53 protein-coding genes and 1 pseudogene (1 of these 54 cut by a window edge) are annotated in these 55018 nt (G+C 66.9%); 22 read left to right on the top strand and 32 right to left on the bottom strand.

The genetic code is table 11. The annotated features are described in order from the left end of the window. The 6 genes from rpsA to gyrA all read right to left on the bottom strand — a co-directional run. Positions 1 to 498 carry the start of a 30S ribosomal protein S1 gene (gene rpsA, locus BN2503_RS06115; RefSeq protein ID WP_054255763.1) on the bottom strand. The gene continues 1191 nt to the left of window position 1, outside the view, so 498 of the gene's 1689 nt are visible here — the first part of the coding sequence; the start codon lies at positions 496 to 498; its stop codon lies off the left edge, out of view. Positions 499 to 658: 160 nt separating this feature from the next. After that, positions 659 to 2695, bottom strand: a complete 2037-nt coding sequence (locus BN2503_RS06110; protein ID WP_054255762.1) for a bifunctional 3-phosphoshikimate 1-carboxyvinyltransferase/cytidylate kinase — start codon at positions 2693 to 2695, stop codon at positions 659 to 661. Then, a complete protein-coding gene (locus BN2503_RS06105; RefSeq protein ID WP_054255761.1) occupies positions 2695 to 3579 on the bottom strand; it encodes a prephenate dehydrogenase in 885 nt (294 codons plus the stop codon). Before BN2503_RS06105 ends, BN2503_RS06110 begins: the two co-directional genes overlap by 1 nt. A gap of 9 nt (positions 3580 to 3588) precedes the next feature. Further along, positions 3589 to 4686: a prephenate dehydratase gene (pheA, locus tag BN2503_RS06100; RefSeq protein WP_054255760.1), complete on the bottom strand. Its 1098-nt coding sequence runs from the start codon at positions 4684 to 4686 to the stop codon at positions 3589 to 3591. Between the two features lie 9 nt (positions 4687 to 4695). After that, positions 4696 to 5805 (bottom strand): 3-phosphoserine/phosphohydroxythreonine transaminase, encoded by a 1110-nt coding sequence (gene serC, locus BN2503_RS06095; RefSeq protein WP_054255759.1) that lies wholly within the window; start codon positions 5803 to 5805, stop codon positions 4696 to 4698. 102 nt (positions 5806 to 5907) lie between these two features. Next, positions 5908 to 8550 (bottom strand): DNA gyrase subunit A, encoded by a 2643-nt coding sequence (gene gyrA, locus BN2503_RS06090; protein ID WP_054255758.1) that lies wholly within the window; start codon positions 8548 to 8550, stop codon positions 5908 to 5910. Positions 8551 to 8791: 241 nt separating this feature from the next. On the opposite strand from gyrA, the gene ompA reads away from it, so the two are divergent. From ompA to BN2503_RS06075, 3 genes are all read left to right on the top strand, one after another. Then, the gene (ompA, locus tag BN2503_RS06085; RefSeq protein WP_054255757.1) at positions 8792 to 9427 is read left to right on the top strand and encodes an outer membrane protein OmpA; all 636 of its coding nucleotides are present in this window, start codon (positions 8792 to 8794) and stop codon (positions 9425 to 9427) included. Positions 9428 to 9534: 107 nt separating this feature from the next. Next, complete coding sequence (locus BN2503_RS06080; protein WP_054255756.1) at positions 9535 to 10626, top strand: enoyl-CoA hydratase/isomerase family protein; 1092 nt, start codon at positions 9535 to 9537, stop codon at positions 10624 to 10626. Beyond that, positions 10626 to 11096 (top strand): acyl-CoA thioesterase, encoded by a 471-nt coding sequence (locus BN2503_RS06075; protein WP_054255755.1) that lies wholly within the window; start codon positions 10626 to 10628, stop codon positions 11094 to 11096. The genes BN2503_RS06080 and BN2503_RS06075 overlap by 1 nt, the downstream gene beginning before the upstream one ends. A 13-nt stretch (positions 11097 to 11109) precedes the next feature. Here the strand turns inward: BN2503_RS06075 and smpB are convergent, their stop codons facing one another. Beyond that, the gene (smpB, locus tag BN2503_RS06070) at positions 11110 to 11583 is read right to left on the bottom strand and encodes an SsrA-binding protein SmpB (RefSeq protein WP_054255754.1); all 474 of its coding nucleotides are present in this window, start codon (positions 11581 to 11583) and stop codon (positions 11110 to 11112) included. A 129-nt stretch (positions 11584 to 11712) separates the two neighbouring features. Here smpB and BN2503_RS06065 point away from each other — a divergent pair, with 129 nt between their 5' ends. Continuing rightward, positions 11713 to 12153, top strand: a complete 441-nt coding sequence (locus BN2503_RS06065; RefSeq protein WP_054255753.1) for a type II toxin-antitoxin system RatA family toxin — start codon at positions 11713 to 11715, stop codon at positions 12151 to 12153. Then, positions 12146 to 12472, top strand: coding sequence for an RnfH family protein (locus BN2503_RS06060; RefSeq protein ID WP_054255752.1), 327 nt, complete (start codon positions 12146 to 12148; stop codon positions 12470 to 12472). Before BN2503_RS06065 ends, BN2503_RS06060 begins: the two co-directional genes overlap by 8 nt. 12 nt (positions 12473 to 12484) lie before the next feature. Here the strand turns inward: BN2503_RS06060 and BN2503_RS06055 are convergent, their stop codons facing one another. Continuing rightward, a complete protein-coding gene (locus tag BN2503_RS06055) occupies positions 12485 to 13003 on the bottom strand; it encodes a DUF4124 domain-containing protein (protein ID WP_054255751.1) in 519 nt (172 codons plus the stop codon). A gap of 68 nt (positions 13004 to 13071) precedes the next feature. Between BN2503_RS06055 and guaB the strand changes: the two genes are divergently transcribed. Together guaB and guaA are read left to right on the top strand one after the other, a co-directional pair. Then, positions 13072 to 14547, top strand: a complete 1476-nt coding sequence (guaB, locus tag BN2503_RS06050; protein WP_054255750.1) for an IMP dehydrogenase — start codon at positions 13072 to 13074, stop codon at positions 14545 to 14547. Positions 14548 to 14621: 74 nt separating this feature from the next. Then, positions 14622 to 16238, top strand: a complete 1617-nt coding sequence (gene guaA, locus BN2503_RS06045) for a glutamine-hydrolyzing GMP synthase (protein ID WP_054255749.1) — start codon at positions 14622 to 14624, stop codon at positions 16236 to 16238. 182 nt (positions 16239 to 16420) lie between these two features. Here guaA and BN2503_RS06040 read toward each other — a convergent pair whose 3' ends face one another. The 6 genes from BN2503_RS06040 to dnaG form a co-directional block, all read right to left on the bottom strand. Then, a complete protein-coding gene (locus BN2503_RS06040; protein ID WP_054255748.1) occupies positions 16421 to 17365 on the bottom strand; it encodes a ketopantoate reductase family protein in 945 nt (314 codons plus the stop codon). Further along, the gene (locus BN2503_RS06035; RefSeq protein ID WP_054255747.1) at positions 17362 to 17976 is read right to left on the bottom strand and encodes a GNAT family N-acetyltransferase; all 615 of its coding nucleotides are present in this window, start codon (positions 17974 to 17976) and stop codon (positions 17362 to 17364) included. The genes BN2503_RS06040 and BN2503_RS06035 overlap by 4 nt, the downstream gene beginning before the upstream one ends. Positions 17977 to 18099: 123 nt before the next feature. Continuing rightward, positions 18100 to 18405: an MliC family protein gene (locus BN2503_RS06030; RefSeq protein ID WP_054255746.1), complete on the bottom strand. Its 306-nt coding sequence runs from the start codon at positions 18403 to 18405 to the stop codon at positions 18100 to 18102. Then, a complete protein-coding gene (locus BN2503_RS21325; RefSeq protein WP_139235338.1) occupies positions 18402 to 18581 on the bottom strand; it encodes a DUF1010 domain-containing protein in 180 nt (59 codons plus the stop codon). The genes BN2503_RS06030 and BN2503_RS21325 overlap by 4 nt, the downstream gene beginning before the upstream one ends. Positions 18582 to 18665: 84 nt before the next feature. Then, positions 18666 to 21053: an RNA polymerase sigma factor RpoD gene (rpoD, locus tag BN2503_RS06025; protein WP_054255745.1), complete on the bottom strand. Its 2388-nt coding sequence runs from the start codon at positions 21051 to 21053 to the stop codon at positions 18666 to 18668. A gap of 279 nt (positions 21054 to 21332) precedes the next feature. Beyond that, positions 21333 to 23258 (bottom strand): DNA primase, encoded by a 1926-nt coding sequence (gene dnaG, locus BN2503_RS06020; RefSeq protein ID WP_054255744.1) that lies wholly within the window; start codon positions 23256 to 23258, stop codon positions 21333 to 21335. A 116-nt stretch (positions 23259 to 23374) separates the two neighbouring features. On the opposite strand from dnaG, the gene BN2503_RS06015 reads away from it, so the two are divergent. After that, complete coding sequence (locus tag BN2503_RS06015; RefSeq protein WP_054255743.1) at positions 23375 to 25021, top strand: acyl-CoA synthetase; 1647 nt, start codon at positions 23375 to 23377, stop codon at positions 25019 to 25021. Positions 25022 to 25190: 169 nt separating this feature from the next. Here the strand turns inward: BN2503_RS06015 and BN2503_RS06010 are convergent, their stop codons facing one another. The 6 genes from BN2503_RS06010 to BN2503_RS05985 all read right to left on the bottom strand — a co-directional run bounded on the left by BN2503_RS06010 (position 25191) and on the right by BN2503_RS05985 (position 30674). Beyond that, on the bottom strand, positions 25191 to 26189 hold the full coding sequence (locus tag BN2503_RS06010; RefSeq protein ID WP_054255742.1) for a P1 family peptidase: 999 nt from the start codon (positions 26187 to 26189) through the stop codon (positions 25191 to 25193). Positions 26190 to 26225: 36 nt separating this feature from the next. Beyond that, entirely contained in the window at positions 26226 to 26714 is a 489-nt protein-coding gene (locus tag BN2503_RS06005; protein WP_411914286.1) for a DUF411 domain-containing protein, read from the bottom strand. Between the two features lie 11 nt (positions 26715 to 26725). Further along, positions 26726 to 27241 carry a cupredoxin domain-containing protein gene (locus BN2503_RS06000; protein ID WP_054255740.1) on the bottom strand — a complete coding sequence of 172 codons (516 nt, stop codon included), beginning with the start codon at positions 27239 to 27241 and terminating at the stop codon, positions 26726 to 26728. Positions 27242 to 27326: 85 nt separating this feature from the next. Beyond that, positions 27327 to 27671 (bottom strand): hypothetical protein, encoded by a 345-nt coding sequence (locus tag BN2503_RS05995; RefSeq protein ID WP_054255739.1) that lies wholly within the window; start codon positions 27669 to 27671, stop codon positions 27327 to 27329. Positions 27672 to 27883: 212 nt separating this feature from the next. Next, positions 27884 to 28516, bottom strand: a complete 633-nt coding sequence (locus tag BN2503_RS05990) for a YitT family protein (RefSeq protein ID WP_054255808.1) — start codon at positions 28514 to 28516, stop codon at positions 27884 to 27886. A 133-nt stretch (positions 28517 to 28649) separates the two neighbouring features. Next, positions 28650 to 30674: a heavy metal translocating P-type ATPase gene (locus BN2503_RS05985; protein ID WP_054255738.1), complete on the bottom strand. Its 2025-nt coding sequence runs from the start codon at positions 30672 to 30674 to the stop codon at positions 28650 to 28652. Positions 30675 to 30714: 40 nt separating this feature from the next. On the opposite strand from BN2503_RS05985, the gene BN2503_RS05980 reads away from it, so the two are divergent. The 4 genes and pseudogenes from BN2503_RS05980 (at position 30715) to BN2503_RS05965 (ending at position 33699) form a co-directional block, all read left to right on the top strand. After that, positions 30715 to 31173, top strand: coding sequence for a MerR family transcriptional regulator (locus tag BN2503_RS05980; RefSeq protein WP_054255737.1), 459 nt, complete (start codon positions 30715 to 30717; stop codon positions 31171 to 31173). A 90-nt stretch (positions 31174 to 31263) separates the two neighbouring features. Then, positions 31264 to 32054: pseudogene (locus BN2503_RS05975) on the top strand (MlaE family ABC transporter permease). Further along, entirely contained in the window at positions 32051 to 33031 is a 981-nt protein-coding gene (locus tag BN2503_RS05970; protein WP_054255736.1) for an MlaD family protein, read from the top strand. Before BN2503_RS05975 ends, BN2503_RS05970 begins: the two are co-directional and overlap by 4 nt. Continuing rightward, positions 33028 to 33699, top strand: a complete 672-nt coding sequence (locus tag BN2503_RS05965) for a hypothetical protein (protein WP_139235337.1) — start codon at positions 33028 to 33030, stop codon at positions 33697 to 33699. The genes BN2503_RS05970 and BN2503_RS05965 overlap by 4 nt, the downstream gene beginning before the upstream one ends. 69 nt (positions 33700 to 33768) lie before the next feature. Here BN2503_RS05965 and BN2503_RS05960 read toward each other — a convergent pair whose 3' ends face one another. The 3 genes from BN2503_RS05960 to ppk2 all read right to left on the bottom strand — a co-directional run bounded on the left by BN2503_RS05960 (position 33769) and on the right by ppk2 (position 37415). Continuing rightward, complete coding sequence (locus BN2503_RS05960; protein ID WP_054255735.1) at positions 33769 to 35247, bottom strand: Ppx/GppA phosphatase family protein; 1479 nt, start codon at positions 35245 to 35247, stop codon at positions 33769 to 33771. A 77-nt stretch (positions 35248 to 35324) separates the two neighbouring features. After that, positions 35325 to 36479 (bottom strand): ABC transporter substrate-binding protein, encoded by a 1155-nt coding sequence (locus BN2503_RS05955; RefSeq protein WP_054255734.1) that lies wholly within the window; start codon positions 36477 to 36479, stop codon positions 35325 to 35327. A 24-nt stretch (positions 36480 to 36503) separates the two neighbouring features. After that, complete coding sequence (gene ppk2, locus BN2503_RS05950) at positions 36504 to 37415, bottom strand: polyphosphate kinase 2 (protein WP_054255733.1); 912 nt, start codon at positions 37413 to 37415, stop codon at positions 36504 to 36506. Positions 37416 to 37602: 187 nt separating this feature from the next. Between ppk2 and pstS the strand changes: the two genes are divergently transcribed. From pstS to phoR, 7 genes are all read left to right on the top strand, one after another. Next, the gene (gene pstS / locus BN2503_RS05945) at positions 37603 to 38643 is read left to right on the top strand and encodes a phosphate ABC transporter substrate-binding protein PstS (protein ID WP_054255732.1); all 1041 of its coding nucleotides are present in this window, start codon (positions 37603 to 37605) and stop codon (positions 38641 to 38643) included. A gap of 224 nt (positions 38644 to 38867) precedes the next feature. Next, on the top strand, positions 38868 to 39806 hold the full coding sequence (gene pstC, locus BN2503_RS05940) for a phosphate ABC transporter permease subunit PstC (RefSeq protein ID WP_074930099.1): 939 nt from the start codon (positions 38868 to 38870) through the stop codon (positions 39804 to 39806). Beyond that, positions 39803 to 40693, top strand: coding sequence for a phosphate ABC transporter permease PstA (pstA, locus tag BN2503_RS05935; protein WP_054255730.1), 891 nt, complete (start codon positions 39803 to 39805; stop codon positions 40691 to 40693). The genes pstC and pstA overlap by 4 nt, the downstream gene beginning before the upstream one ends. Positions 40694 to 40715: 22 nt before the next feature. Further along, a complete protein-coding gene (pstB, locus tag BN2503_RS05930; RefSeq protein ID WP_054255729.1) occupies positions 40716 to 41495 on the top strand; it encodes a phosphate ABC transporter ATP-binding protein PstB in 780 nt (259 codons plus the stop codon). 17 nt (positions 41496 to 41512) lie between these two features. After that, positions 41513 to 42214 carry a phosphate signaling complex protein PhoU gene (gene phoU, locus BN2503_RS05925; protein WP_054255728.1) on the top strand — a complete coding sequence of 234 codons (702 nt, stop codon included), beginning with the start codon at positions 41513 to 41515 and terminating at the stop codon, positions 42212 to 42214. 151 nt (positions 42215 to 42365) lie between these two features. Next, complete coding sequence (gene phoB, locus BN2503_RS05920) at positions 42366 to 43070, top strand: phosphate regulon transcriptional regulator PhoB (protein ID WP_054255727.1); 705 nt, start codon at positions 42366 to 42368, stop codon at positions 43068 to 43070. Positions 43071 to 43135: 65 nt separating this feature from the next. Next, positions 43136 to 44485, top strand: coding sequence for a phosphate regulon sensor histidine kinase PhoR (gene phoR, locus BN2503_RS05915; RefSeq protein ID WP_054255726.1), 1350 nt, complete (start codon positions 43136 to 43138; stop codon positions 44483 to 44485). A gap of 278 nt (positions 44486 to 44763) precedes the next feature. Here the strand turns inward: phoR and BN2503_RS05910 are convergent, their stop codons facing one another. Continuing rightward, positions 44764 to 45651, bottom strand: coding sequence for an EamA family transporter (locus BN2503_RS05910; RefSeq protein ID WP_054255725.1), 888 nt, complete (start codon positions 45649 to 45651; stop codon positions 44764 to 44766). A gap of 50 nt (positions 45652 to 45701) precedes the next feature. Between BN2503_RS05910 and BN2503_RS05905 the strand changes: the two genes are divergently transcribed. Next, positions 45702 to 46211 (top strand): Lrp/AsnC family transcriptional regulator, encoded by a 510-nt coding sequence (locus BN2503_RS05905; protein WP_233495015.1) that lies wholly within the window; start codon positions 45702 to 45704, stop codon positions 46209 to 46211. A 149-nt stretch (positions 46212 to 46360) separates the two neighbouring features. Here BN2503_RS05905 and BN2503_RS05900 read toward each other — a convergent pair whose 3' ends face one another. Genes BN2503_RS05900 through BN2503_RS05885 form a run of 4 tightly spaced genes read right to left on the bottom strand, consistent with a single transcriptional unit; the run spans position 46361 to position 50365 of the window. Continuing rightward, the gene (locus tag BN2503_RS05900) at positions 46361 to 47539 is read right to left on the bottom strand and encodes a c-type cytochrome (protein ID WP_054255724.1); all 1179 of its coding nucleotides are present in this window, start codon (positions 47537 to 47539) and stop codon (positions 46361 to 46363) included. Then, a complete protein-coding gene (locus BN2503_RS05895; protein WP_054255723.1) occupies positions 47539 to 48330 on the bottom strand; it encodes an ABC transporter ATP-binding protein in 792 nt (263 codons plus the stop codon). Before BN2503_RS05895 ends, BN2503_RS05900 begins: the two co-directional genes overlap by 1 nt. Then, entirely contained in the window at positions 48324 to 49334 is a 1011-nt protein-coding gene (locus tag BN2503_RS05890; RefSeq protein WP_082366510.1) for an ABC transporter permease, read from the bottom strand. The genes BN2503_RS05895 and BN2503_RS05890 overlap by 7 nt, the downstream gene beginning before the upstream one ends. Continuing rightward, positions 49331 to 50365 carry an ABC transporter substrate-binding protein gene (locus BN2503_RS05885; protein ID WP_054255722.1) on the bottom strand — a complete coding sequence of 345 codons (1035 nt, stop codon included), beginning with the start codon at positions 50363 to 50365 and terminating at the stop codon, positions 49331 to 49333. The genes BN2503_RS05890 and BN2503_RS05885 overlap by 4 nt, the downstream gene beginning before the upstream one ends. A 179-nt stretch (positions 50366 to 50544) precedes the next feature. Here BN2503_RS05885 and BN2503_RS05880 point away from each other — a divergent pair, with 179 nt between their 5' ends. Further along, positions 50545 to 51090 (top strand): OsmC family protein, encoded by a 546-nt coding sequence (locus tag BN2503_RS05880; RefSeq protein WP_054255721.1) that lies wholly within the window; start codon positions 50545 to 50547, stop codon positions 51088 to 51090. Continuing rightward, entirely contained in the window at positions 51087 to 52430 is a 1344-nt protein-coding gene (locus BN2503_RS05875) for an O-acetylhomoserine aminocarboxypropyltransferase/cysteine synthase family protein (RefSeq protein ID WP_054255720.1), read from the top strand. Before BN2503_RS05880 ends, BN2503_RS05875 begins: the two co-directional genes overlap by 4 nt. A 32-nt stretch (positions 52431 to 52462) precedes the next feature. Here BN2503_RS05875 and BN2503_RS05870 read toward each other — a convergent pair whose 3' ends face one another. The 4 genes from BN2503_RS05870 to BN2503_RS20455 all read right to left on the bottom strand — a co-directional run. Continuing rightward, a complete protein-coding gene (locus tag BN2503_RS05870; protein WP_054255719.1) occupies positions 52463 to 52816 on the bottom strand; it encodes a thioredoxin family protein in 354 nt (117 codons plus the stop codon). A gap of 2 nt (positions 52817 to 52818) precedes the next feature. Beyond that, positions 52819 to 54150: a molybdopterin molybdotransferase MoeA gene (gene moeA, locus BN2503_RS05865; protein WP_054255718.1), complete on the bottom strand. Its 1332-nt coding sequence runs from the start codon at positions 54148 to 54150 to the stop codon at positions 52819 to 52821. Positions 54151 to 54168: 18 nt separating this feature from the next. Beyond that, positions 54169 to 54690: a GNAT family N-acetyltransferase gene (locus tag BN2503_RS05860; protein ID WP_054255717.1), complete on the bottom strand. Its 522-nt coding sequence runs from the start codon at positions 54688 to 54690 to the stop codon at positions 54169 to 54171. A gap of 23 nt (positions 54691 to 54713) precedes the next feature. Further along, on the bottom strand, positions 54714 to 55018 hold a 305-nt coding region (locus BN2503_RS20455; RefSeq protein WP_491893066.1), incomplete at its 5' end, for a glycosyltransferase family protein.

Genomic DNA, 55018 nt, shown 5'->3' with positions numbered 1-55018 from the left:
CACGTTGTTGCGCTTGCGGTCGAGCTTGATGACCTTGAATTCCAGGGTCTTGTTCTCGTAGGGGGTCAGATCCTTGATCGGGCGGGTGTCGATCAGCGAGCCGGGCAGGAAAGCGCGGATGCCGTTGACCAGCACCGTCAGGCCGCCCTTGACCTTGCCGGAAGTCGTGCCGGTGACGAACTCGCCAGATTCCAGCGCCTTCTCCAGGGCCAGCCAGGAAGCCAGGCGCTTGGCGGTGTCGCGCGACAGGATGGTGTCGCCGTAGCCGTTTTCGATGGAGCCGATGGCCACGGACACGAAGTCACCCACTTGGACTTCGATTTCGCCCTGGTCGTTCTTGAATTCGTCGATTGGCACATAGGCTTCAGACTTCAGGCCAGCGTTCACGACGACGAAGTTGTGCTCAACGCGCACGACTTCGGCGGTGATGACCTCGCCAGGACGCATTTCAGTGCGTTGCAGCGATTCTTCAAACAGGGCGGCAAAAGATTCGGACATGTGTTTCCTTGCTCGCACCACAGGTTTCCGGCAGCACCATTGCGGCCGTTTCTAGGGCTGTGGGCGAAGGGTTGCTTGTGGCTTGCACCACGGGTTAGGTTGATGAACCACACCGCCAGTGCGCCTGGGTGCAGCGCGGCAGGGGCGGTGTGGGCCGGTGTCAGCCCTGTGCCAGGTGGATGGCGAAAGGCTGGCGCTCCTCCCACCAAACAATCACCTGGGCAACGGTCTCGTCGATCGTCAGCCCGGAATTGTCCAGCAGCAGGGCGTCTTGCGCGGGTTTCAGGGGGGCCACCTTGCGGGATTGATCCTGCAGGTCGCGCGCCTCCAAGTCTGCGCGAAGGGCGTCGATATTAGCGTCAATTCCCTTGGCGAGCAACTGTTGGTGCCTCCGCTCGGCGCGGCAGGCAGCACTGGCGGTCATGAAAACTTTCAGCGGCGCCTGGGGAAAGATCACGGTGCCCATGTCGCGGCCATCGGCCACCAGGCCGGGCAGGCGGGCAAAGCCGTGCTGCAGATCGACCAGTGCCGCGCGCACGGCCGGCAGCGCCGAGATGCGTGAGGCGTTCATGCCCATGGCTTCGGTGCGGATGGCGTCGGTCACGTCGGCGCTGGCCAGCCAGATACGGCCATCAGCGAAGCGCACGGGCAGTGTGCGGGCCAGGTCGGCGAGCGCAGCCTCATGGGCCGGTGCGATGTCGATGCCCGCCTGCACGGCAGCCAGCGCCGTGATGCGGTACAGCGCACCGGAGTCGAGCAGCGCATAGCCCAGTTGCTGTGCCACTGCGGCTGCCACCGTGCCTTTGCCCGACGCGGTGGGGCCGTCGATACACAGCACCGGAATGTGGGCCTGTGCGGTCTGCACGACGGAGAACAGGGCTTCGAAGTAGTCCGGGAAGGTCTTGGCAACGCACTTGGGGTCTTCGATGCGCACCGGCAGGCACGCCGGGTTGAACGCAGCGAGCGAGAAACACATGGCGACGCGGTGGTCGTCGTAGGTGTGGATGCTGGCGGCCTTCCAGTCCTGGGGCGTTGCGGGCGGTGTGATGGCGATGAAGTCTGCGCCTTCTTCCACCGTGGCGCCGAGCTTGCGCAACTCAGTGGCCATGGCGGCGATGCGGTCGGTTTCCTTGACACGCCAGCTGGCAATGTTGCGCAGCCGTGTTGTGCCTTGGGCGTACAGCGCCATGGTGGCCAGGGTCATGGCCGCGTCTGGGATGTGGTTGCAGTCCAGGTCGATGGCACGCAGTGGCCAGGCGCCGCGCGCGACATGCAGCCAGTTCGGGCCGCCGGTGATGTCGGCGCCCATGGCGCGTGCTGCTTCAACGAAGCGGATGTCGCCCTGGATCGAGTCCAGGCCCACACCTTGGATCTTGATGCCATTTTGGCCCTCAGCGCTTGCTGAAAGCGCGCCAAGTGCTATGAAATAGCTAGCAGATGAGGCGTCTGCCTCGACGTGGATGCTGCCCGGCGACTGGTAGCGGCTACCGGCGGGAATGGTGAAGCGCTCCCAGCCTTGGCGCGCTACCTGGATGCCGAAGCGTGCTAGCAAGGCCAGGGTAATCTGGATGTAGGGCTTGGAAATCAGCTCGCCCACCACCTCGATGACCACGTCCTGCTCCCGCGCCACCAGTGGCAGCGCCAGCAGCAGCGCGGTGAGGAACTGGCTCGAGACGTCGCCGCGCACTGGGATCGGCGCCTGCAGCCGCAGCGCGGGCAGACCCGCGCCGTGGGCGATGCGCAGGGGAGGGAAACCCTCGTTGCCCAGATAGTCGATCTGGCAGCCAAGCTGGCGCAGTGCATCGACCAGGTCGCCGATCGGGCGCTCGTGCATGCGCGGTATGCCAGAGAGCGTGAATTCGCCACCGAGCAGTGCCAGCGCTGCGGTCAGCGGGCGCATGGCAGTGCCTGCGTTGCCGAGGAACAGCGCTGCCGGCGAGCGCGGTGGCTGGTCGCCCAGCCCGGTGATGCGCACCGTGGAGCCACCCGATTCATCGACGCCGCAGCCCAAGGCGCGCAGCCCGTCGAGCATGACCCGTGTGTCGTCGCTGGCCAGCAGGTCGTGCACCTCGGTGGTGCCCTGGCTCAGGGCGGCGAGCAGCAGCACGCGGTTGGAAATGCTCTTCGAGCCCGGCAGTTGGACGGTGCCGCCCGCTGTCAGCAACGGCGGCAGGTCAAGAAATGCGGTGCTGTACATCAGGCGGCTTTGTGTTTGCGCAGTGCGCCCATGCGCCAGTGCGCGCGGGTTTCGCTGGCCAGGGTGAGCATGTCTTCCAGGGACTGGTCGTCGTCTGCCTGAATGGCGTGCTCGAAGGCCTGCAGTGCTTCCTGGAACAAACGTGACTGCACCAGTACTTCTTCGCGGTTGGCGCGCAGGATGTCGCGCCACATCTTGGGATCGCTCGCGGCAATACGTGTGAAATCGCGAAAGCCCGTGCCGGCAAGAGACAGGATGTAGTCGCTGTTCTCCTGGCGGATCACGCTTTGCATCATGGCGAAGGCGAGCAGGTGCGGCAGGTGGCTCACGGCGGCGAAGGCCGCATCGTGTGCCTCCGGGGCCATGCTGGTGACGCGGCAGCCGAGCCGTGTCCACAGCTCTTCGGCGCAGCGCAGGTGGGCCGCGAGCGTGCGCTCGGTGGGCGTGAGGATGACCTGGCGCCCGGCGTACAGCTCGGGGTCGGCGTGTTCCACGCCGGAGACCTCGCGCCCCGCGATCGGGTGCGCGGGGACGAAGGAGCCGACCTGGTCGCGTAGTGCGCGGCGCGCGGCCTGCACCACGTCAGCCTTGGTCGAGCCCACGTCCATGACGAGCATCTGCGGGGTGACGAGGTGCTTGATGGATTTGAGCGTGGCCTCCGTCGCTGCAACGGGCACGGCGACCAGCACGATGTCGGCACCGGCCACGGCCAGCAGCGCCGAAGGGGCTTCGACATCAATCACGCCCAACTGGCGTGCACGGTCGGTGGTCGAGGGCGATTTGCTGTAGCCGACCACGCGCTTGACGAGGCCGGCCTTCTTCATGGCCAGGGCGAACGAGCCTCCCATGAGGCCGCAGCCGATCAGTCCGAGTTGTTCAAACATGGCTGCTCCTCAGGCTGAAACCGGGTAGGTGCCCAGCACCTTGTAGAAGGCGCACAGCTGCTGCAGCTCTTCCAGTGCGGCATGCACGTGCGACTGGGCCGGGTGGCCCTCGATGTCGATGTAGAAGTAATACTCCCACTGGCCGGTGCGCGCGGGGCGAGACTCAAAGCGCGTCATCGATACGCCATGCTTCTTCAGCGGCACCAGCAGGTCGTGCACTGCGCCGGGGCGGTTGGGCACGGAGATGATGAGGCTGGTGCAGTCTTTGCCCGAAGGCGCGGCCGTGGCCAGGGTGTGCGGCAGGCAGATGACGGCGAAACGCGTGCGGTTGTAGGCGTCGTCCTGGATGGCGTGGGCCACCACGTGCAGGCCGTACTGCTGGGCTGCGCGCTCGCTGGAGATGCTGGCCCAGGCCGGGTTGGTCGCGGCCAAGCGCGCGCCCTCGGCGTTGCTGGAGACCGGGCGGCGCTCGGCATGTGGCAGGTGCTTGGACAGCCAGCCCTGGCATTGCGCCAGTGCCTGCGGGTGGGCCAGCACGGCCTCGATGCCTTCGGCCGAGTTGCTGCTGCGCAGCAGGTTGTGACGTACCAGCAGGCTCACCTCGCCCACCACGTGGCAGGGGGTGTGCAAGAACATGTCGAGCGAGCGTGTGACCACGCCCTCGTTGGAGTTCTCGACGCCCACCACGCCGTACTGTGCGCTGCCGGCCGCCGTGGCGTGGAACACCTCGTCGAAGCTGTTGCAGTACATCAGGTCGGCGGCACCGCCGAAGTACTCAATGGCGGCCTGTTCGCAGAACGTGCCCTCGGGGCCAAGCACGGCGACGCGCTGGGGCGACTCGAGCGCCAGGCAGGCAGACATGATTTCGCGCCAGATGGCGGCAACGTGCGCGCCCTTGAGCGGCCCGGGGTTGGCGTGGGTGATCTTTTCGATCACCTGGGCCACGCGGTCGGGGCGGAAAAAGGGCGTTCCTTCGCGCTTCTTGACCTCGCCCACGCGCTCGGCCACGAGGGCACGCTGGTTGAGTAGGGTGAGCAGTTGCTGGTCGATGTTGTCGATCTGCACCCGCAGGCTGGCCAGATCGGGGGAGGCAAGGGGGGTGTTCATTCCGGGGCTTCAGGCGTGGAGGCGTTCAAAGTCTTGGAGGTAGTCCACCAGGGCCTGTACGCCTGCGATCGGCATGGCGTTATAGAGGCTGGCACGCATGCCGCCCACGGACTTATGGCCCTTGAGCTGCAGCAGGCCGCGTTCCTTGGCGCCCTGCAGGAAGGCGTCGTTGCGCGATTCGTCCTGCAGGAAGAACGGGACGTTCATGCGCGAGCGGCAGTGGGGTGCGACCTTGTTCACGTAGAACGGCGAACGGTCGATGAAGTCGTACAGCTGCTGGGCCTTGGCGATGTTGCGTGCCTGCATGGCCGCTACGCCGGTGAGCGCGCCTTCGCGTTGGCGCTTGAGCCACTGGAAGGTCAGGCCGGCCATGTAGATGCCCCAGGTGGGCGGGGTGTTGTACATGGATTGGTTCTCGGCGACGACACGGTAGTCGAACGCGCTCGGGCAGATGGGCAGGGCGTGGCCCAGCAGGTCTTCGCGCACGATGACCAGCGTCAGCCCGGCTGGGCCGATGTTTTTCTGCGCGCCACCGAAGGCCAGGCCGACGCGCTCCCATTGAACCGGGCGGGAGGCCACGTGCGAAGAGAAGTCGATGACCAGCGGCGCATCGCAGCCCAGTGCTTTCAGGTCGGGCAGCTCATGGAACTCGACACCGTGGATGGTTTCGTTGCTGCACAGGTGCACATAGCTGGCCCCGCGGCTGAGCTGCCACGACGCAGGGGCGGGCAGGGTGGTGAAGCCGTCTGCCTCGTTGGATGCAGCGGTGTGCACTTCGGCGGCGTACTTTTGCGCTTCCTTGCGCGACTTCTGGCTCCAGGAACCGGTGACGACGAAATCTACGGTGGCTGCGCGCGACAGGTTCAGCGGCACGATGGCGTTCTCGGCCAGGCCGCCGCCTTGCATGAACAGGATCTTGAATTCAGCGGGCACGGCCAGCAGCTCGCGCAGGTCGGCCTCGGCCTGTTCGCAGATGGAGATGAACTCCTTGCCGCGATGGCTCATCTCCATCACGCCCATGCCGCTGCCGTGCCAGTCGAGCATTTCGGCAGCAGCCTGCTGCAGCACTTCTTCAGGGATGGCCGCGGGGCCGGCGGAAAAGTTGTACGGGCGTGTCATGTTTTGTGTCTAATTGGCTTCCAGCCCTTGCTGGTAGCGCGCTGGCAGCTCTGCTTTTGATAGTGCGCGCGCCTGCCAGGGGCAAGCGTGCGCGGCTGGCGGTCAGGACTGCGGCGCTGGATCGCCGGGCGCTGCGGCCTCGTCGTCTGCGTCGCCTTCGTTGGCGTCGTTCTCCACGATGCGCTGCAGGCCACTGAGCTTGGCGCCCTCGTCGAGTGCAATCAGCGTAACGCCCTGCGTGGCGCGGCCCAGTTCGCGGATCTCGGCCACGCGCGTGCGTACCAGCACGCCGGTGTCGGTGATGAGCATGATCTCGTCGTCCGCATGCACCAGCGTGGCGGCAACGACCTTGCCGTTGCGTTCGCTTTGCTGAATGGCGATCATGCCCTTGGTGCCGCGGCCATGGCGCGTGTATTCAACGATGCTGGTGCGCTTGCCGTAGCCGTTTTCGGTGGCCGTCAGGACGCTCTGCGATTCGTCCTCGGCCACCAGCATGGCGATCACGCTCTGGCCATCTTCCAGTGTCATGCCGCGCACACCACGTGCCTGGCGGCCCAGCGGGCGCACGTCGTTCTCATCGAAGCGCACGGCTTTGCCGCCGTCGGAGAACAGCATCACGTCGTGCTGGCCGTCGGTCAGTGCGGCGCCAATGAGGTAGTCGCCGTCATCCAGGTTGACGGCAATGATGCCGGCCTTGCGTGGGTTGGAGAACTCGTCGAGCGCCGTCTTCTTCACGGTGCCCATGCTGGTCGCCATGAACACGTAGCGGTCTTGGGGGAAGCTGCGCATGTCACCGGTCAGCGGCAGCACCACGTTGATCTTCTCGCCCTCTTGCAGCGGGAACATGTTGACGATGGGGCGGCCGCGCGAGCCGCGCGAGCCCGCAGGCACTTCCCAGACCTTGAGCCAGTAAAGGCGCCCGCGGTTGGAGAAGCACAGGATGTAGTCGTGCGTGTTGGCGATGAAGAGCTGGTCGATCCAGTCGTCTTCCTTGGTCGCCGTGGCCTGCTTGCCACGTCCGCCGCGCTTTTGCGCCCGGTATTCGGACAGGGGCTGGCTCTTGATGTAGCCGGTATGCGAGAGCGTCACCACCATGTCGGTGGGGGTGATGAGGTCTTCGGTGGACAGGTCCTGCGCGCTGTACTCGATTTCGCTGCGGCGCGCGCCCAGCTTGGTCTGGCCGAACTCCTGGCGCACGGCAGTGAGCTCATCGCCAATGATGGTGGAGACGCGCTCGGGCTTAGCCAGAATGTCGAGCAGATCCTCGATGTGGGCCATGACCTCCTTGTACTCGGCCACGATCTTGTCCTGCTCCAGGCCCGTCAGGCGCTGCAGGCGCATTTGCAGGATTTCCTGCGCCTGGGTGTCGGACAGGCGGTACAGTCCGTCGCCCTGCATGCCGAATGCGCGCTCCAGGCCCTCGGGGCGGTAGTCATCGGCGTTCACCACGCCGCCGTCAGCGCGCGTGCGGGTGAGCATCTCGCGCACCAGCTGGCTGTCCCAAGCGCGCGTCATCAGTTCAGCCTTGGCCACGGGCGGTGTGGGCGATTCGCGGATGATGCGGATGAAATCGTCGATGTTGGCCAGCGCCACTGCCAGGCCTTCCAGCACGTGGCCGCGCTCGCGTGCCTTGCGCAGCTCGAACACGGTGCGCCGCGTCACCACCTCACGGCGGTGCTGCAGGAACACGGCGATCAATTCCTTCAGGTTGCACAGCTTGGGCTGGCCATCGACCAGCGCCACCATGTTCATGCCGAAGGTGTCCTGCAGCTGCGTTTGCTTGTACAGATTGTTCAGCACCACCTCTGGCACTTCGCCGCGCTTGAGTTCGATCACCAGGCGCATGCCGGACTTGTCCGACTCGTCCTGGATGTGGCTGATGCCTTCGAGCTTCTTCTCGTGCACCAACTCGGCCATGCGCTCCTGCAGCGTCTTCTTGTTCACCTGGTAAGGCAGCTCATCCACGATGATGGCTTGGCGCTGGCCTTTGTCGATGTCCTCGAAGTGCACTTTCGCGCGCATCACCACCTTACCGCGCCCCGTGCGGTAGCCATCCTTCACGCCGTTGATGCCGTAGATGATGCCTGCTGTGGGGAAGTCGGGCGCCGGGATAATTTCCATCAACTCGTCAATCGACGCTTCGGGATGGCGCAGCATGTGCAAGCAGGCGTCCACCACTTCGTTGAGGTTGTGCGGCGGGATATTGGTCGCCATGCCCACGGCAATGCCGGCCGAGCCGTTGACCAGCAGGTTCGGCAGGCGCGTGGGCAGTACCAGCGGTTCCTTCTCGCTGCCGTCGTAGTTGGGCCCGAAATCGACTGTTTCCTTGTCGATGTCGGCCAGCATCTCGTGGGCGATCTTCGATAGGCGGATTTCCGTGTAACGCATGGCGGCGGCGTTGTCGCCATCGACCGAGCCGAAGTTGCCCTGGCCATCGACCAGCATGTGGCGCAGCGAGAAATCCTGGGCCATGCGCACGATGGTGTCGTACACCGCGCTGTCGCCGTGCGGGTGGTACTTGCCGATGACATCGCCGACGATACGCGCCGATTTCTTGTAGGGGCGGTTCCAGTCGTTGTTCAGCTCGTGCATGGCGTACAGCACACGCCGGTGCACGGGCTTGAGGCCATCGCGCGCGTCGGGTAGCGCACGGCCCACGATCACGCTCATGGCGTAATCGAGATAGCTGCGGCGCATCTCCTCTTCGAGGCTGATGGGCAGGGTTTCTTTGGCAAACTGGGTCATGAAAGACGGTGCAATCGACGCGGGTAAAAGGCCATTTTAGAGGGAAGCGCATGTGGCGACTGCGCAACATATGGCGCCGAATGCGCTTTTGTCTTACGTAGCGCGCCCAGAGTGGTCACGTTTTCCGCTGTTACGTATGGCACAATCGTTTCAGCGTTTTTGGTGATGGTCACTGACAACGTCCCCCAACGTTACTTAATTTCGCAGCGCGGCTGCGGCTTTTTTCCCCAAGAGGAGAACCATGAAGAAACTCAACAAAGTGGCGATGTTGTTTGCCTCCGCCGTGATCGCAACCGCTGCTGGCGCCCAAACCGTCGACAACTGGAAGAACGGCTCTGGTGAGCTGGTCTGGAAGAACGGCACGAACGAACTGTGCTGGCGCGATGCCAGCTGGACGCCTGCTACGGCTGCTGAAGGCTGCGACGGCGCGCTGACCAAGGCTGCTGAGGCTGCTGCTCCGGCTGCTGCTCCGGCTGCTGCCAAGCCCGCACCCGCACCCGCACCCGCACCGGTGGCTTCCTCCAAGGTGACCTACGCTGCTGACGCTTTCTTCGATTTCGACAAGGCTGTGCTGAAGCCCGAAGGCAAGGCTAAGCTGGACGACCTGGTTTCCAAGGTCAAGGACATCAACCTGGAAGTCATCATCGCTGTGGGTCACACTGACTCCATCGGTACCGATGCATACAACCAGAAGCTGTCGGTGCGTCGTGCCGAAGCTGTGAAGGCTTATCTGGTGTCCAAGGGCATCGAAAAGAACCGCGTGTACACCGAAGGCAAGGGCAAGAAGCAGCCCGTGGCCGACAACAAGACCAAGGAAGGCCGCGCCAAGAACCGCCGCGTGGAAATCGAAGTGGTCGGTACCCGCGCCGCTAAGTAATCTTCCCGATTACGAAAAAAGCCCCGGTGACGGGGCTTTTTTTTATTTATGCCGGTATGGCTGGCAGCGCATTTTTGATTGAATGGCTTGGATAGGAAGGTACAACAATGATGGAGATGACGGGCGATGTGATCGCCGAAGTGCGTGGGCAGGTGGGCTGCATTACCCTCAGCCGGCCCAAGGCGTTGAATGCTTTGTCGCTGGGAATGGTGCGCGATTTGATGGCGACGCTGCTGGCCTGGCAGAACGATTCCCGCGTACTGGCGGTGGCGATTCGTGGCAGTAACAAAGAGGGGCCTTTCGGTGCGTTTTGCGCTGGAGGGGATATCCGCTTTCTGCACCAGGCCGGTAGCCAGGGCAACCCGCAGATCGAGGATTTCTTCACCGAGGAATACGCGCTCAACCACCTGATCCACCAGTACGGCAAGCCTTACATCGCCTTCATGGACGGTATCGTCATGGGCGGCGGCATGGGGATTTCCCAGGGCGGCAGTGTGCGCGTCGTGACCGAGCGCACCAAGATGGCGATGCCGGAAACGGCTATTGGCCTGTTCCCTGACGTCGGCGGCGGCTATTTCCTCTCGCGTTGCCCAGGGTATGTGGGGGAATGGCTGGCACTGACGGGGGAAACGATCGGTGCGGGCGATGCGGTGGCGTTCGGCTTGGCCGATGGCTGCATGCCCTCGGGCGAGCAGGCTGCTCTGTGGGAGCAGTTGGGAAGCCAGCACTTTGCTGACGGCAAGGCGGTGGAGCAGCTCGTTGCATCAAAATTTGTAGCTGCTGACGCACAGCACGCAAGCGCTAGAGCCGAAATTGACCAATATTTTGGTGCCGCCACCGTGGGGGACGTTGTGGCTGCACTTGAAGCATCTAACAGCGTCTGGGCGCAGGCTGCTGCAGTGACCCTGCGCAAGCGCTCGCCGCTGATGCTGCACGTGGTCCTCGAGCAGATTCGTCGCGCACGCGGTATCAGCCTGGCAGCCGACCTGCGCATGGAGCGCGATATGGTGCGTCACTGCTTCTACCTGCGTCCCGGCCAGAGCGAAACCCTTGAAGGGATTCGCGCCCTGGCGGTAGACAAGGACCATAGCCCGAAGTGGCAGCCGGCCCGGATCGAGGATGTGACGCCTGCCATGTGGCAGCCTTTCTTTGAAAGCCCCTGGCCAACCTACGCGCACCCTCTGGCAGGGCTGGCGTAATGTCCACGCCCAGCGGCACGGCAGACCTGCCGTGGGACTATCCCCAGCCGTTTGTCGTGCCGGTGGTGCCCGAGGCCACCGACATCGATGGCCTGCGCCATACCAACAACGCGATTTACGTGAATTGGTGCGAGATGGCCGGCTGGGCGCACTCTGAGGCCTTGGGGTTGTCGGTGGCCGACTATCAGCGGCTGAATCGCGCGATGGTCATCCGCAAGGCAGAGTACGAATACCTGCTGCCTTCGCTGCTGGGCCAGCAGTTGGCCTTGGGAACCTGGATCACTGCCAGTGACGGCAAGCTCACCATGGAGCGGCGCTTTCAGCTCATACGCGTGGCCGATCGCTCCGTCATCTTGCGGGGGCGCTGGGAGCTGGTGTGCGTAGAGCTTGACAGCGGCAGGCCGCGCCGCCTGCCCGAAGTGTTTGCCGCCGTGTATCTGCCTGTCTTGGTTGCCGGCGCGGGGGCGTGACTGTGCTGAGCTGTCAGCGGTGGCGGCTTTTCATGGCGCGCTCCACCTCGCGCTTGCCCTCGCGGTCTTTGATGGTGTCGCGCTTGTCGTGTTCGGCCTTGCCCTTGGCAAGCGCGATTTCGCATTTCACGCGGCCATCCTTCCAGTGCAGGTTCAGTGGGACCAAGGTGTAGCCCTTTTGCTCCACCTTGCCAATGAGCCGGCGTATTTCTTCCTTGTGCAACAGTAGCTTTTTGATGCGTGCGGCGTCGGGGCTGACGTGGGTGGATGCCGTCTTGAGCGGGTTGATTTGGCAGCCAATCAGGAACAGTTCTCCGTCCTTGATGATCACGTAGCCGTCGGTGAGTTGTACCTTGCCTTCACGCAGTGCCTTAACCTCCCAGCCGTGCAGCACCATGCCGGCCTCGTGGCGTTCTTCGAAGAAATAGTTGTAGGCCGCCTTCTTGTTGTCGGCGATGCGGGATGATGTGTCGGGTTTCTTGGCCATGTAGCAGGGTGTCTGGTGGTGTCGTCAGATGGTGGAAAAAGGCTTTCCTACAATCGGCACCTGATCTCCGATTCTAGATTCGCACACTGTGCCGTCCTGATGCATGGTGTTTGCGCTGCCGATACCTTCATGAAAACCGTCCATAAATCTGTCCTGATCTGGTATGCCCCTGAGGAAATGTTTGCACTGGTGACGGATGTTCAACATTACCCTGACTTCCTCCCCTGGTGCGACCACGCCAGGGTGGTGGAGCAGGATGGGCAGGGCATGACAGCGGAGGTGGGTATTGCAATGGGCGGGCTGCGCCAGGCCTTCGTTACACGCAACGTTCATGAAACAGGGCGACGCGTGCAGATGAACCTTGTTCGCGGCCCCTTTTCGCAGTTGCAAGGGGATTGGTATTTCCATCCGGTTGGAGATGGCCAGCAGCGTGCATGTCGGGTCGAGTTGATGCTGCGCTACGGCTTCGACAACAAGGCGTTGGCGGCGCTGGTGGGGCCGGTGTTTGATCGCATCGCAGCGTCCATGGTGGATGCCTTCATCAAGCGCGCCGAACAGGTCTATGGCTGAGATGGAACTGCGGGCCGTGGTCTGTGCCAGCCCGGCGGCGGGGCAGGTGCTGGAGGTGGAAGTGACCTTGCCCGCGGGGAGCCGTGTCGCCGATGCATTGGATGCGAGCGGCTTGATGCTGCCCTTGGATGCGCCGTGCGGCCTGTGGGGAGAGGCGGTGCCACGTGACGCTTTGCTGCGCGATGGCGACCGGGTGGAGGTCTACCGAGCCCTCACGGTCGACCCCAAGGTTGCCCGCCGCGAACGTTTCGTGCGCCAGGGTGCACGAAACGCGGGCCTGTTCGCACGCCGCCGCCCAGGGGGCAAGGCGGGCTATTGATGGCGGGCGGCTTCAACCGCCGGAGCCGCAGTTGGACGCGATGATGCCGTCAAGGCGCTGGATTTCCTGGGCCCGTGCAGCGTCGTCCACCACGATCTGCTCACCCTGGGCATTGGTCTGCACAATGCGGCGGCCCGATTCGTAGGTGGTTTTGGCACGGCGTGCGCGCTCGCAGTTGTCGGCGCGCACTTCGGCCTTGCGCTCCTCTTCGGCCTTGGCCTTGGCCGCTTCCTCAGCCTCTGCCTGGGCTTTCTTCTTTTCGAGTTCCTTGTCCTTGCCGCTGGGCTTGGGGGGCGCTGCGGCGGGGCTCGCACTGGTGGCTGACTGGGCCGCTGGTGCGGCCTGTGTTGGCGCTGCCGCCGGCGCACGCATATTGGGCTGGCGCAGGATGTTCTTGTCCGGAACGTCGGCTGGGGGCGGGCGGTCGCTGAAGACCTTGCGGCCATCCTTGTCGAGCCATTGCCACTGGGCCGTGGCGCTCAGGCAGAAGCAGCATGCCGCGGCTGCCAAGAGAAAGCGGTGCATTTTCATGGGGCCTCAGTGTATCTGGCACAGCCATTTTGCGGTGCGGGTACAATCCGTTTTTTGGAGCAAAGTTCATGCGCCTTCTTGGAAAAGCGCTCACCTTCGACGACGTGTTGCTGGTGCCTGCGTACTCCCAGGTCCTGCCGAAGGACACCTCTCTCGCTACGCGTTTCACGCGCAACATCACCCTCAATCTCCCCCTTGTGTCCGCTGCTATGGACACCGTCACCGAAGCGCGGCTGGCTATCGCGATCGCGCAAGAGGGCGGCATTGGGGTGATCCACAAAAATATGACGGCCGAGCAGCAAGCGGCGGAAGTGGCGAAGGTCAAGCGCCACGAGTCGGGAGTGGTGAATGACCCTGTGGTCATCACGCCTGAGCACACCGTATTGCAGGTTCTCGAGCTGTCCGAAAATCTCGGTATTTCGGGCTTTCCGGTGTGTGATGCGGGGAAGGTCGTTGGCATCGTTACCAGCCGTGATGTGCGGTTTGAAACGCGCTACGACGTCAAGGTCGGCCAGATCATGACGCCACGCGAGAAACTCATCACCGTGAACGAGAAAGACGGTACGACCCCCGCCCAGGCCAAGGCACTGCTGAACAAGCACAAGCTGGAGCGCTTGCTGGTGGTCAACGATGCGTTTGAGCTCAAGGGCCTCATCACCGTCAAAGACATCAACAAGCAGACCACGTTCCCCAACGCAGCCCGCGATGTGGAAGGCCGCCTGCGTGTGGCCGCTGCCGTGGGCGTCGGTGTGGGTACGGAAGAGCGTGTCGCAGCCTTGGTCAAGGCCGGGGTCGACGCCATCGTCGTTGACACTGCCCATGGCCACAGCAAGGGCGTGATCGACCGTGTGCGCTGGGTCAAGCAGAACTACCCGCAGGTCGATGTCATCGGCGGCAACATCGCCACCGGCGCGGCTGCGCTGGCACTGGTGGAGGCGGGCGCTGACGCGGTCAAGGTAGGCATTGGGCCTGGGTCGATCTGTACCACGCGCATTGTTGCCGGTGTGGGTGTTCCGCAGATCATGGCCATCGACAGCGTCGCCACGGCGCTCAAGGGCACAGGGGTACCCCTGATCGCTGATGGTGGTATTCGCTACTCCGGTGATATTGCCAAGGCCATCGCCGCCGGGGCATCGACCATCATGATGGGTGGTATGTTCGCCGGCACCGAAGAGGCGCCTGGCGAGGTCATCCTGTACCAGGGACGCAGCTACAAAAGCTATCGTGGCATGGGCTCCATCGGTGCCATGCAGCAAGGTAGCGCGGATCGCTACTTCCAGGAGTCCAGCACGGGCAACCCGCATGCTGACAAGTTGGTGCCAGAAGGTATCGAAGGCCGTGTGCCCTACAAGGGCTCGATGGTTTCCATCGTGTTCCAGATGGCCGGTGGCGTGCGCGCCGCCATGGGCTACTGCGGCTGCGCCACCATCGCCGAGATGAACGACAAGGCGGAGTTCGTGGAGATCACGGCGGCAGGCATCCGTGAAAGCCACGTCCATGACGTGCAGATCACCAAGGAAGCCCCCAACTACCGAGCCGACTGACGTTGCTCGCATCGCAGGCCCGAACCCGCTGTCAGGCGTTCGGGCCTTTGTCATTTCTTCCTGTCGCCACTTCCATGCAACACGACAAGATCCTCATCCTCGACTTTGGCTCCCAGGTTACCCAACTTATCGCACGGCGCGTGCGTGAGACCCATGTGTATTGCGAGGTTCATCCTTGCGACGTGAGCAGCGAGTGGGTGCGTGCTTTCGCCGCAGACGGCAAGCTCAAGGGCGTGATTTTGTCGGGCAGCCATGCCAGCGTGTACGAGGTGGATGACCGCGCGCCCGATGCGGTGTTTGAACTCGGCATTCCAGTGCTGGGCATTTGCTACGGCATGCAGACCATGGCCACGCAACTCGGTGGCAAGGTCGAGGGCTCCAATAGCCGCGAATTTGGCTATGCCGAAGTGCGCGCCCATGGCCACACCGCATTGCTGCAGGGCATCGAGGACTTCGCCACGGCGGAAGGCCATGGCATGCTCAAGGTTTGGATGAGCCATGGCGACAAGGTCACGGCGCTGCCCCCAGGCTTCAAGGTCATGGCGTCCACGCCATCTTGTCCCATTGCCGGTATGGCCGACGAATCGCGCCATTTCTACGCGGTGCAGTTCCACCCCGAAGTCACCCACACCGTGCAGGGCGCAGCCATCCTGGGCCGCTTCGTCCGTGAGATCTGCGGCGCAAATGCCGACTGGATCATGGGTGACTACATCGAGGAGGCGGTCGCCAGAATCCGTGAGCAGGTGGGTGACGAAGAAGTGATCCTGGGGCTGTCGGGCGGTGTGGACTCGTCGGTGGCCGCCGCACTGATCCATCGCGCTATCGGTGACCAGCTGACCTGTGTGTTTGTCGACCACGGCCTGCTACGCCTACACGAGGGCGACATGGTCATGGACATGTTCGAAGGCAAGCTGCACGCCAAGGTGGTTCGCGTCGATGCGTCTGAGCTGTTTTTGCGCGAACTCGCAGGTGTCTCCGAGCCCGAGCAGAAGCGCAAGATCATCGGCCGCCTGTTTGTTGACGTATTCAAGGCAGAGGCAGCGAAGCTCAAGGCCAGCGGCCAGGGCCACAAGGGCGCGACCTTCCTGGCGCAAGGCACCATCTACCCCGACGTGATCGAGTCCGGCGGCGCTAAGAGCAAGAAGGCCGTCACCATCAAGAGCCACCACAACGTGGGCGGGCTGCCGGAGCAACTCGGCCTCAAACTGCTGGAGCCGCTGCGCGACCTGTTCAAAGACGAGGTGCGCGAGCTCGGCGTGGCCCTGGGCCTGCCGCGCGAGATGGTCTACCGCCATCCGTTCCCCGGCCCGGGCCTGGGCGTGCGCATTTTGGGCGAGGTAAAGAAAGAATACGCCGACCTGCTGCGCCGCGCCGACGCCATCTTCATCGAAGAGCTGCGCAACTTCACGGACGAAGCCACGGGCAAGACCTGGTATGACCTCACCAGCCAGGCCTTCACCGTGTTCCTGCCGGTCAAGAGCGTGGGCGTGATGGGCGATGGACGCACCTACGACTACGTGGTGGCGCTGCGCGCCGTGCAGACCAGCGACTTCATGACCGCTGACTGGGCGGAGCTGCCCTACGCGCTGTTGAAGAAGGTCTCGAGCCGCATCATCAATGAGGTGCGTGGCATTAACCGTGTGACCTACGACGTATCGAGCAAGCCGCCAGCCACTATTGAGTGGGAGTGATACAGCGGCTGTCAGCGGCGATGCGCCTGCAGCGTGCGCAGATCGCCCAGGCGTAATGCAACTGGTGAATGGGGGCGCGTCGATTCGTGGCGGCCTGTTGCTTTCCGCTGTAACCAAGGAGTGCCGCCCTGGGGGCTAAGGCACTCCTTTTTTTATAGCTTCTTGCGCTTGATTAGCAAGGGCTAGAGCCCATTTTTGGCCATTAACTTTGCCTCCAGCATGCGCACCAGCACCAGCATTGCGCGGTTGACCGGTGTGGGCACGCCCAGCGCTGCGCCCCGCTGCACCACGTAGCCGTTGAGGTGCGCGATCTCAGTGGGGTGGCCGCGCGCCAGGTCCTGCGCAGTGGAAGATTGCTGGCCGGCCATGGTCCGCGCGATGTCTTGCACGGCGGCGCGGATACCGTCTGGTAGTTGAATGTTGTCGGCCCGCGCCACAGCCAGGCACTCGGTCACCAGATCGTCGATGACTGCACAGGCGCCTTCCTGCGCCACCAGCCAGCCGTATGGCTGCTGCACGATGGCGGAGAGCGCGTTGTAGGCGCAGTTGATGACCAGCTTGGCCCACAGTGCACCGCACACGTTGTCTGATACCTCGGTGGGGATGCCTGCTTGCGCCAGCGCCTGGGCTAAGTGCGCACTGGCGGGGGACGGGCCCACCACCAGCTCACCGCGCCCGAAGTGCCGCACGTGCCCCGGCCCTGCCATGGCCGTGGCCACGTACACCACGGCAGCGATCACCGGGTGGCTGGGGCCGAGTACGGCGCGCACGCGCGCGTCATTGTCCACGCCGTTCTGCAGCGTCAGCACCAGTGCGCCGGGGGCAAGATGGGGCTGCATTTGCTGCGCGGCCGCTTCCGTATCGGTGGATTTGACGCACAGCAGCACCACGTCGGCGCCCTGCACGGCGCTCGCGTCGGTGCTGGCTTGCAGCGGCACGTGCGTGTCCTGCGTGGCGGTTTGCAGGCGCAAACCGTGGGGCGTGATGGCCTGCACATGTGTCGGCCGTGCCACCAGTCGCACCGTGTGGCCCGCCTGTGCCAGCAGCGCCCCGAAGTAGCAGCCCACGGCCCCGGCACCCATGATGGCGAACGACAGACGGGGGGCGAGAGCGGTAGTGGGCGTCATGGCAAATCCTGGGGCCGGGGAAGGGCGATGTGGGCGTGATGGTCGCACAGTGCGTCCGGTGCGCGCAGCGCCTGCACGCCGCCGCGCCGCAGCCGATACAGTGCGTGCGGGCGCAAGGGACTCTCTGACTCTAGCAGCGGGTGCAGGAAGGTGCCTGCCGCCTGCATGCCCAGGCGTTCCATGACCGCGCGGGAGCGGTGGTTGCCAACCGTGGTGAATGCGACGATTTCCTCCAGCCCCAGTGTCTCGAAGCCAAAGCGCAATGCTCGCGCAGCAGCTTCCGAGGCCAGCCCCTGGCCCCAGTAGGCGTGGGCAAGGCGCCAAGCCACCTCGACGCAGGGCGCAAAGGGCAGCAGGGGCGAAGGCACATGCAGCCCGACGAAGCCAATGAAGGAGCCACTCGCTTTGTTCTCTACCGCCCAGGGGCCCCAGCCGTGTTCGCGAACCAGGGCATCGCAACGATCCGCCAAGGCATCACTCTGCGGCTTGGTGAGGGGCGCCGGGAAGAAGGCCATCACGCGTGGATCGGCGTTCAGGGCCGCGAAAGGCACGCGGTCTGCCGCCGTCCATGGACGAAGGCGTAGCCGGGGTGTTTCGAGCACGCTGTTCATTCTGCGCGGTTCCCCATAAAAGGACCTGGAGACGTTCGTTGATGGAGCACGGCATCGCGGGCCAAGTGAGCGCGCACCGGGCGGTGAAGGCGGCGAGAGGTGACGCGGCGTGGCTTTTTTTGTTTACCGGGCTTTGCATTCGATCGGTGCCATGCGTCCGATTTCGACGCTGAGGTCGTCGCCCTTGCCGCGAATGGTGGTGGGGCCGTTGCTGTAAATGAAGCCAGAGCCACTGGGCTGCTGCTGGAGTTCCATGCGCTCACTGTGGCGCATCAAAACGGCGGTGCCGTGGGCGGGTGAAAAGCGGACGGAAATCGATTCGCCCTGGGAACAGGTAAAGGCCACATCAAGGTCGGCGGACGCAGGTGGGGCGGCGCTGCAGGCGCACAGCAGGGTCGCGGCAAGCAATGTGGGAGCCGATGCTTTCATGGAATTTTCCCTGTTGAAAAGGGCCGGCCAGGCGCGGCAGGTAATACGACCGTGATGCCACGAGGCGGCCCGATGCTGCAAGAATGATAGCTGGCAGCGCTTGCTGTACAAGCGCTGGTGCCGAAAAAGTCTTGAAACTCGCATGGTGCATGCGGGACAGCCCTTGTTACACCCAATCGGTTGCACGAAGCGGTGGGCGCAAAAAAAGCCCGGCCCCACGCGTGCGCGGGGCCGGGCTTGTGGTGGCGGGCAGGCCGCGCTTACAGCGAGTCGATGAAGCTGCGCAGCTTGTCACTGCGGCTCGGGTGCTTCAACTTGCGCAGTGCCTTGGCTTCGATCTGGCGGATGCGCTCGCGCGTCACGTCGAACTGCTTGCCCACTTCTTCCAGCGTGTGGTCGGTGGACATTTCGATACCGAAGCGCATGCGCAGCACCTTGGCTTCACGCGGTGTCAGGCCGTCGAGGATGTCCTTCACCACGTCGCGCAGGCCGGCCTGCATGGCCGCATCGATCGGCGCGGTGTTGGCCGAGTCTTCGATGAAGTCGCCCAGGTGGCTGTCGTCGTCGTCGCCGATGGGGGTCTCCATCGAGATCGGCTCCTTGGCGATCTTCATGATCTTGCGGATCTTGTCCTCGGGAATCTCCATCTTCGCCGCCAGGATGGACGCATCAGGCTCAAAGCCAAACTCCTGCAAGTGCTGGCGGCTGATGCGGTTCATCTTGTTGATGGTCTCGATCATGTGCACCGGGATGCGGATGGTGCGCGCCTGGTCGGCGATCGAGCGCGTGATGGCCTGGCGGATCCACCACGTAGCGTAGGTCGAGAACTTGTAGCCGCGGCGGTATTCGAACTTGTCCACGGCCTTCATCAGGCCGATGTTGCCTTCCTGGATCAGGTCGAGGAACTGCAGGCCACGGTTCGTGTACTTCTTGGCGATGGAGATCACGAGGCGCAGGTTGGCTTCGATCATCTCCTTCTTGGCATCGCGCGACGCCATTTCGCCGGCGTTCATGCGCTTGTTGATGTCCTTGAGCTCGGACAGCGGCACCACCACGCGGGTCTGCAGGTCGATCAGCTTTTGCTGCAGTTCCTGCACGGGCGGGATGTTGCGCTGCAGCACGGCGCTCCAGGGCTTGCCGGCACTGGCTTGCTGCTCCACCCATTGCAGGTTCAACAGGTTGGGCGGGAAGTCCTTGACGAAGGTGTCCTGCGGCATGCCGCACTTGTCCACGATGATGCGGCGCAGCTCGCGTTCCTTCTTGCGCACGTCATCCACCTGGGCGCGCACCATGTCACACAGCTTCTCGATGGTCTTGGCCGTGAAGCGGATGGTCATCAGCTCGGCCGATATGGCGTGCTGGATCTTCATGTACGCCGGGCCGCCGTAGCCGTCCTTGTCGTACACCTTGTGCATCTTTTCGAAGTGCTCGCGCAGCTTGTCGAAGCGGCGCAGGGCCTCGTTCTTCAGCTCCTCGAGCTTCTTGGTCAGTGCTTTGGAGCCACCCTTGCCGTCGTCGTCGTCGGCTTCGTCGTATTCGTCGAAGTCCTCTTCGGCCACATAGTCGTCGTTTTCGTCCGCGTCAACGAAGCCATCGACCACGGTCGAGATGACCACTTTGCCCTCGCGAATTTCCTCGGCCATGTTGAGGATCTCGGCGATGGTGGCCGGCGAGGCGCTGATGGCTTCCATCATGTCCTGCAGGCCACCCTCGATGCGCTTGGCGATCTCGATTTCGCCTTCACGCGTGAGCAGCTCCACCGTGCCCATTTCGCGCATGTACATGCGCACGGGGTCCGTGGTACGGCCGAACTCGGAATCGACGGTGGACAGCGCTGCCTCGGCTTCTTCCTCGGCTTCTTCGACGGTGGTGGCCGTCGGCGTGACGTTGTTCTGGAACAGCGTTTCCGCATCGGGCGTCTGCTCGTACACGGCCACGCCCATGTCGTTGAGCATGGCGACCACGACTTCCATGGTCTCGGCGTCCACCAGCTTATCGGGCAGGTGGTCCGAAATCTCCACCCGTGTCAGGTAGCCGCGGGTCTTGCCCAGCGTGATGAGCTTTTTGAGTAGCGAGCGGCGTTTGGCCAGGTCTTCCTCAGAGAGAACGGTCTCGTCCAGGCCGAACTCCTTCATCAAGGCGCGTTCCTTGGCCTTGCTGATCTTCATGCGCAGGGGTTTGACCTTCTCGGTGGCGACATCGGCCACCGGCGCTTCCTCGACTTCACCTTCCAGCTCGGCTTCGATGTCCGACAGGTCCGCGTCGTCGCCCATGCCTTCGCTTTCTTCCTTGGCCTTGGGCTTGCGTCCACGCTTGGCCGGAGCTTTGGCGGCGGCCTTGGGCTTGGCGTCCGTGTCGTCGGCGCCTGCGGCCTTGGCGGGGCGGCCGGCCTTTTTCTTGGCGGGCTCGGCCGCAGTGGCGGCATCGGCGTCCGCGGTGGCCTTGGGCTTGCGCGCGGGCTTCTTCTTCTCTTGCGCTTCGGCGTTTTTCAACAATTCATCGGCGGCTTCTTTGAGCAGCTGGGCTTTGCTTTTGGGTGTGGACACGGTGGACGCTTTCGTTGCGGCTTTGGCGGCCGGGAGGGAAACGGTTTTTTCACCGGCAACTGCGGCAGGCTTGGCAGACTTCGCGGGCTTTTGCACGGGCATGGACAACCTCAGCGTCAAAAAGGGACACACAAAGAAAACGCAAGCGCCATGGAAGCCGGCGCATGGAGCACACACAGCCTGGGCCGTGTGGAGGGGAACCCTCGGGGCAAGATGTATGGGCGAACATTTGGTGTGCAGTCCTTGCGGTAGTGTGGGCCGTGCACTTGCTGCAATGGGCGTGGAATTCACGCTGGCCCGGTCCGGAGGTGCTGCTGTCGCTCTTGCCAGTCAACCTTGGATTATATCGGTTTCAAAAGTTCCAAAAGAAAAACGGAAAAGTCAAGAGGCTTTGCGCGCCAGCGCTTCCAGCTCCAGGCGCTGTGCCTGAAGGGCGCGCAGACGCTGTGCCGCCGTGGGGTCGGTACGCAGGGCGGCCACAGCCTCGGTTTCCTGCTGCTTGATCCGGTCCATGCGCATGCGGTTGAGCACGCCGCGCAGCTCGCGCCGGATTTCCTGGAGATCCCCCTCGGGCTGGGCGTGCGGGCCGCTCATCAGTTGCACGGCCAGGCTTTCGCAGCCTTGGCCGCGCAGGCTTTCGCGCAGCACGGCCCAGGGCTGGGGGCCGTGCTCGTGCCATTCCTGCTCCAGCCAGGCGAATAGCGGGCCGTGCGGGGCGGGCTGGGCGCTTAGCGCGTCGTGGTCGTCATGGGTCAGCTCTTCGAGAAACGCCATGTGCGACAGCAGCAGCCGCGCGGCCTGGTCGGCGCGGCTCACGGGTGAGGGGCGCGGCCCCTGGTAGGGCGGGGCCCAGGCTTTGGCGCCGCGGTTTTTCCAAGTGCCCCGGCTGCCCTGGCTGGGCCCCCCGGCGGTGCGCGGGGGGAAGTTGCCAGCGAAAGCGGGCGGTGCGCCGTGCTCCCAGGGGGCGGGTTCGTGTCCAGGGGCAGGCGTGCGCGTGGGGGTAGGCGGCGCGCTGTGACTCCACAGGTCGGCCAGGTCGCGGGCGTCGAGCTGCGCCAACTGTGCCAGCTCGGCGAGCAGTTGGCGCTTGAGTGCACCGTCAGGCAGCGCGGCCCACAGCGCGCGGGCGTTGGTGGCCATGTGGGCGCGCCCCTCGGCCAGGCCCAGGTCGCAGCCTTCGCTGGCGGCTTCGACCAGGAATCGGCTCAGCGGCATGGCATCGCCCACATGGCGCGCAAACGCCTCGGGGCCATGGGCGCGGATGAAACTGTCAGGGTCGTGTTCTGGCGGCAGGAACAAGAACTTGATGGCGCGCGTATCGCTGGCGTAGGGCAGGGCGCCGTCCAGCGCCTTGCGCGCGGCGCGCCGCCCCGCCGCGTCGCCGTCGAAGCTGAAGACGACCTGGTCGGTGAAACGGAACAGCTTGTGCACGTGCTCGCTGGTGCAGGCCGTGCCCAGCGTGGCCACGGCGTTGCCAAAGCCGAGCTGTGCCAGGGCCACCACGTCCATGTAGCCTTCGGTCACCAGGGCGTAGCCAGCCTCGCGGATGGCGGTGCGCGCCTCGAACAGGCCGTACAGTTCGCGGCCCTTGTGGAACACCGGCGTTTCGGGGGAGTTGAGGTACTTGGGTTTTTCGTCGCCCAGCACGCGCCCGCCAAAGCCGATGCACTCGCCCTTGACGTTGCGGATGGGAAACATGATGCGATCACGGAAGCGGTCGTAGCGCTTGCCATCCTCCTCGCCCACGATCACCAGGCCCGATTCGTGCAGCAGCGGGCTGTCGTATTCGGGGAAGACGCTGGCCAGGTTGCGCCAGCCCTCTGGCGCGTAGCCCAGGCCATAGCGTTTGGCGATTTGCCCGGAGACGCCCCGGCCCTTCAGGTACGCCACCGCACGGGGCGACGCCTTGAGCTGCTTGCGCCAGGATTCGCCGGCTTTTTCCAGCACATCGGTCAGTGTGGCCTGCTTCTGGCGCGCGGCGGCAGCGCGCTCGCGCTCCTGGGGTGAGGCGTCGTCTTGCGGCACGGCCAGGCCGACGCTCTGCGCCAGATCCTGCACCGCTTCGACGAAACCCATGCCCGCGTGGTCCATCAGAAAACCGATGGCGTTGCCGTTTTTGCCGCAGCCGAAGCAGTGGTAGAACTGCTTGGAGGGGCTAACGCTGAAAGACGGCGACTTCTCCCCGTGAAAGGGACACAGCCCCATGAAGTTGGCCCCGCCTTTCTTGAGCTGCACGTAGCGTCCCACGACATCGACCACGTCGACGCGGGACAGCAACTCCTGGATGAAAGATTGGGGAATCGACACAGTCGTGATTGTCCGCGCAAACCGATTCGCGTTTACCCCTATTGCTTTCAGCTCGCTGTCAGCCAGCGTTGCTGTAATAGAAGGATTTTGTTTTCAATAAACCAAGGAAACCTGCCGTGACCAGCATGTACGACCAGCATCTGCCCCGCAACGAAGCCAACCACGCGCCGCTCTCGCCGCTGGCGTTCATCGAGCGCACGGCCGAGGTCTACCCCGACCGCCTGGCCATCGTGCATGGCGAGCTGCGCCAGACCTGGGGCGAGACCTACAAGCGCTGCCGCCAGCTTGCCAGCAGCCTGCGCCGCGCCGGCATCGGCAAGAACGACACCGTGGCCGTGATGCTGCCCAATACCCCGCCGATGGTGGAAGCGCACTTCGGCGTGCCCATGGCGGGCGCGGTGCTCAACACGCTGAACACCCGCCTTGATCCCGAAACCATCGCCTTCATGCTCGACCATGGCGAGGCCAAGGCGCTGATCGTCGACCCCGAATTCAGCGCCGTGGTGGCCAAGGCGCTGCCGCTGCGCAAGAACCCGGCGCCGCTCGCCCTCATTGAGGTCGAGGACGCACTCTACGGCGCCCCCGCGCAAAGCCTGGGCGGCACGCGCTACGAGGACTTCGTGGCTGCCGGCGACCCGGCCTTCGCCTGGGAGCTGCCCGGCGACGAATGGGACGCCATCGCCCTGAACTACACCAGCGGCACCACCGGCAACCCCAAGGGCGTGGTCTACCACCACCGCGGCGCCGCCATCAATGCCATCAGCAACGTGCTGGAGTGGGACATGCCCAAGCACGCCGTTTACCTGTGGACGCTGCCCATGTTCCACTGCAACGGTTGGTGCTTCCCCTGGACCGTCGCGGCGCGCGCTGGCGTCAACGTGTGCCTGCGCCGCGTTGATGCGCAGGCCATCTTCGACGCCATCCGCAACCACGGCGTTACGCACTACTGCGGCGCCCCTATCGTCCAGGGACTGCTGGTGAATGCGCCTGCTGCCATGAAGGAGGGCGTGCCCGCTGGCGTCAAGGCCATGGTCGCGGGTGCCGCACCCCCGGCTTCGATGATTGAGGGCATGGAGCAGATGGGGTTCGACCTGACCCACGTCTACGGGCTGACTGAGGTCTACGGCCCCGCCACCGTGTGCGCCAAGCACGACGCCTGGAACAGCCTCGACATCGGCGAGCGCGCGCGCCTGAACGCCCGCCAGGGCGTGCGCTACCACCTGCAGCGCGCCGCCATGGTGTGTGACCCCGAGACCATGCAGCCCGTGCCGCACGACGGCGAGACCATGGGCGAGATCATGTTCCGCGGCAACATCGCCATGAAGGGCTACCTGAAGAACCCGCAGGCCACCGAGGAAGCGTTCCGCGGCGGCTGGTTCCACAGCGGCGACCTGGCCGTGCAGTACCCCGACGGCTACATCAAGATCAAGGACCGCAGCAAGGACATCATCATCTCGGGCGGCGAGAACATCTCCTCCATTGAAGTGGAAGACGTGCTCTACCGCCACCCCGACGTGCTGGCTGTGGCCGTGGTGGCCAAGCCCGACCCGAAGTGGGGCGAAACCCCCTGCGCCTTCGTCGAGCTCAAGGCGGGCGCGCTGACCACGGTGGACGATATCGTGCAGCACTGCAAGAAGCACCTGGCGGGCTTCAAGGTGCCGCGTGCCGTGGTGTTTGGCGAACTGCCGAAGACCAGCACCGGCAAGATCCAGAAGTTCGAGCTGCGCCGCAAGGCCGGATCGGCCACCGCGATCAACGTGTAAGCAAGGTGCACTGGGGCGCCTCGGCGCTCCTGGTTTGATAGCTGCTAGCGCTGGCGTTTCCTGACGTTCAGGTGCTTTCGCCTTGAAACTTAGGCGTGGCGAGCGCTAGCTACTCTATTTTTGATAGCAAAAACGGTGCCGCATGCCCCATCTGCGCGTGCTGCAGGGCTTAGCCTGCGTACCCGGGTAGGTGCAGTCCTTCGGCCGTAGTGATGCTGCGCGCCGCCAGCGCAGCACGCACCGTGGCGCGGGCCACGGCTTCGGCCGCCATGGTGGCCAGCACCACCAGGTCGGGCGTACGCCCTGCGGCGCCGGTGGCCAGGGCGAACAGGGTGTCGCCGTCCATCTGCGTGTGCACCGGGTTGATGGCGCGCGCCAGTCCGTCGTGTCCCACTACGGCAAGGCGCTGCGCCTGCGGCTTGGTCAGCACGGCGTCGGTGGCGATGACGCCGATGGTGGTGTTGCTGCCACCCAGCAGCGCGCCGGGCAGTTCGCCGCGCAGCAGGGCGCGGCGCATGTCGCGCAGCTGCGTGCCATCTTCCGTGCGTGCGCCGGCCAGCGGGCGGCCGGTGTCGGGGTCCACGACGTCGCCCACGGCGTTGCAGGCGACGAGCGCGCCCACGGTGATGCCGTCCACACGCAGCGAGGCGGTGCCGATGCCGCTCTTCATCGCGTATTGCATGCCGAACAGCTTGCCCACCGTGGCGCCGGTGCCCGCGCCCACGCAGCCCTCGGCCGGGTGCGTGCGCGTGGCGGCGGCGCAGGCGGCGTAGCCTGCTGCGGCGTCCGGGCGCACGCGTGCGTCGCCCACATGCAGGTCGAACAGCACCGCGGCGGGCACCAGGGGCAGGCGGCCCACACCGATGTCGAAGCCCACGCCTTGCTCCTCCAGCCAGCGCGCGGCGCCGCTGGCGGCGTCCAGTCCCCAGGCACTGCCACCCGAAAGCATGACGGCATGCACGCGCTCGACGAAGTTCGACGGGTGCAGCAGCTCGGTCTCGCGCGTGCCGGGCGCCGCGCCGCGCACGTCGACGCCGCCCACGGCGCCGTCGCGCGCAATGACGACGCTGCAGCCCGTGGGGCGGCGGGTTTCGGTGTAGTGGCCAACTTCGATGCCGGCCACGTCGGTGATGGCGCCTTGCGCGCCTTGGAGGCTGGGGTGGGTCATGGGCGGATTATGGGTGTGTGCCGCCGCTGGCCCGCCTCACCGGTAACTGGTGAAAACGCGCGTGGACACGTCGCTGTTCATCACGTTGCGGGTGACCAGCAGCACGTCATAGGGGTCTTTGCGGCCGTTGTAGGCCGGGCCATCCATACCGGGGCTGCCCACGGGCATGCCGGGCACGGCCAGGCCCAGGGCCTTCGGTTTCTCGGCCAGCAGCTTTTTCACATCGGCGGCTGGCACATGGCCTTCGATCAGGTAACCGCCGGCCAGTGCCGTGTGGCATGAGCCCAGGCGTGCGGGCAGGCCCAGGCGCGCGCGCACCGCGGTGTTGCCGCTTTCGTGCACGGTCACGCGAAAGCCTTCTGCTTGCATGTGCGCGATCCAGTCGGCGCAGCAGCCGCACTGCGGGTCTTTCCAGACCTCGACGGCGGTGTCGGCGCGCGCGGCCCACAGGGTGGGAGCGGCCAGCGCGGCGCAGGCAGCGGCGAGCCACTGGCGGCGGCGCAGGGGAGGGTGCATGGCGGTCATGGGTGTTCCTTTCATGGCTTGACGGTGATGGTGCCCTTCATGCCGGCCTCGAAGTGCCCGGCCACCAGGCAGGCAAAGTCGAATTCCCCGGCACGGTTGAACTGCCACACCAGTTCGCCCTTCTGTCCCGGCGCTACGTGCGCCATGTGCGGCGCGTCGTGGTCCATGCCGGGGTGCTGCTGCATCATCTGGGCGTGCTCGGACAGCGAGCCGGGCGTGCCCAGCACGATCTCGTGCATCACCTGGCCCTGGTTCAGCACGCGCAGCCGCACGGTTTCGCCACGCTTTACGGTGATGTGGCTGGGGGCAAAGCGCATGTCGTCCCCCATGCGCAGCGTGATGGTGCGCTGCACTTTGCGCGCGTCCCCCGCGATGCCAAAGGGCGTTTGCTCGGTTGGCGCCGCAGTGGCGGCGTGGCCGTGCTGGGCATGGGCATGGACGTCGGGGTGCGCCGCACCTTCATGGGAAAAAACGGTGCCAGCGCTTGCCAGTAAAGCGCTGGCAGCTATGAATTTGATAGTTTTCATGGGAAGAATACGAAAAGTCTGACGGCACGCAGCCGCCCAGCGGGCTGGCTGCATGGTACGCAAGGGGGCCTGTGGAGCGTGCGGCTCAGGCGATGGGGGGCTTGAACGCGGGCGCCAGCGGCGCACTGGCAAAGGCCGCACCGGGCCAGGCGCGCGGCGCGGCGGCGGCCACGGGGCTGGCTTGCGCTGCCAGGGCGGGCAGCAGCGCCGTGTGGCAGATGTCGCAGGCCGCGCAGGGTGCGGCGGCGGGGTCGTCCTGGGGCGTGCTGGCGCCGTCGTGGCAGTGGGCGGCGTGCCCGTCCGCATTGGCGGTGTGCAGCATGGGGGCGGGCGCGGGCGGCGGCACGTTCTCCATGGCCATGGCACTGCCCAGCAGGCCGCGCAGGGCCAGCAGCAGTGCCATGAGGAGAACGAGCAGGCCGCGGGGCATGTCAGGGCAGAGACGGCAGCGTGGCACGAAGTTCCCGCGGCGCCAATTCAGTTTTCCATGGCGCTGCGCGCCACCCGCAGCGCACGAAACCGGCGCGGCCCCAGCGTGGGCAGCCGCGCAAGGGCCGCCCCGCCGCGCTGGCTGCGTCCCCCTCCCACGCGAAGCGTGAGAGAGGGGGAAGGCGCCGCAGGCGACTCAGGGGGTGTTTCACTTCATGCCGCCAAGTAGCGCCCCGGGCGGTGGTTCATGGCCAGCACCAGGTTCAGCGCCACTGCACCAGCCACCGACCACAGCACACGCTGCGGTTCCACGGTGACCAGCGCCGCCAGCACGATGCAGCAGTCCACGGCCATTTGCACCTTGCCCGCGCGCCAGCCGCAGCGGTCCTGCAGGTACAGCGCCAGGATGCCGACACCGCCCAGGCTGCAGCGATGGCGGAACAGCACCAGGAAGCCGATGCCCATGATGAGCCCGCCGGTGATGGCGGCATACGCGGGGTGCAGCTGGCTGATCTGCAGGAACTGGCTTTGCAGCCCCACCAGCGCCGAGAGCAGCGCCACGGCCGTGAAAGTCTTGAGCGTGAAGCCCGTGCCCAGCTTGCGCAGCGCCAGCCAGTAGAAGGGCAGGTTGAGCACGAAGAACAGCTTGCCGAAGCCGATGCCCGTGGCGTAGTGCAGCACAAAGGCCAGCCCGGTCATGCCCCCCGTCAGCAGCCCCGCGCTGGCAATGAAGGCTACGCCCACCGACACCAGGGTCACGCCGGTGAGGATGGCCATTGCATCCTCGGTGCGGGAGTGGGGCTGGACGGCGGGGAGCGCGGCGGGCTGGGCGGTGGTGCTGGTCATGGCGCGGGGGGCAAAATCGGCGCGCATTACACCACCGCTCCCCGCGGTGCGTCAATTTACTGCGTTCAATGGCTTTTACATTGCATGAAAAGTGCGCAATTTTGCGTTTGAAGCAAATTTTGTGTTGTGCATTTCAGATTCCCTTCCACCAACGCAGCCGCATGCCGTTTGCCACCACCAGCAGGCTCACGCCCATGTCGGCTGCCACCGCCATCCACATGCTGGCCTGGCCCGTGAGCGCCAGGGCGAAGAACACGGCCTTGACGCCGAGCGCCAGCGCGATGTTCTGCCACAGCACGGCATGCGCTTGGCGCGACAGGCGCAGCGTGCCAGGGATGCGGCGCAGGTCGTCGTTCATCAGCACCACAGCGGCTGTTTCCATGGCCATGCCGGTGCTGTGCGCGCCACCCATGGCGAAGCCCACGTCGGCGCGCGCCAGCGCCGGGGCGTCGTTGATACCGTCGCCCGCCATGCCGGTGGGGCCGTGCTCGCGCTGCAGCGCGCCCAGGGCATCCAGCTTGTCCTGCGGCAGCAGGCCGCCGCGCGCGTCGGCGATGCCGGCCTCGGCCGCCACGGCGGCCACGGTGGCGGCGTTGTCACCACTCAGCACCACGGGCCGAACGCCCAGGGCCTGTAGCTGTGCCATGGCCTCGCCGGCGTGGGTGCGCAGCGGGTCGGCCACGGCAAAGAGGGCCAGCACGGTGCTGTCGCTGGCCAGCAGGGTAACGCTGCGGCCTTGCTGCTCGTGGGCCCGCAGCTGGGCTTCGAGCGCGGGGGTGAGCAACTGCATCTCGCGCACCAGGCGCAGGTTGCCCAGTACATGGCGCTGGCCGTCCATGCGCCCTTCCACGCCACGCCCAGGCAGGGCGCGCAGGTCCTGCACGGTGTTGGTGGGCGGCGCCTCGGCGGCCAGGCCTTGGGCAATGGCGCGCGACACCGGGTGGTCCGAGCGGCTGGCAAGCTGCCAGGCCAGGGCGGCCGCGTGGGCGGGTGCGGCGCTGCCCACGGCCTCCCAGGCCACCAGGGTCGGGTTGCCGGTGGTCAGCGTGCCGGTCTTGTCCAGGGCGATGACGCGCAGGCCGCGCGCCGCCTCTAGGGCGCTGCCGCCCTTGATGAGCACGCCGCGCTGCGCCGCCGCCGTGAGCGCGCTGACCACGGTGACGGGGGTGGAGATCACCAGCGCGCACGGGCAGGCAATCACCAGCAGCGCCAGCGCCTGGTAGGCCGCCTGGGCCCAGCTCCAGCCCAGCACGGCGGGTGCCAGCAATGCCAGCAGCACCGCCAGCACGAAGACGATGGGTGTGTAAACGGCGGCGAAGCGGTCCACGAAGCGCTGCGTGGGCGCGCGCGAGGCCTGGGCCTGCTCCACCGCATGCACGATGCGCGCCAGCAGCGTGCCGCTGGCCGGGGCCGTGACCTGCATGAACAGCTCGCCGTGCTGGTTCACGCTGCCGGCGTACAGCGCGTCGCCGGGGGTCTTGTCGGCGAGCTGGCTCTCGCCCGTGATGGGGGCCTGGTTCACGGCGCTCTCGCCGCGCGTGACGGTGCCGTCCAGCGGCACGCGCGCGCCCGGGGCGATGCGCAGCGTGGCGCCCAGCGGTACCTGGGCGGCGTTCTGGCGCGCTGTGCTGCCGTCGGGCTGCAGCACCTCGGCGGTCTCGGGTGCCAGGTCGAGCAGGCTGCGGATGGCGTGGCGCGCGCGCTCCATGGCGCCGTCCTCGATGCGCTCGGCCGCCACGTACAGCGCCATCACCATGGCCGCCTCGGGCCACTGGCCGATCAGGAAGGCGCCGGTCACGGCCACGGCCATCAGCGCGTGGATGCCCAGGCGCAGCCGTGCCAGATCCTTCAAGCCCGCGCGGTACACGCCCAGGCCCGCCAGGGCGATGGCCGCCACGGCCAGCAACATGCCTGGCACGTCGTACTGCGCCCAGTGCGCGGCCTCGGCGCCCGCGGCAAAGAGCAGGGCCGCAGCGATGCGCGGCCAGCCGGGCAGGGCGCCGTGGCCGTGCGGGTCGCTGCTGCAGCCGCAGCAGGCGCTGGCACCCGGCGCGGGGCTGCAGGCGCTTGCGGCGGGCGCCGCTGCGCCTTGCGCGTGGCTGCCGTGGTCATGCCCATGGTCATGGGCGGGATGGGAGGAGGGCTTCGCTTGGTTCATGCCATGATTGGAAAGCTGAAAGTTACTTCAAGGTCAAGCCATGTCAGACACGCTGCACTGCCGCATCGGCGAGGCCGCCAGGCGCTCGGGCGTTTCGGCGGCCAATATCCGCTACTACGAGAAGGAGGGCCTGCTGGCGCCGCAGGGCCGCAGTGACAACAGCTACCGCTTTTACAGCGAAGCCGACCTGCACCGGCTGCGCTTCATCCGCCTGTGCCGTGCCATGGACATGTCGCTGGACGAGGTGCGCACGCTGCTGGCGCTCGACGGCGCCTGCCTGGCCGACGGCCATGTGGCCTGTGCCACGCTGGACGAGCACCTGGCGCACGTGCGCACGCGCCTGGACGAGCTGCGTGCGCTGGAACAGGAGCTGAGCCTGCTGCGCAGCCGCTGCGACGGCGTGCAGGCGCAGTGCCAGGTGATCGACGCGCTGCACGCGCGCGCCGAGGCGCAGGACTGGGCGCCGCTGCGCAACGCGCCCGCGCACCGCCACGTGTAGCCATCGGCATGACTACTGAATTGATAGCTGCTAGCGCTTGCTGGTATTGCCCTGGAGGCATTTTTTGCCCTTAACCCCTATGATGGCCGCATGAGCACCCTGCACCCCCTGGAGGACGGCCCCGCCCGCCTGTGGCGCCTGGCGCAGCGCCGCGCGCTGGGCTGGGCGCGCATCGTCTACCTGGGGCGGTGGTGCTGGTGCTGCTGCTCTCGCCCTCCACCTACCGCGGTGCGGCGCGCACGCGCCTGGCGCACCACATGGTGCGCGCCACGCTGCCGGTGCTGCCGGGCTTCACGGCGCTGGCGGCGCTGGTCAGCCTGTCGATTACGCGCATCGTCGTCGTCACGGCGCAAAGCTATGGCCTGTCGCGCTACGCGCTGGAGATGGTGGTGCGCGTGCTGGTGCTGGAGCTGATACCGCTCACCGCCGCGCTGTTCGTGGCGCTGCGCTGCAGCATCCCGCAAGGGCTGGAGCTGGCACGGCTGCGCGCCGCCGGCCACCTGGACCGGCTGCGCCGCCAGGGCGCCGACCCGGTGCGCATGGAGCTGCTGCCGCGCGTGCTGGCCGGCGCCTACGCGGGCATTACGCTGGCGGCGCTGTCGTGCGTGGTGGCGCTGGCCATGGCCTACCTGGGCGTGTACGGCGCCAGCCTGGCCGGGCTGCCCGGCTATACGCGCATGTTTGGCCAGGTGTTCACGCCTGCGTTCACGCTGGTGTTCGTGCTCAAGACGCTGTTTTCCAGCCTGGCCGTGGCGCTCATTCCCACTGCCTCGGCCCTGCACCCCGGGCCAGGCATGACGGAGCTGGGCGGCCTGGCGCGCATGTTTGCGCTGCTGCTGCTGATCGAACTCGTCTCGCTCATGGGGAACTACTACGGATGACCGACCCTTCCACCGACGGCCTTGAAAGCATCCAGCGGCCCGTGACGCACCTGCGCGCCAAGGCCGCCGCGCTGCTGTTGTTCACACTGGCGCTGATCGCCGGCTCGGCCTTGTACCTGCTGCATGCGCGCGGCGTGTTCGAGCCCACGCAGCAACTGGTGCTGGTGGCCGACGACTCCGAGGGCGTGGCTGTGGGCATGGACATGACGTTCTCCGGCTTTCCCATTGGCCGCGTGCGCCATATCGGCCTGGCGCCGGACGGCAACGTGCACATCACCGTGGACGTGGCGCAGCGTGATGCCCACTGGCTGCGCACCTCCAGCGTGTTCACGCTGGTGCGCGGCCTGGTGGGCGGCACCGCCATCAAGGCCTACAGCGGCATCTTGACCGACCCACCGCTGCCCGATGGCGCCATGCGCCCGGTGCTGCGCGGGGACGCCACGGCCGAAATCCCCCAGCTCATGGCCACGGCGCGCGAGCTGCTGGGCAACCTGCGCGCGCTCACCGCGCAGGATTCGGCCCTGGCCGCCACCGCCGCCAATGCCCAGGCGCTCACCGAGCGCCTGCAGGGCCCCGGCGGGGCGCTGGGCCTGCTCATGGGCAACGAGCGCGACGCGCGCAAGGTGCTGGCCACGCTGGAGCGCACCAACGCGCTGCTGGTGCGCCTGGACGGCATGGCCGCCAAGGCCGACACCCAGGTGTTTGGCGCGCAGGGCCTGCTGCCCGAGGCGCAGGCGGCCGTGGCGCAACTGGGCGGCCTGCTGCAGGACACGCGTGCCAGCCTGCGCAAGGTCGATGCCGTGCTGGCCGAAGCCCAGGCCGTGGGCGCCAACGTGCGCGCCGCCAGCACCGACCTGGGCGCGCTGCGCGCCGAGGTCGAGGCCAACCTGCGCAAGATCGATACGTTGCTGAACCAGGTGAACCGCACCTGGCCCTTCGCCCGCGACCCCAAGGATTTGGAGCTGACCCTGCCATGACCCTGCGTGCCGCCCCCTGGCTCCCCCTCATGCTGTACGCGGCGCTGGCGGCCTGCGCCGGCCGCCCGCCCGTGCCGGACTGGCAAGGCAGCGCCCAGGGCGCCGCGCAGCGTGCCACCGCTGCCTACCTGGCGGGCGAGGACCGCGTGGCCCAGGCCGAGTGGGTGCGCGCCCGCGCCGAGGTGGCGCGCACTGGGCGCCCGGACCTGCTGGCGCGCCTGGCGCTGATGGACTGCGCTGCCCAGGTGGCCAGCCTGGCCCTGCAGCCCCCGGTGTGCGAGCGTTTCGAATCCCTGCGTGCTGACGCGCTGGCGCCCGAGCGTGCCTACGCAGCCTACTTGGCTGGGCAGGCCAGCGCGCAGGACGCGGCCCTGCTGCCCGAGGCGCACCGCCAGGCGCTCGCCGCCACGGGCGACACCAGCGCCGCGCTGGCGGCCATGGCCGACCCGCTGGCCCGCCTGGTGGCGGCGGGTGCCTTGCTGCAGGCCGGTCGCGCCAGCCCGGCGGTGATGGCGCTGGCCACCGACACCGCCTCTGCGCAGGGCTGGCGCCGGCCACTGCTGGCTTGGCTGCTGGCGCGTGCACAACGCGCCGAACAGGCGGGGAACGTGGAGGAGGCCGCAGCGCTGCGGCGGCGCGTGGCAGTGGTCGAGTCCGGGGGGCGGTAAGCCCTATTTCAAAAAAGATAGCTGCTTGCGCTTGCTGGCCAAGTGCTGGAGGCCGATTGCTCTCTAAAATCAACCCAGCTCCAGCACCAGTTCCCACGGCGTGCGCAGCCAGTCCTGCGCCTCCTCGCGCAGCAGGTGGGCCGACTGGGGGTACAGCGCAGCCCAGCCCGTGCGGCTGCGCAGCACGAAGCGCGCGCCCTTGCGTTCCAGGCGGATGCCGTCCATGTCCGGGTCGCGCCGGGCGTGGCACAGCGCCACGGCCAGGCGCAGGCAGGCCAGTTGCAGCGTGAACTGGGCGTCGCTCCAGTCGAGTTCCAGCTTGCGCAGCTTGCCCCGGTGGGCGCGCACCAGCAGGCCCAGGTGGTGCAGTTCGGGTTGGGCGAAGCCGGCGGCATCGGTGTTGTCCAGGATGTAGGCGCCGTGCCGGTGGTAGCCGCTGTGGGCAATGCGGCAGCCAATCTCGTGCAGGCGCGCGGCCCAGTCGAGCTTGCGCGCGGCGCGCTCGCTGTCTTTCGTCGCCACCTGGCCGAACAGCGTGCCAGCGACCTGTGCCACGCGCTGGGCGTGCGGGGTGTCCACGGCAAAGCGCTGCATCAGGCCGGCCACGGTGCTGGTGCGCAGATCGGTCTCGGGCCACTCGCGGCTGAGCAGGTCGTACAGCGCGCCCTGGCGCAGCGCGCCTTGCGCCACCTGCATGCGCTCGATGCCCAGCAGGCTGAACACGGCGCGCAGCACGCTCAGGCCGCCGCCGATCACCGGGCGCCGGTCTTCCTTCAGCCCGTCCAGCCGGACGCGGCTGGCATGGCCCGCGCGCAGCAGCTTGGCCAGCAGCCAGTCCAGCGCCTCACGTGTGATGTCGCCCGGTGGGTGGCCGGCCATGGCCAGAATCTCGCCCACCGCGCCGATGGTGCCCGAGGAGCCGTAGGCCACGTCCCACGCGTCGGGTTGGAACACCTGCAGCGTTTCGTCCAGCATCGCCTTGGCGGCGGTTTCGGCGGCCTCGAAGGCGGCGGCGGTGAAGTTGCCGTCGGCAAAGTAGCGCGTGGACCAGGCCACGCTGCCCATGCGCAGCGAGGTCACGGCCTGGGCCTGGTAGCGCTGGCCCAGGATGAGTTCAGTGGAGCGCCCGCCAATGTCAACAACCAGGCGCCGTTCGTCCGACTGCGGTAGCAGGCGCGATACGCCCTGGTAAATCAGGCGCGCTTCCTCAGGGCCCGAGACCACGTCGATGGGGTAGCCCAGGATGGCGTTGCCGCGCTCGATAAAGACCTCGCGGTTGTGCGCCTCGCGCAAGGTCTGGGTGGCCACGGCGCGCACGTGGGTGCGCTCGAAGCCTGCCAGGCGCTCTGCGAAGCGCGCCAGGCAGTCCCAGCCGCGCTGCATGGCGTCCAGGCTCAGGTTGCGCTCTTCGTCCAGGCCACCGCCCTGGCGTACGGTTTCCTTGAGGTATTCGACGCGCTGGATGTGGCCATGCTCGAAGCGGCCGATTTCGAGGCGAAAGCTGTTGGAGCCGAGGTCCACGGCGGCGAGAAGTGTTCCGTCTTGCATGGTGCTGCGCTGGGCGCGCTGGAAAAAATGCGGCGCAGCATAGCACCGCGAGGGCGCACGAACGCTTACCGCATGCCTCATCCGACGATGCGCCCGTCGGCGGTCAGCATGCTCTGCGTGACGTAGGCATGGGTGCGCTTGCGGCCATCGAAGGCGAGGGCAAAGCCGCCCAGGTTCAGATCCTGGCGGCGGCGGAAGGCGGCGAGCACCGAGGCACGCGTCAGCGGCCCGTTCACGCTCTGCAGCACTTCGGCGGTGTAGCGCGCGGCAATGAAGCCGGCCAGCCCCTGGGGCGAGGGCGGTTCGTCGTACAGCCGGGCCATGGCTTCGCGGTAGCTGCGCACGATGGGCAGCGACGCCGTCACCAGCGGCACGGATTGCGTGGCGATGACCGAGACGTTGCGCTTGGCCGCGCCCATCTGTGCCAGCACCTGCAGGTTCACGTCGGCCAGGGCCACGATGTAGCACTGACGGCCCGGCTGCAGTTTGAGGCGGCGCATGAAGCCGTGCAGCTCCGGCGTGCCGCCCACGAACAGCACGATGAGTTGCGCGGGCGAAGCCAGTTGCTGGTCAGCCTGCGCGCTGCTACCGGGCAGGGGCAGGTCCTGCATGCGCAACTGCAGCGTTTGGGCCGCCTGCCGCACCCGGGCCTGGGACTGCTGGCGTACGGCGGCCGTGGAGTAAACCACGCCCAGCTCCTGCACGCCCATGGAGGCCAGGGTCTTGAGCGCGTGGGCGATCTGCGCCTGGTAGTCGGGAAAGATGCCGAAGACCAGGTCGCTGGCGTTGGCGCCCTCCTGGCTGTGCATCCAGGGCGCAGCGTGCGCCAGCGGCTGGGCGGGCGGGGCCTGCTCCTGCAGCGCGGCCAGCGCGCCCGCGGCGCCATCGCCCACGCAGCCCGACAGCGCGATGCACGCCGGGTTGCCCGCGACGCCGCGCCACGCCGCCTGCAGCGCCGCGCCGGTGCCCTGCACCTCGATGGCCAGGTGCTGCACCGGGCGGCCTTGCACGCCACCGCGCGCGTTCAGATCCTGCCAGGCAGCGCGTGAGCCGATGAGAAAGTCCCGGCTCACGTCCTGCTGGCCCGGCGCCATGTCGGCCAATTGCGCCACCACCAGCGGGCGCTCGGTGTCCTTGGCACTGGCTTGTGCGAAAGCGCTGGCGTGCGGTGCCAGGCTGGCGGCGGCACACAGCTGTAGCCAGCGGCGGCGGTGCAGGGGGGGCTGGTTCATGGCGGGCCTTGTGCGCGAGTGGAGTCAGTAAATCTGCGGGACGATCATGTCCTGCGGGACTGGATGGCGGATGTAGTCGGCGTTGCGTACGCGTGCGGGCAGCAGCACTTCGGGGCGCTCCACCTCGGCGTAGGGGAACTGCCCCAGCAGGTGGCTGATGCAGTTCAGCCGTGCTTGCTTCTTGTTGTCCGCGGGCACGACCCACCAGGGCGCTTCGGGGATGTGCGTTTGCTCCAGCATGGCCTCCTTGACGCGGGTGTAGTCCTCCCAGCGGCGGCGCGACTCCAGGTCCATGGGGCTGAGCTTCCACTGCTTGAGCGGGTCGTGGATGCGGCCCAGGAAGCGCAGGTGCTGCTCGTCGTCGGTGATGGAGAACCAGTACTTGATGAGCTTGATGCCCGAGCGCACCAGCATGCGCTCGAACTCGGGGGCCGAGCGGAAGAATTCCTCGTACTCCGCGTCGGTGCAAAAGCCCATGACGCGCTCCACGCCGGCGCGGTTGTACCAACTGCGGTCGAACAGCACCATTTCGCCCGCCGCGGGCAGGTGCGCCGCATAGCGCTGGAAGTACCACTGCGTGCGTTCGCGGTCGTTGGGCGCGGGCAGCGCCACCACGCGGCACACGCGCGGGTTCAGGCGCTGGGTGATGCGCTTGATGACACCGCCCTTGCCCGCCGCGTCGCGGCCCTCGAAGATGATGACGGCCTTTTGCCGCGTCGAGGCCACCCAGTCCTGCAGCTTGACCAGCTCGCCCTGCAGGCGGAACAGTTCCTTGAAATACGCCACGCGCTGGGCGTGGCTTTCGGGCTGGCCGCCGCTGCCGTCCGGCAGGTTGTGCGTGCGGTCTTCTATTTCCAGTTCCAGTTCTTCGTCGAGGCCGTCGAGCAGGTCGTTCTCGATACGGCGCACCAGTTCCTCGCGGTCTTCAAAAGGCATGGCTTGGCTTTCATTCGCAACGTGCGGCAGCGTAGCCAGGGGGGATGAAGGTTTGATGACGCCGCGGGCGCCCGCGGGCCACGGAGGTGTTTTTTGGCAGTGCCGTGACAAAAAGACGGCGTCACATGACTGTCACAAAGCGTCTCTACAGTCGCGGTCATTCCTTCCACAACCGCAGAGGTTTGTCATGAAACTGTCCCTGATCCGCATCCTGGTGGCCGGCGCGCTGTCGGCCATGGCGCTGCCCCATGCAATGGCCCAACAGGAAGCCACCGGCGCTGGCGCCAGCTTCCCGGCGCCGCTGTACTCCAAGTGGGCTGCTGATTACCACAAGGCCGCCGGCGTGAAGATCAACTACCAGTCCGTGGGTTCGGGTGCCGGTCTGCGCCAGATCGAGGCCAAGACGGTGGATTTTGGCGCCTCCGATGCGCCGCTCAAGGATGAAGACCTGGCCAAGAAGGGCCTGGTGCAGTTCCCTACCGTGATCGGTGGCGTGGTGCCGGTGGTCAACATCCAGGGTATCGCCGCCGGCCAGCTTAAGCTCAGCGGCCAAGTGCTGGGTGACATTTACCTCGGCAAGGTCACGCACTGGAACGACCCCGCCATCGTGGCGCTGAACCCCGGCGTGAAGCTGCCCGAAGCAGCCATTGCCCCGGTGCGCCGCGCCGATGGCTCGGGTACCAGCTTCATCTTCACCAACTACCTCTCTAAGGTGAACGCTGAGTGGAAGTCCAAGGTGGGCGAGGGCACGGCGGTGAACTGGCCCACGGGCGCGGGTGGCAAGGGCAACGAGGGCGTGGCCGCCTTCGTTGGTCGCCTGGCGAACTCGATCGGCTACGTGGAGTACGCCTACGTCAAGCAGAACAAGCTGAACTACGTGCAGCTGCAGAACGCCGAGGGCGCCTTCGTGACGCCTGATGACGACGCCTTCAAGGCTGCGGCTGCGGGTGCGGACTGGAGCAAGAGCTTCTACCAGATCCTGACGAACCAGCCTGGCAAGGCCTCTTGGCCCATCACCGGCGCGACCTTCATCCTGATGCACAAGAGCCAGGACAAGCCACAGCAAGCCGCCGCTTCGCTCAAGTTCTTTGAGTGGGCCTACCAGAATGGCGACAAGACGGCTGCCGATCTGGACTACGTGCCCATGCCCGACAGCGTGAAGAGCGTGATCGTCAAGTCCTGGGGTGAAATCAAGGACGCCGCTGGCAAGCCTATCGCGCTGAAGTAAGCCGCCCGCTTCCAGGGAGCCCCGTGCGCCGCAAGGCCCCGGGGTTTTCTGGGGCGCTGAAATAATCCGCAGGCGGTGGGTGCGCATATCGCGCCCGCCGATGCACCATGCAAGACAACAAAGGTTCACCTGTGTCCACGACGCTGTCCGTTCCCTCGGTGCCACCGCCGCAGCCACAGCGGCTTTCCGGCACTGGCCAGACCCTTCCTCCCAGTCGTCCGCCACTGTTGTCCGGCAGCATGGCGGATCGCCTGTTTGCCTGGCTCGCGCGCGGTGCAGCGTTGCTCACGCTGGCCATGCTGCTGGGCATTCTGATTTCGCTGTTGGTGGGGGCTTGGCCCTCCATCTCGCAATACGGCCTGGGTTTTCTCACGCGCAGCGTGTGGGATCCGGTACAAAACGAGTACGGCGGCCTGGTGATGATTTACGGCACGCTGGCGACGTCGGCCATCGCGTTGCTGATCGCCGTGCCGGTGAGTTTCGGCATCGCGCTGTTTCTGACGGAGCTCTCGCCCGCCTGGCTCAAGCGCCCGTTGGGCACGGCCATTGAGCTGCTGGCCGCCGTGCCTTCCATCGTCTATGGCATGTGGGGGCTGATGGTGTTCGGCCCGCTGCTGGCCACCTGGGTGCAGCAGCCGCTGCAAAGCATTTTCAAAGGCGTGCCCTACCTCGGGGCGCTGGTGTCTGGTCCCCCGGTGGGCATTGGCATCCTGTCGGCGGGCATCATCCTGGCGATCATGATCATTCCGTTCATCGCGGCGGTGATGCGCGACGTGTTCGAGGTCACGCCCGCGCTGCTCAAGGAGTCGGCCTACGGCCTGGGATCGACCACCTGGGAGGTGGTCTGGAAAGTGGTGCTGCCCTACACCAAGACGGGCGTGCTCGGCGGCATCATGCTCGGCCTGGGCCGTGCCCTGGGCGAGACCATGGCCGTCACCTTTGTGATCGGCAACATGAACCAACTCAATTCTCTGTCGGTCTTCGAGGCCGCCAACAGCATCACCTCGGCGCTGGCCAACGAGTTCGCCGAGGCCGGCGAGGGGCTGCACCAGGCCTCGCTGATTTACCTCGGGCTGGTGCTGTTCTTCATCACGTTCGTGGTGTTGGCACTGTCCAAGCTGCTGCTGAACCGCCTGCAAAAGGGTGAAGGAGCGCGCGCATGAGCACGACGAGTACCTCGCAGAAGCTGATCTCCGCCGCCGAGCTGGCGCAGGCACGCAGCGCGCGCTACGCCACGCGCAAGCGCATCAACCAGATTGCGCTGACCCTGTCGCTCGCGGCAATGGCCTTCGGTGTGTTCTGGCTGGTGTGGATCCTGTGGGAGACGCTGCGCCTGGGGCTGGGTGGCCTGTCCCTGACATTGTTCACGGAGATGACGCCGCCGCCCAACGAGGCGGGTGGCCTGGCGAACGCGCTGTTCGGCTCGTTCATGATGGTGATGCTGTCCACCTTTATCGGCACGCCGGTGGGAATCCTTGCCGGCATCTACCTGGCCGAGTACGGCAAGCAGGGCTGGCTGGCGCCTGCCACGCGCTTCGTCAATGACATCCTGCTGTCGGCGCCTTCCATCGTCATCGGCCTGTTCGTCTACACGGTGGTGGTGGCGTACTTCAAGAGCTTCTCGGGCTGGGCTGGCGTGCTGGCGCTGGCACTGATCGTGGTGCCGGTGGTGATCCGCACGACGGAAAACATGCTCCTGCTGGTGCCCGCCAGCCTGCGCGAAGCGGCTTATGCACTGGGTGCGCCCAAGTGGAAGGTCATCAGCCTGGTAACACTGCGCGCGGCGCGCACCGGCGTCATCACCGGCGTGCTGCTGGCGGTGGCGCGCATCGCGGGCGAGACGGCGCCGCTGCTGTTCACGGCGCTGAACAACCAGTTCTGGAACGGCGACCTGTCCAAGCCCATGGCCAGCCTGCCCGTGACCATCTTCAAGTTCGCCATGAGCCCCTACGAGAACTGGCAGCAGCTCGCCTGGGCTGCCGTGTTCCTCATCACCGTGGCGGTGCTCGGCCTCAACATCCTGGCGCGCGTGCTCACGCGCCAAAAGTAAACCGATTTTCTGGAAGACTTGCATGCCCTCCAACTCGACCACCCCTGTGCCCTCCAAGATCGCGGTGCGTGACCTGAACTTCTACTACGGCAAGTTCCACGCGCTCAAGGGCATCAACCTCGACATCCCCGAGAAGAAGGTCACGGCCTTCATTGGCCCCTCGGGTTGCGGCAAATCGACGCTGCTGCGCACCTTCAACCGCATGTTCGAGCTGTACCCCGAGCAGCGTGCCGAGGGCCAGATCCTGCTCGACGGCGAGAACCTGCTGCAATCCAAGCAGGACGTGGCGCTGATCCGTGCCAAGGTTGGCATGGTGTTCCAGAAGCCCACACCGTTCCCGATGTCGATCTACGACAACATCGCCTTTGGCGTGAAGCTGTTCGAGAGCCTCAACGCCACCGACATGGATGAACGCGTGGAGTGGGCGCTGAAGAAGGCGGCCCTGTGGACCGAGGTGAAGGACAAGCTGCACCAGAGCGGCTCGGGCCTGTCGGGCGGGCAGCAGCAGCGCCTGTGCATCGCGCGCGGCATCGCCGTGCTGCCCGAAGTGCTGCTGCTCGACGAGCCCTGCTCGGCGCTGGACCCGATCTCCACTGCCAAGATCGAGGAACTGATCGCCGAGCTGAAGAACGAATACACCGTGGTCATCGTGACCCACAACATGCAGCAGGCCGCGCGCTGCAGCGACTACACCGCCTACATGTACCTGGGCGACCTGGTGGAGTTCGGCGCCACCGAGCAGATGTTCTTCAAGCCCCAGCGCAAGGAGACGGAAGACTACATCACGGGCCGGTTCGGCTGACAGCGAAGGACATGACAATGACCGAGAAACATCTTTCCACGCAATTCGACAGCGAACTCAACAGCGTCTCCGCGCGCGTCATGGAGCTGGGCGGGCTGGTCGAATCGCAGATCCGCCAGGCCATCGCGGCGCTGTCGAACTTCAGCCTCGACGCCGTGGCCCAGGTGGAGGTGCTGGAAAACCGCGTGAACGTGATGGAGGTGGAGATCGACCACGAGCTCACCACCATCATCGCGCGGCGCCAGCCCACGGCGCGTGACCTGCGCCTGCTGATGGTCTTCTCCAAGGCCACGGCCAACCTGGAGCGCATGGGCGACGAGGCCACGCGCATGGCGCGCATGGTGCGCTCCATCATCGAAAGCGGCGCCGCGCGCTCGCTGCCCAGCAGCGACCTGCGCATGGCCGCCGACCTGGCCTCGGGCCTGCTGCGCAAGGCGCTGGACGCCTTCGCGCGCCTGGACACCAAGGCGGCCGTCGACATCCTCAAGGAAGACGATCTGATTGACCGCGAGTTCGACGGCTTCGTGCGCAAGCTCATCACCTACATGATGGAAGACCCGCGCACGATCTCGCCCAGCCTGGACCTGCTGTTCCTGGCCAAGGCCATCGAACGCATCGGCGACCACTCGAAGAACGTGGCCGAGCTGATCATCTACCTGGTCAAGGGCAAGGACGTGCGCCACACCGCGCTCACCGAGATCGAATCGGCGGTTTTATGAACACCCCCCCGAGCGGCTTCGCCGCTCCCCCCTTCTCTCCCTACGCGGGAAGGGGGACGACGCCAGCGCGGCGGGACGGCCCTTGCGCGGCGTCCGCCGGCGTGGGACGCGCCAGGCTGGCAGGCAGCGCACAGCGCAATGGACAAGTGATATGAAGAAGTTTCCCCGCGTGCTCATCGTGGAAGACGAGCCAGCGATCGCCGAGCTGATCGCCGTGAACCTGCGCCACAACGGTTTTGCGCCCATCTGGGCCGAGGATGGCGACGCCGCGCAGCGCGAGCTCGACGCCGTGCTGCCCGACGTGATCCTGCTTGACTGGATGCTGCCCGGCCAGAGCGGCCTGCAACTGGCGCGCAAGTGGCGCGCCGACGCGCGCACCAAGCCGGTGCCCATTCTCATGCTCACCGCCCGCGGCGACGAGCCTGACAAAGTGGCCGGGCTTGACGCAGGTGCGGACGACTACATCACCAAGCCCTTTTCCACGCAGGAAATGCTGGCCCGCATCCGGGCCGTGCTGCGCCGCCGCGCACCCGAGCAGGTCAGCGACAGCGTCGCCATCGGCGAGCTGCTGCTTGATGCCGCCACGCACCGCGTGACCTGGCAGGGCCAGCCGCTCAAGGTGGGGCCCACCGAATTCAAGCTGCTGCACTACCTCATGAAGCATGCCGAGCGCGTGCACAGCCGCTCGCAGCTGCTCGACAAGGTCTGGGGCGACCACGTGTTCATCGAAGAGCGCACGGTCGATGTGCACGTCAAGCGCCTGCGCGAAGCGCTGGGCGCCGCTAGCGCCATGGTAGAGACCGTGCGTGGCGCAGGCTACCGCCTTACGGCGCAGCCGCAGCTGCAAAATGGATAGCTGCCAGCCCTTGCTGGCATTGGCCTGAAGGCCGATTCCCTTCATAACCCACCGCGGACGCCCCCATGCTTTGGCGCTTCTCCTTCTTCTTTGCCCTGCAGCTCGCTGGGGGCGCCCTGGGCGGATGGTTGGCAGGGGCCTGGTGCGCCGCTCTGGGGATCGCACTGGCCTCTTGGGCCGGATTCGCCTGGGAATCCTGGCGCGGCCTGCGCGTGATCCATTGGCTGCGTGAGGACGGCGCGCTGGCGCGTGCCCCGGTGCTGCACGGCCTGTGGGGCGAAGCCGTCGAGCGCATGCGCCGGCTGCTGCGCCAGCGGCAGCAGGAGGCCCAGGCCAGCGATGCGCGTTTGCAGGAGTTTCTGGCGGCGCTGCAGGCGTCGCCCAACGGGGTGCTGTTGCTTGACGCCGAGGGCCACATCGAGTGGTGTAACCAGACGGCGGCCCAGCATCTCGGGCTCGACGCCGAGCGCGACCTGATGCAGTCCATCGGCAACCTGCTGCGCGAGCCCGCCTTCAACGCCTACTACGCCGGGGGCGACTTCAGCCATGATCTGCTGCTGCCCGGGCGCGAAAGCACACCCTCGCACCCGGTCAAGCTGTCGGTACACCTGCACCCCTATGGCGACGGGCGCAAGCTCATGCTTTCGCGTGATGTGACGGCGCTGGAACAGGCCGAGGCCATGCGGCGCGACTTCGTGGCCAACGTGTCGCACGAGATTCGTACCCCGCTCACCGTGCTGGTGGGCTTCATCGAAACCCTGCAGACACTGCAGCTGCCCAACGCCGAGCGCGCGCGCTACCTCAGCCTGATGGCGCAGCAGGGCGCGCGCATGCACAGCGTGGTGCAGGATCTGCTCACGCTCTCGCGCCTGGAGGGCAGCCCTTTGCCGGGGCGCGGGGACTGGTCCAGCGTGCGCGCGCTGCTGGTGCGCTGCGAGGAGGAGGCGCGCGCGTTGTCGCAGCTGCTCACGCCTGAGGGCTCCATGCCGCACCGCCTGGCGTTCCCGGAGGATGCGCAACTGCGCGCAGCTGGCGACATTGCGGGTAGCGTGCCAGAGCTGCACAGCGCGCTGTCGAACCTCATCAGCAATGCCGTGCGCTACACGCCTCCGGGTGGCCAGATCACCGTGCAGTGGCAGCCGCTGGAGGGGGGCGGCGCACGTTTTTCCGTGCGCGACACCGGCCCTGGGATTGCTCCCGAGCACATCCCGCGCTTGACCGAGCGCTTCTACCGTGTGGACCGCAGCCGCTCGCGCGAGACGGGGGGCACGGGCCTGGGGCTGGCCATCGTCAAGCATGTTTTGCAGCGCCATGGCGCCCAGCTCGATATTTCCAGCGTGCTGGGCCAGGGCTCGGAGTTTGCCGTCACCTTCCCCGCCAGCCGCCTGCGCGTGCCGCGCGCGGCACAGGCGTAAGAGCCTGTTCACGATCTTTTCATAGTGCCCGTTGCCCCGCAAAAGTGGCAGGTGTAAGGCGCAAAGCGCAGCCGGGCTGGTGGCCCGGCGAGCCTTTGCAACGCCGCAGATGCCACTTTTGCGGGGCAACCCTTCGGGCAAGGCAGCAAAAAGCCGCACTCGTTGTTGCGCACCTAGCCCAGGCCTCCAGCATGGCCTGCGGCGCGCGCCTAGATTGCGGCTTTTTGCTGCCTTGCGGGCACTATGAAAAGATCGTGAACAGGCTCTAAAAACACGTTCTAGGCCGGCAGCACCGCCTCGGCGGCCGCTGCGCGCCGTTGCGCCGTGAAGGCGCAGCCCATCGATGCGGCGACGATCAGCCCGATGGCCAGCCACTGCGATGCGCTCAGGTGCTCGCCCAGCAGGCCCAGCGCCAGCAGCGCCGCCACGGCCGGCTCCATGCTGATCATGATGCCGAAGGCCTGCGGCGGCAGGCGCTTGAGTGCCACCATCTCCAGCATGATCGGTATCGCGCTCGACAGCGCCGCCACCCCCAGCCCGGTCAACAACACGGTGGGCGAGAGCAGGGCGCTGCCCGCGTGCGCAGCACCCACCGGCACGACCACCAGCGCTGCCACGGCCAGCCCGAGCGAGACCGAGTGCCCCGTGTGCAAATGCCCTACGCGCTTGCCGAACAGGATGTAGACGGCCCAGCACACTGCCGCCGCCAGCGCCCACAGCACGCCCGTCGGGTCGAGCCCGCTCACGCTGTGCCCCAGCGGCAGCAGCAGCCATAGCCCGGCCACGGCCAGCGCCACCCAGACGAAGTCGAGCGCACGGCGCGAGGCCCACAGCGCCACGGCCAGCGGCCCGGCGAACTCGATGGCCACGGCCACGCCGAACGGGATGGTGCGCAGCGCCATGTAAAAGCCCAGGTTCATCAGCCCGAGGGCTGCGCCGTAGCAGGCGACCAGGCGTGCATCGTGCCCGCGCAGGCGCCAGCGCCAGGGGCGCCACAGCACTACCAGCAGCAGCGCCGAGAGGCCCACGCGCACCGCCGTCGTGCCCTGGGCGCCGACCAGGGGGAACAGGCTGTGCTTGGCCCAGGAGGTGCCTAGGCCGAGAAAGGTGACCGAGCCCAGGATGGCAAGCACCGGGAGCAGCGAGGAAAAGCGTGTGCGCAACATGCGCAAGACTTTATTGCGCAGCCTGGGATATTTAGACTCCATTTGCCGCCATGTCACGCAACTTTCGCTCGCCCATGCCCCCTGATTCCACCACCACACCTGTGCTCGATGCATTTGACCGGGCCATTCTTGCCATCCTGCAGCGCGACAACACGGTGGCGCAGCGTGAGATTGCCCGGGCCGTGCACCTTTCGGCCCCAGCGGTGCAGCGGCGCATTCGCCGCCTGCGCGACAGCGGCGTCATCCGCGCCGAGGTGGCCGTGCTGGACGCCAGCCGCCTGGGGCGGCCATTGACGCTGATGGTCGAGGTGCACGTGCATGACGAGCACCCACTGCGCACCGCCGGCCTGCGCGAACGCATCCTGGCCGAGCCGGCGGTGCAGCAGTGCCATGCGATTACGGGCGAGGCAGATTACCTGCTGGTAGTCACTGCCGCCACCATGGCCGAGTACCAAGACATCACTGCGCGGCTGTTTGGCGGCGATGACAATGTGCGGCGTTTTCGCACATCGGTGGCGCTGGAGTGCCTGAAGGCGGGGCTTGGGGTGCCACTGGCGTAGCGGTGAAATGCCACTTTTGCTATCGATAAAAGAGCTGCTTGCGCAGTCCCAAAAGCGCTGGAGGCTGAAAACGTCTTCAAATGGCGGGAGACCGTTGCCGAGGGCACCTGCGTTCTTCGCCGTGAAGCGGGGGACGGTGCGGTTTCCTCTCAGAAAACGGTGCCATGGACCCGGCCGCCTTTCACGTAGCGCACTGGCTCCGCGTCCATGAGGCGCAGGATGCGCGACAGCGCATCTTCCTGTCCGCTTGCCACGCCCTGTGCCGTGCCGTCGGGGGTGCGGCACAGCAGGTCGTCGTTGCGCCAGGCCGAGGCGCCGCGCGCGTTGCGCGCGCGCAGCCAGCCGGCCTTGTCGGCCATCAGCTGTACGCCGTGCAGGGATTGGCTGGCACTGACGAGTTCCAGCGCCAGCGTGGCTGTGGCGGGCGCGGCGGCCACGCAGTCAACGGCATCGGGGAGCGCGGAAGGCGCTTCCTCCATCGGCAACCACAGGGTGATGAAGCGTGGATCGGGCAGCAGATCTCTCAGTGGCGCGGTGGTCAGGAGCAGGCGTTGGCCCCGCCAGTCGCTCACGCGGGTTTTACCGGCGCTATGGCAGCGCAGGGCCATGTCTGGCAGTGGCACGGGCTGGGCCCAGCTGCCGGTGGCCTGCAGCAGCTCGCCTGCGGCCAGGGCGCGCAGATAGTGCAGCAAATCCCAGGTCTGCGCCTCGGACAGCCAGGCCGCGAAGCCCGGCATGGTGGCGCGGCCATCGCGCCCCCGCACACCGTGGCGGATGGCGTGGAACAGATCGCCATCGGCGCGGCGCCACAGCAGCGTGCTGGTGAAGCTGGGCGGCCAGACGGGCTGCGCGGCAGCGTCGCGCCCCTGCCCGTTGCCCTGGGCACCGTGGCAGCGCAGGCAGTGGCGCGCGTAGTGCGCCTCGCCACGCGCAATGGCTGTGTCTGAGAAGGGCTGCGGCTGGGTGTGGAAGCTCGCCGGGTGCGCGGGCACTTGCACCACACTGGCCGAGGGCCAGGGCGCCAGCACCACGGCCAGCAGCGCGCCCCCCGCGAGTGGCCAGCGCATGCGCCGCCAAGTACAGGCCAGCGCCAGCAACAGCAGTGCGGCGCCTGCGCAGCCCAGGCCTGCGGCCAGCAGGCGCGCTTGGCCTGCGTCCAGCAGCAGGTTCTCGCCCGACAGGCGCCAGGCCCAGGGCCAGGCGGGCTGGCCTTCGGCGCCGCCTGCGAGGCCGCAGGCGTGCAGCAGGCGCAGCAGCAGCCATTGCGCCTGGTGCAGCGCCTCCACCAGCCAGGCAAGCCAGGGGGCGTCCTGTGCCCGGTCCACCATTACAGCGAATCCGGCAGGCCCAGGTGGGCCAGCGCCTGCTGGCGTAGCTGCACGAACTGCGCCTGGCCCCGGTGGCGCGGATAGGGCAGGTCCACGCGCAGCTCAGCGACCGTGCGCGCAGGCCGGGGCGAGAACACGATCACGCGGTTGGCCAGGAACAGCGCCTCCTCCACGTCGTGCGTGACCATCAGCACCGAGAAACCCGCCTGCTGCCACAACCGCAGGATCTCGCCTTGCATGGCCAGCCGGGTGAGCGAGTCCAGCTTGCCCAGCGGCTCGTCGAGGATCAGCAGGCGTGGGTCGTTGACCAGCGCGCGCGCCAGCGCCGCGCGTTGCGCCATGCCGCCCGAGAGCTGGTGCGGATGGCTGTGCGCAAATTCCGACAGCCCGACCAAGGCCAGCGCTTCGTCCACGCGGGCGTACTGCGCCTGCGGCACCTTGCGTGCTTGCAGACCCAGGGCAACGTTGTCGCGCACGGTGCGCCAGGGAAACAGCGTCGGGTCCTGGAACACGACGATGCGCGACGGATCCGGGTGGGTGATGGCCTGGCCGTCTTGCGTAATGCGCCCTTGCTCGGGTGCTTCCAGCCCTGCCACCAGCCGCAGCAGCGACGACTTGCCACAGCCGCTGGGGCCGAGCAAGGCGACGAACTCGCCGGGTGCCAGCGTCAGGCTTACGTCGTCGAGTACTTGCAGACGGCCCTGGGGCGTGTTGAAGGCGTGGCTCACGCCCTGCAGCGTGATGCGCGCGCCCTGGGTGGCCACGTCGGCTTGCGCAGTGTCGGTCACCATTGCACGGTTCCTTTCTGCCACGACAGCAGCCGGTCGCGCACTGCGAACAGCAGGGTGATCATGCCGGAGCACAGCGCCGCCATGACCAGCAGCGCGCCGTACATGTTGGCGTAGGCGGCCCAGCCCTGGGCCCACTGCAGGTACCAGCCCAGCCCGGCCTTCACGCCCATCATCTCGGCGGTGATGAGCACGGAAAACGCAGCGCCCAGCCCCATGAACAGGCCCACAAAAACCTGCGGCAGCGCCGCCGGGATGGCCACCCGCAGCACCAGGAACCAGGGCGATGCGCCCAGCGTACGGGCCACGTCGTAGTAGCTCTTGCTCACGCCCGCCACGCCCGACCAGGTGAGCACCGCCACCGGGAAGAACGTGGCCAGCGCGATCAGGAACACGGCTGCGCTGTAGCTCGATGGCGCGAAGAAGAACGCCAGCGGCAGCAGTGCCGAGGCCGGCACCGGCCCGAGGAAGCGCAGCAGCGGATGCACCCAGTAGCCCGCCGCGCGCGACCAGCCGATCCACACGCCGGTGATGAAGCCAACGACCGCGCCGATGGCAATGCCGTTGAGCAGAAGCCGCAGCGAATGCAGCACCGAGGTGGCCAGGCGGGCGCTGTCGTCCAGATACACCTCCAGCAGGCTTTGCGGCGGCGCGAAGAACGGTGGCGGCAGCAGGCCGAGCTTGGCCGTGACGGTCTGCCACACGCCCAGCAGCGCGGGTGCTGCCACCAGCCAGGGGCCGGCCGGGCGCAGCGCGCGCTGCAGGCGCCCGCCGTGCTCGCCTGCCAGGGCCAGCGCGAGCAGTGCGGCCGCCAGCACGGCGCAGAGGATGGCAAACTCGTGCGTGTAGGCCCAGTCGCTGAAGCCGATCTCCTTGTTCGGCCACAGCGCGGTGAGTGCGGCCAGGGCCAGCCAGGTGGCTGAGGCGGCCAGCCCTGCGCGCCAGACACGCGGGGTGGCCCGCGTTGCCGCCCCCGACGGGGGCAGGGTGATGCTGGCGGTGCTCATGACAGGACATCCAAGGTGATGTGGTTGGCGAAGCGCGTCGGGTCGGTGCTTTTCTTGAGAATGCCCGCCGCGCGGAAATCCGCCGCGAAGTCGCGCACCTCATCGCGCAGCCGCCCGCCCGATGGGTGGTGCTTGTAGGTCAGCTCGGCCAGCAGGCGCTGCAGGTCGTCCACCTCGAACTTCGGCGTGTACTTGGCGAAGATGCGGGCCGACTCGTTGGGGTTTTCGGCCACGTACTGCGAGGCCTGCACCAGCGCCCGCACCACGCTGGCGGCATGCCGTGGCTCCTCGCGCGCAAACTTTCCGCCCGCGCCCAGCACGCAGCAGATTTTTTCTGCGTACTCGCCCTTGGCGCTGTTGCCGATCTCGGTGAACACGCCGGGGTTGCGCTTTTCGATCAGGTACAGGTTGGGGTCGCCGTCGGCGATGGCGTGGATCTCGCCTTTCTTCACCGCCACATCCAGCAGGTCGGCGGGGAAGACGCGCCACTCCACATCCTTGTCCACATTGATGCCGCGCTTGGCGAGGTGGATGGCAAAGAACTGCTTGGCCGGGCTGTTGAGGTCGGCCACGCCGATCACCTTGCCCTTGAGGGTGTTGATATCCTGGGTAACGCCTGCGGTCTTGACCCCCACAAAGCGCAGGCAGCCGCCATGCACGCTGCCCACCAGCTTCACGTCCAGCCCGGCCTCCAGCGGCTTGACCCAGCGGTGGATCAGGCCCACCCCCACTTCGGCCTTGCCGGTGGCCAGCGCCTCCAGCAGTTGGTCGGCAGCGCCACCCCAGTTCAGCACCTCCACCTGCAGGCCGTTTTGCGCAAAGTAGCCGCGCTCCAGCGCAATGGGCACGGGTACCTGGCAGAAACTGGCCTGGCTCCAGGCCAGGGTGATTTTGCGCGGCTGCGAATGCGCAGCCAGGGGCAGCCAGCCAGCGGTGGCCGCCACGCCAGCGGCTGCAGCGGCGCCCAGGAACTGCCTGCGCTGCGCCAGGGGGGAGCGATGGGGCGGAAAGTCGGTCGAAAAGGGTTGCATGGCATACCTCCGTGGAAGAAAAGTGACGCCACGATAGGAAGCCTGGCCGCTGCGGCCAACGAACGATTTCGTGCATCCATATGCGGCGCGGGGCACATAAGCAAGTGCGAAATGGTTCGTGGCGCCAGCGCTGCGCGGGCGGGGAACATGGCGGCGTTCAACGACCGGAGAAACATGCCATGGGCCTTATCGACTACCTCTCTCACAAGCGCCAGGCCGTGCTGGCGCGCAAACAGCGCATCGCCGAAGGGCGCGAGGGCGCCACCACGCTGCACGCCCGCGTGACCGCCGAAGGGCGCAGCGGCGTGCGCCGTTTGCGCATCCGCGAGCACCAGGTCATCAGCGACAGCCCGCCCGACTTCGCGGGCTTCAACCTCGGCCCCTCCTCGCCCGAGCTGCAGTTGGGTGTGCTGGGCACCTGCGTGACGCACATCTTTGAGATCCAGGCCGCGCTGCTGCAGGTGCCGCTGGAGCGCCTGGAGGTGGACGTGCGTGGCCGCATCGACCCGCGCGCAGGCACGCCAGGGCATGAGTCCACGCCGATCTGGCCGCATGACATCCGCTACGAGGTGCAGGTGGCTTCGCCCGCCAGCGATGAGGAACTGGCAACCTTGTTCGAAGCCGTCGAGCGCAACTGCCCCATCCTCAACCTGCTGCGCAACCCCCAGCAGATTCAGGGCACGCTGGTGCGCCAACCCCTGTCGCAAGAGCTGGCCGCGGCATGAGCACGGCGCCTGAAGCACGGTCCTGGCAGCCGGACACCATCGCGTTGCACGCAGGCTACGACGGCATGCAGCACCAGCGCAGCGCCGCTGTACCGATTTACCAGAGTACGTCCTTCCTGTTTGAAGATGCGCAGCAGGGCGCCGAGCTGTTCGGCCTGGTGCAAGAGGGCCACATCTACGCGCGCACCGGCAACCCCACGCAGGCCGTGCTGGAGCAGCGCATCGCGCAGCTTGAGGGGGGCACGGCGGCGGTGGCCGTGGCCTCGGGCATGGCCGCGATCGACGTGGCGCTGGCCACGCTGGCGCGTGCGGGTGACCACGTCATCGTGGCTTCCACGGTGTATGGCGGCTCGCATAACCTGGTGGCGCACGTGCTGCAAGGGCGGGGTATCAGCAGCACGCGGGTGGCGCGCGGCGATGTGCGGGCGCTGGCTGCGGCCATCACGCCGCACACCAAGGCGGTGTTCCTGGAGTCGGTGGGCAACCCCTCGGGCGATGTGGCCGACATCGCTGCCATCGCTGCGGTGGCCCACGCCCAGGGCGTGGCCGTGGTGGTGGACAACACCTGCGCCACGCCGCTGCTGGTGCGTCCCTTCGACCATGGCGCGGACGTGGTGGTGCATTCCGCCACCAAGTACATCGGCGGCCATGGCAACGCCATTGGCGGGCTGGTCGTGGACGGGGGGCGCTTCGACTGGCGCGCCCAGGCACTGCGCTACCCGCAGTTCACCGAGCCCGACCCGGCCTTCAACCAGGTGGTGTTTACCGAGCGTTACCCCGCTTTCCCACTCGCTGCGTGGGTGCGCACGGTGATGCTGCGCAACGGCGGCGCTACGTTGGCCGCGCAGTCGGCCTTCCTTTTGCTACTGGGGCTGGAGACGCTGGCGCTGCGCATGGAGCGCATCAGCCGCAGCACCCTGGCGGTGCTTGATTTCTTGCATCAGCACCCTGCCGTGGCACGCATCCACCACGTGGCGCACCCCAGCCACCCTGACCACAGCCATGCACCGCGCTACCTGCGTGCGGGCTTGGTGCCCGGGCTGCTGTCGTTCGAGCTGCACGGGGGGCGCGGTGCGGCCCAGCGCTTTTACGACGCGCTGGGGCTGTTTCAGCGCCTAGTCAATATTGGCGACAGCAAGTCGCTGGCGGCCATTCCTGCCGAGACCACACACCAACAGCTCAGCGACGCAGAGCTGGCGCGTGCGGGCATCGCGCCGGGCCTGGTGCGGCTGTCCATCGGCATCGAGCACCAGGATGACCTGCTCGCCGACCTGCGGCAGGCGCTGGCGCGGTGCGCGCTGGTCCCTGCTGCGCGGGGCGCGCTGGCTGATGTCACATGACGCGGCGCGCGCTGCCGCAGGGGCGCTTGGACTCAGGCCGCGCCATCGCCCACGCCCGCCTGTGCGATGGCGAGCGCGATGGCATCGTGAATCTCCTGCGCTTGCTGCGGGCGCACGCAGCGCGCCACTTCGCGGCCGTCGCGCAGTGCGATCAGCGTGGGCCAGAGCTTGACGCCAAAGCTGCGCCCCAGGCGTTGGCCTGGGCCGTCTTCCACCTTCAGGTGGGCGACCAGGGGCCATGCCGCCAGGGCGTTCTCGATCAGCGGTTGCGCGCGTTGGCAGTGGCCGCACCAGGGCGTGCCGAACTCCAGCAGGGTGGTGCCGGGCAGGGCGTCCACCGCAGCGCGGGTGGGGGCTTGGGGCAAATGGCGGGCCTGGTAGGGCATGGTCAGAGCGCTGCGTCGAACATCATCACGTCCACCAGGTCGCCCATGGCCACGTCGCCCTGCTCGTGGCGCAGCACGATCAGGCCGTTGGCACGCACCATGGAACTGAGCATGCCCGAACCCTGGCTGCCCGTGGTGCAGACCTGCAGGTTGCCATCGGGCGCGGTGAAGACGATGCCGCGCGGGTATTCGGTGCGCCCCGGGCGCTTGCGGATGATTTCGCTGCTGCGCGCCTGAAGGTACGGAAGGGCCTGTTGGCGCACGCCCATCATGCGCAGCAGCGCCGGGCGCACCAGCACCAGAAAGCACACCATCGCGGCCACCGGGTTGCCGGGCAGGCCGAACAGGATGCTTTGGTTTTCATAGCTGCCAGCGCTTTCCTGGATAGGGCTAGAGGCCATTTTTCCTTCTAATGCGCGGGCGATGCGGCCCACCACCATGGGGCGCCCGGGCCGCATGGCCAGGCGCCACGACACCACGTCGCCCAGCTGTTGCAGCATGGCGCGGGTGTGGTCGGCGTCGCCGGTGCTGACGCCGCCACTGGTGATCACGGCATCGGCTTGCGCGGCGGCGCGGGCGAAGGCGGCGGCGATCTGTGCGGGGTCGTCGGGCACGGCGCCCAGGTCGATCACTTGCGCGCCCAGGCGGGCAAGCAGGCTGGTGAGCGTGGCGCGGTTGCTGTCGTAGATGGCGCCGGGCCGCGGGGGCTCGCCCGGGCGCAGGATTTCGTCACCGGTGGAAAAATACGCCACGCGCAGGCGCCGGGTCACCTCCAGCGTTTGTAGGCCTAAACTGGCCGCCAGGCCAATGGCAGCAGGCGAGAGCAGCTCTCCTTTTTGAAGCGCGATAGCGCCTTCCTGGAGGTCTTCGCCGCGCAGGCGGCGGTTGGCGCCGGGGCGCAGCACATCGGGGGCGATGGCAATGGTGCCATCCGGGCCGGGCGTGGTCAGTTCCTGCGGCACCACGGTATCCAGCCCTGCGGGCATGACGGCGCCGGTCATGATGCGCACGCACTCGCCGGGCGCCACCTGGCCTTGCCATGGCCGGCCCGCCAGGGCCTGGCCCACGGGGCGCAATTGCAGGGGCTGGCCGGGCTGCAGCGCCGCACCGTCGAAGGCGTAGCCGTCCATGGCGGAGTTGTCATGCGGCGGCACCGACAGGGGGGAGACCAGGTCGTGCGCCAGCACGCGGCCCAGGGCTTCGTGCAGGGGCAGGGTTTCGGTGCCTTGCACGGGCTCGGCCAGGGCCTCCAAGAAGGCGGTGGCGTCGGCCACGCGCAGGTCGCTGGGGTCGTAGCCCGGCAGTTCGGCGGCGATGTCGGCGAGGGTGCTCATGGGTTCTTTCGCACGCTCTCAGAGGGCGTGCAGCGGGCGGATCATATGCAGTTTGTCGTAGGCCACGCCGTTCACCAGCATGGCGCGCGGCAGCAGGCCCCAGGCGCGAAAGCCCGCGCTCTCGTACAGGCGCACGACGTGGGTGTTGCTGGCCGTGACGCTCAGGGTCAATTGCTCCAGCCCCGGCACGCGCGCGGCCACGGCCACGCAGGCATGCAGTAGGGCCCGCCCCATGCCCTGGCGCTGGGCGTGGGGCGCCACCATCATGCCGACCAGGGTGGCGCTGTGGCGCTGCTTGGCGCGCAGTTCCCGCTCGCAGCCCACGCAGCCTGCCAGGCGGCCTTCGGCATCGAACGCCCCCAGGAAGAAGGTGCCTGACAGCGGCTTGCCGAAGCGCCGCGCATACGCTGTGGCCGGGCGCCGCACGGCGCTTTCGTAGTCGGAGAGAAAGGCCTCGGGCGCATGGCGCAAGGCCGCGTCGCGCAGGGCTTTGTAGGCGTGCACGTCGCTGGCGTTCAAGGGGCGGATGGGGATTTGCATGGCCTCAGAACGTGTTCACGTTCTCATCCCAGGCTTTCCAGCGCCTGCAGCTCGGCGGGCGTGTTGGCGTTGCCAAACGCGTGCGGGTCGTCCCCAGGGCGGTCGAAGGGCACGCGCGCGCAGCGGTGCTGGGCGGTCCAGGCGCCGATTTTGCGGCCCCCCTCATGCGTGTAGCGCGCCAGGCTGGGGCGCAGGCTGGCGCGCAGCAGGCAGAAAACCGGCTGCGCGCGCAGGGGCGCACCGGGCGTGGCGCTGTCCGGTGCGCAGGCGATGGCGATGTCGGCACCCTCGCGCACGGCGGCATCGGCCAGGCGCCGGGCCAGGTCCG

Source organism: Paenacidovorax caeni (genome assembly GCF_001298675.1).
In the GTDB taxonomy this organism is placed as follows: domain Bacteria; phylum Pseudomonadota; class Gammaproteobacteria; order Burkholderiales; family Burkholderiaceae_C; genus Paenacidovorax; species Paenacidovorax caeni.
This window is presented reverse-complemented; position numbering and strand designations above follow the sequence as displayed.

Bases quoted from the DNA above. Each gene is read 5' to 3' on its own strand.
- BN2503_RS06110 (WP_054255762.1), bottom strand. From the start codon at position 2,695: ATGTACAGCACCGCATTTCTTGACCTGCCGCCGTTGCTGACAGCGGGC.
- BN2503_RS06105 (WP_054255761.1), bottom strand. From the start codon at position 3,579: ATGTTTGAACAACTCGGACTGATCGGCTGCGGCCTCATGGGAGGCTCG.
- pheA (WP_054255760.1), bottom strand. From the start codon at position 4,686: ATGAACACCCCCCTTGCCTCCCCCGATCTGGCCAGCCTGCGGGTGCAG.
- serC (WP_054255759.1), bottom strand. From the start codon at position 5,805: ATGACACGCCCGTACAACTTTTCCGCCGGCCCCGCGGCCATCCCTGAA.
- gyrA (WP_054255758.1), bottom strand. From the start codon at position 8,550: ATGACCCAGTTTGCCAAAGAAACCCTGCCCATCAGCCTCGAAGAGGAG.
- ompA (WP_054255757.1), top strand. From the start codon at position 8,792: ATGAAGAAACTCAACAAAGTGGCGATGTTGTTTGCCTCCGCCGTGATC.
- BN2503_RS06080 (WP_054255756.1), top strand. From the start codon at position 9,535: ATGATGGAGATGACGGGCGATGTGATCGCCGAAGTGCGTGGGCAGGTG.
- BN2503_RS06075 (WP_054255755.1), top strand. From the start codon at position 10,626: ATGTCCACGCCCAGCGGCACGGCAGACCTGCCGTGGGACTATCCCCAG.
- smpB (WP_054255754.1), bottom strand. From the start codon at position 11,583: ATGGCCAAGAAACCCGACACATCATCCCGCATCGCCGACAACAAGAAG.
- BN2503_RS06065 (WP_054255753.1), top strand. From the start codon at position 11,713: ATGAAAACCGTCCATAAATCTGTCCTGATCTGGTATGCCCCTGAGGAA.
- BN2503_RS06060 (WP_054255752.1), top strand. From the start codon at position 12,146: ATGGCTGAGATGGAACTGCGGGCCGTGGTCTGTGCCAGCCCGGCGGCG.
- BN2503_RS06055 (WP_054255751.1), bottom strand. From the start codon at position 13,003: ATGAAAATGCACCGCTTTCTCTTGGCAGCCGCGGCATGCTGCTTCTGC.
- guaB (WP_054255750.1), top strand. From the start codon at position 13,072: ATGCGCCTTCTTGGAAAAGCGCTCACCTTCGACGACGTGTTGCTGGTG.
- guaA (WP_054255749.1), top strand. From the start codon at position 14,622: ATGCAACACGACAAGATCCTCATCCTCGACTTTGGCTCCCAGGTTACC.
- BN2503_RS06040 (WP_054255748.1), bottom strand. From the start codon at position 17,365: ATGACGCCCACTACCGCTCTCGCCCCCCGTCTGTCGTTCGCCATCATG.
- BN2503_RS06035 (WP_054255747.1), bottom strand. From the start codon at position 17,976: ATGAACAGCGTGCTCGAAACACCCCGGCTACGCCTTCGTCCATGGACG.
- BN2503_RS06030 (WP_054255746.1), bottom strand. From the start codon at position 18,405: ATGAAAGCATCGGCTCCCACATTGCTTGCCGCGACCCTGCTGTGCGCC.
- rpoD (WP_054255745.1), bottom strand. From the start codon at position 21,053: ATGCCCGTGCAAAAGCCCGCGAAGTCTGCCAAGCCTGCCGCAGTTGCC.
- BN2503_RS06010 (WP_054255742.1), bottom strand. From the start codon at position 26,189: ATGACCCACCCCAGCCTCCAAGGCGCGCAAGGCGCCATCACCGACGTG.
- BN2503_RS06005 (WP_411914286.1), bottom strand. From the start codon at position 26,714: ATGACCGCCATGCACCCTCCCCTGCGCCGCCGCCAGTGGCTCGCCGCT.
- BN2503_RS06000 (WP_054255740.1), bottom strand. From the start codon at position 27,241: ATGAAAACTATCAAATTCATAGCTGCCAGCGCTTTACTGGCAAGCGCT.
- BN2503_RS05995 (WP_054255739.1), bottom strand. From the start codon at position 27,671: ATGCCCCGCGGCCTGCTCGTTCTCCTCATGGCACTGCTGCTGGCCCTG.
- BN2503_RS05990 (WP_054255808.1), bottom strand. From the start codon at position 28,516: ATGACCAGCACCACCGCCCAGCCCGCCGCGCTCCCCGCCGTCCAGCCC.
- BN2503_RS05985 (WP_054255738.1), bottom strand. From the start codon at position 30,674: ATGAACCAAGCGAAGCCCTCCTCCCATCCCGCCCATGACCATGGGCAT.
- BN2503_RS05980 (WP_054255737.1), top strand. From the start codon at position 30,715: ATGTCAGACACGCTGCACTGCCGCATCGGCGAGGCCGCCAGGCGCTCG.
- BN2503_RS05970 (WP_054255736.1), top strand. From the start codon at position 32,051: ATGACCGACCCTTCCACCGACGGCCTTGAAAGCATCCAGCGGCCCGTG.
- BN2503_RS05965 (WP_139235337.1), top strand. From the start codon at position 33,028: ATGACCCTGCGTGCCGCCCCCTGGCTCCCCCTCATGCTGTACGCGGCG.
- BN2503_RS05960 (WP_054255735.1), bottom strand. From the start codon at position 35,247: ATGCAAGACGGAACACTTCTCGCCGCCGTGGACCTCGGCTCCAACAGC.
- BN2503_RS05955 (WP_054255734.1), bottom strand. From the start codon at position 36,479: ATGAACCAGCCCCCCCTGCACCGCCGCCGCTGGCTACAGCTGTGTGCC.
- ppk2 (WP_054255733.1), bottom strand. From the start codon at position 37,415: ATGCCTTTTGAAGACCGCGAGGAACTGGTGCGCCGTATCGAGAACGAC.
- pstS (WP_054255732.1), top strand. From the start codon at position 37,603: ATGAAACTGTCCCTGATCCGCATCCTGGTGGCCGGCGCGCTGTCGGCC.
- pstA (WP_054255730.1), top strand. From the start codon at position 39,803: ATGAGCACGACGAGTACCTCGCAGAAGCTGATCTCCGCCGCCGAGCTG.
- pstB (WP_054255729.1), top strand. From the start codon at position 40,716: ATGCCCTCCAACTCGACCACCCCTGTGCCCTCCAAGATCGCGGTGCGT.
- phoU (WP_054255728.1), top strand. From the start codon at position 41,513: ATGACCGAGAAACATCTTTCCACGCAATTCGACAGCGAACTCAACAGC.
- phoB (WP_054255727.1), top strand. From the start codon at position 42,366: ATGAAGAAGTTTCCCCGCGTGCTCATCGTGGAAGACGAGCCAGCGATC.
- phoR (WP_054255726.1), top strand. From the start codon at position 43,136: ATGCTTTGGCGCTTCTCCTTCTTCTTTGCCCTGCAGCTCGCTGGGGGC.
- BN2503_RS05910 (WP_054255725.1), bottom strand. From the start codon at position 45,651: ATGTTGCGCACACGCTTTTCCTCGCTGCTCCCGGTGCTTGCCATCCTG.
- BN2503_RS05905 (WP_233495015.1), top strand. From the start codon at position 45,702: ATGTCACGCAACTTTCGCTCGCCCATGCCCCCTGATTCCACCACCACA.
- BN2503_RS05900 (WP_054255724.1), bottom strand. From the start codon at position 47,539: ATGGTGGACCGGGCACAGGACGCCCCCTGGCTTGCCTGGCTGGTGGAG.
- BN2503_RS05895 (WP_054255723.1), bottom strand. From the start codon at position 48,330: ATGGTGACCGACACTGCGCAAGCCGACGTGGCCACCCAGGGCGCGCGC.
- BN2503_RS05890 (WP_082366510.1), bottom strand. From the start codon at position 49,334: ATGAGCACCGCCAGCATCACCCTGCCCCCGTCGGGGGCGGCAACGCGG.
- BN2503_RS05885 (WP_054255722.1), bottom strand. From the start codon at position 50,365: ATGCAACCCTTTTCGACCGACTTTCCGCCCCATCGCTCCCCCCTGGCG.
- BN2503_RS05880 (WP_054255721.1), top strand. From the start codon at position 50,545: ATGGGCCTTATCGACTACCTCTCTCACAAGCGCCAGGCCGTGCTGGCG.
- BN2503_RS05875 (WP_054255720.1), top strand. From the start codon at position 51,087: ATGAGCACGGCGCCTGAAGCACGGTCCTGGCAGCCGGACACCATCGCG.
- BN2503_RS05870 (WP_054255719.1), bottom strand. From the start codon at position 52,816: ATGCCCTACCAGGCCCGCCATTTGCCCCAAGCCCCCACCCGCGCTGCG.
- moeA (WP_054255718.1), bottom strand. From the start codon at position 54,150: ATGAGCACCCTCGCCGACATCGCCGCCGAACTGCCGGGCTACGACCCC.
- BN2503_RS05860 (WP_054255717.1), bottom strand. From the start codon at position 54,690: ATGCAAATCCCCATCCGCCCCTTGAACGCCAGCGACGTGCACGCCTAC.